Here is a 57,132-nt window from a genome sequence, read left to right as displayed (position 1 = left end):
ATAACTATTTGGGAGTGACTGCAGAGCATGTTCCGTAATTCGTATATTCAGCAGAACTCTGATATCCAGGCCGCAGGCGGCCTGGTTCCGATGGTTGTCGAGCAATCTGCTCGTGGCGAACGCGCCTATGACATCTACTCGCGCCTGCTCAAGGAGCGAGTGATCTTTCTGGTTGGTCCGGTAGAGGACTACATGGCCAACCTGATCTGCGCGCAACTGCTGTTCCTTGAAGCGGAAAACCCGGACAAGGACATCCATCTCTATATCAACTCCCCGGGCGGTTCGGTGACAGCGGGTATGTCGATCTACGACACCATGCAGTTCATCAAACCCAACGTATCGACCACTTGCATCGGCCAGGCCTGCAGCATGGGCGCATTTCTGTTGACAGCAGGTGCTCCAGGCAAGCGTTTCTGCCTGCCGAACTCGCGTGTGATGATTCACCAGCCACTGGGCGGGTTCCAGGGCCAGGCGTCGGATATCGAAATCCATGCCAAGGAAATCCTCTTCATTCGCGAGCGCCTGAATACGCTGATGGCCAAGCACAGCGGTCGCACTCTGGAAGAAATCGAGCGCGATACCAACCGCGATAACTTCATGAGTGCAGAAGCTGCGAAGGAATATGGCTTGATCGACGAAGTCATCAACCAGCGCCCAGCTTAAAATAAGCAGCTCAAAATAGGCTTGGTCGGCGCGTCTGATCAGCGGCGGGCTTGAAAAAGCCCGCAATAGCCTTCATCTTGTGTTGCAAGCCTATCGGATTTGGATCGAACGAATGACTGACACCCGCAACGGCGAGGACAACGGCAAGCTGCTCTATTGCTCCTTCTGTGGCAAAAGCCAGCATGAAGTGCGCAAATTGATTGCCGGCCCCTCGGTCTTTATCTGCGACGAGTGCGTCGACCTGTGCAATGACATCATCCGCGAGGAGGTGCAGGAAGCCCAGGCCGAAAGCAGCGCGCATAAATTGCCTTCGCCTAAAGAAATCAGCGGCATCCTTGACCAGTATGTAATTGGTCAGGAGCGTGCGAAAAAGGTTTTGGCCGTAGCGGTTTACAACCACTACAAGCGCCTGAACCAGCGTGATAAAAAGGCTGACGACGTCGAACTCGGCAAGAGCAACATCCTGCTGATCGGCCCGACAGGCTCCGGTAAAACCCTGCTGGCCGAAACACTGGCCCGCTTGCTGAACGTTCCGTTCACCATCGCCGACGCAACCACCCTCACCGAGGCCGGTTACGTGGGTGAAGATGTCGAGAACATCATTCAGAAACTGCTGCAGAAGTGCGATTACGACGTAGAGAAAGCCCAGATGGGTATTGTCTACATCGACGAAATCGACAAGATTTCCCGCAAGTCCGACAACCCGTCGATCACCCGCGATGTATCCGGTGAAGGCGTGCAGCAGGCCTTGCTCAAGTTGATCGAAGGCACGGTCGCTTCCGTACCGCCGCAAGGTGGCCGTAAGCATCCGCAGCAGGAATTCCTGCAGGTCGACACCCGTAACATCCTGTTCATCTGCGGTGGTGCGTTCTCGGGTCTCGAGAAGGTCATCCAGAACCGTTCCACCAAGGGTGGCATCGGTTTCAACGCAGAAGTACGTAGCAAGGAAGAGGGCAAGAAAGTCGGTGAATCCCTGCGTGAAGTCGAGCCTGACGATCTGGTCAAGTTCGGTCTGATCCCGGAGTTCGTCGGTCGTCTGCCGGTCCTCGCGACGCTGGACGAGCTGGATGAGGCTGCGCTGATGCAGATTCTCACCGAGCCGAAAAATGCTCTGACCAAACAGTATGCGAAGCTGTTCGAGATGGAAGGCGTGGATCTGGAATTCCGTTCCGACGCGCTGAAATCGGTCGCCAAACGTGCCCTGGAACGTAAAACCGGTGCCCGTGGTCTGCGCTCGATTCTCGAAGGTGTACTGCTCGACACGATGTATGAAATCCCCTCGCAGTCCGAGGTGAGCAAAGTCGTGATCGATGAAAGCGTGATCGAAGGCAAGTCCAAGCCACTGTATATCTACGAGAACAGTGAGCCGACAGCCAAGGCAGCGCCGGACGCTTAAGCGTCCACTCTGCCGGAATAAAGAAGGGGCCTTCGGGCCTCTTTTTTTTTATGTCGTTTTTTACATCTGCTTTGCGCTTGTTTTTTTTCAAGGCAGCCCCCATCTTGGTTTCAAGCTTAACTCCATCTGATTACGGCCATATGGCCGCCGTAGAGGCGAAATCATGAAGACAACCATCGAATTGCCTCTCCTGCCATTGCGTGATGTCGTGGTTTATCCGCACATGGTTATCCCGCTGTTCGTGGGGCGCGAGAAATCCATCGAAGCCCTCGAGGCAGCGATGACGGGCGACAAGCAGATCCTGCTGTTGGCCCAGAGAAACCCGGCTGATGATGATCCCGGTGAAGACGCTCTCTATCGCGTAGGTACCATCGCCACTGTTCTACAGCTGCTCAAGCTGCCTGACGGCACCGTCAAGGTGTTGGTCGAGGGTGAGCAGCGCGGTACCGTTGAGCGCTTCAGCGAAGTCGACGGCCACTGCCGCGCCGAAGTGTCGCTGATCGAAGAAGTCGACGCTGCCGAGCGCGAATCCGAAGTGTTCGTGCGCACGCTGCTGTCGCAATTCGAACAATATGTGCAGTTGGGCAAGAAAGTCCCGGCTGAAGTCCTGTCGTCGCTCAACAGCATCGATGAGCCGGGTCGCCTGGTCGATACCATGGCCGCACACATGGCGCTAAAGATCGAGCAGAAGCAGGAAATCCTCGAAATTATCGATTTGTCGGCCCGGGTCGAGCACGTTTTGGCGTTGCTCGACGCCGAAATTGATCTGCTGCAAGTCGAAAAGCGTATTCGTGGTCGCGTCAAAAAGCAGATGGAGCGCAGTCAGCGCGAGTACTACCTGAACGAGCAGATGAAGGCCATTCAGAAAGAGCTCGGCGACAGCGACGAAGGCCACAATGAAATCGAAGATCTGAAAAAGCGTATCGACGCTGCCGGTCTGCCGAAAGATGCGCTGGCCAAGGCCACTGCCGAGTTGAACAAGCTCAAGCAAATGTCGCCGATGTCCGCCGAGGCCACCGTGGTGCGCTCGTACATCGACTGGCTGGTGCAGGTGCCGTGGAAGGCCCAGAGCAAGGTGCGTCTGGATCTGGCGCGCGCAGAAGACATTCTCGATGCCGATCACTACGGTCTCGAAGAGGTCAAGGAGCGCATCCTTGAATACCTCGCCGTGCAAAAACGCGTGAAGAAAATCCGTGGCCCGGTGTTGTGCCTGGTCGGTCCTCCAGGTGTGGGTAAAACCTCGCTGGCGGAGTCGATTGCCCACGCCACTAACCGCAAATTCGTGCGCATGGCCCTTGGTGGTGTGCGTGATGAAGCGGAAATTCGCGGTCATCGCCGGACTTACATCGGTTCGATGCCGGGAAGATTGATTCAAAAGATGACAAAAGTGGGTGTACGCAACCCGCTGTTCCTGCTCGATGAAATCGACAAAATGGGCAGCGATATGCGTGGCGATCCGGCGTCGGCATTGCTGGAAGTGCTCGATCCCGAGCAGAACCACAACTTCAACGACCACTATCTGGAAGTCGATTACGACCTGTCGGATGTGATGTTCCTGTGCACTTCGAACTCGATGAATATCCCGCCGGCGCTGCTCGACCGGATGGAAGTGATCCGTCTGCCGGGCTACACCGAAGACGAGAAGATCAACATCGCGGTCAAATACCTGTCGCCAAAACAGATCGCAGCCAATGGTCTGAAGAAAGGCGAGCTGGAATTCGACGCGGAAGCGATCCGCGACATCATTCGTTACTACACCCGCGAAGCCGGTGTGCGTGGCCTCGAGCGTCAGATTGCCAAGGTCTGCCGTAAGGCAGTGAAAGAGCATGCGCTGGAAAAACGCTTCTCGGTGAAAGTGACAGCTGAATTGCTGGAGCACTTCCTCGGCGTGCGGAAGTTTCGCTACGGCCTGGCTGAGCAACAGGATCAGATCGGTCAGGTCACCGGCCTTGCCTGGACTCAGGTTGGCGGCGAATTGCTGACCATTGAAGCGGCAGTTGTTCCGGGTAAAGGTCAGTTGATCAAGACTGGCTCGCTGGGCGATGTCATGGTCGAATCGATTACTGCTGCTCTGACCGTGGTGCGCAGCCGCGCGAAGAGTTTGGGCATTCCTCTGGACTTCCACGAGAAGCGCGACACGCATATCCACATGCCGGAAGGGGCTACCCCGAAAGACGGTCCTAGCGCCGGTGTAGGCATGTGCACGGCATTGGTGTCGGCTTTGACCGGGATTCCGGTGCGCGCCGATGTCGCCATGACTGGCGAAATCACCCTGCGTGGTCAGGTGCTGGCCATTGGCGGTCTGAAGGAAAAACTGTTGGCGGCACACCGCGGCGGAATCAAGATTGTGATTATTCCGGAAGAGAACGTGCGCGATCTGAAGGAGATTCCTGACAATATCAAGCAGGATCTGCAGATTAAACCGGTTAAATGGATTGACGAGGTCCTGCAAATTGCGCTGCAATACGCGCCGGAGCCCTTGCCGGATGTGGCTCCGGAGATAGTTGCCAAGGACGAAAAACGTGAGTCTGACTCTAAGGAAAGAATTAGCACGCATTAATACGTTTTTGACTGGGTGGCTTCCTTGACAGCTTTTTAGAGCCCTTGTTATAAAGCGGCTCTTAAGTGTCTGTAGGCCATTCAGCACTCGTTTTTGCTTTCACCAAAAAACTTAGAATCATCTCAAAATAGATATAAGGGGACTTAGAGTGAACAAGTCGGAACTGATTGATGCTATCGCTGCATCCGCTGATATCCCGAAAGCTGCTGCTGGCCGTGCGCTGGACGCTGTAATCGAATCCGTCACTGGCGCTCTCAAGGCTGGCGACTCCGTTGTTCTGGTTGGTTTCGGTACTTTCTCCGTGACTGATCGTCCGGCTCGTACCGGTCGTAACCCTCAGACCGGCAAGACTCTGGAAATCCCGGCTGCCAAAAAGCCAGGTTTCAAAGCCGGTAAAGCACTGAAAGAAGCGGTTAACTAAGTTTCAGTTTTTACCCATCCGGGTCGGGGTAATGCCTGACTTGGCAGCGGAGCGGTAGAGCAGGTGGCTTGAATAGACATCTGTAACGCCGGGATCGAGGGTTCGAGCCCTGTCCGCTCCGCCAGTTACGAGAAGGCGCATCCTCGGATGCGCCTTTCTTCTATCCGGATTCTACCCACGCTCCACGGTTGCCTAATTTTGAAGTTCAACCGTTTCTGGGGGACGCATGCTGCAGAATATCAGGGACAATTCACAAGGCTGGATTGCCAAGACCATTATCGGGATCATCGTTGTATTGATGGCGTTCACGGGTATCGAGGCCATTTTCCAGGCTACGACCAACAGCCAGAATGCGGCCACGGTCAACGGTGAAGACATCAGTCAGAACGAGCTCAGCCAGGCCGTTGATATGCAACGACGTCAGCTGATGCAACAGCTGGGCAAGGATTTCGACGCTTCGTTGCTCGATGAAAAAATGCTCCGCGAATCTGCCCTCAAGGGTCTGATCGATCGCAAGTTGTTGCTGCAAGGTGCCGAACAAGCGAAATTCGCTTTCTCCGAAGGTGCGCTGGATCAAGTGATCCTGCAGACGCCTGAATTCCAGGTTGATGGCAAGTTCAGCTCCGAGCGTTTCGACCAGGTCATCCGACAACTGGGTTACAGCCGTATGCAATTCCGCCAGATGCTGGCTCAGGAAATGCTGATCGGCCAAGTCCGTGCCGGTGTGGCGGGCAGCGGTTTCGTCACCGACGCCGAAGTGCTGGCATTCGCCCGTCTGGAAAAGCAGACCCGCGATTTCGCGACCCTTAACGTCAAGGCTGATCCGGCCGCGGTCAAGCTGACCGACGATGAGGTCAAGGCTTACTACGACGAGCACGCCAAAGAATTCATGACCCCGGATCAAGTGGTCATCGATTACATCGAGCTGAAGAAGGCTTCGTTCTTTGATCAGGTCGCCGTCAAGGACGAAGACCTGCAAGCGGCGTATCAGAAAGAGATCGCCAACCTGTCGGAGCAGCGTCGCGCGGCGCACATTCTGATCGAAGTGAACGACAAGACCACCGACGCTCAGGCCAAGGCGAAGATCGAAGAAGTCCAGGCGCGTTTGGCCAAGGGCGAGAAATTCGAAGCGCTGGCCAAAGAGTTCTCGCAGGATCCGGGTTCGGCCAACACTGGCGGTGACCTTGGTTATGCAGGTCCTGGCGTCTACGATCCGGCCTTCGAAAAAGCCCTGTACTCGTTGGCTAAAGATCAGGTTTCCGAGCCGGTTCGCACCGATTTCGGTTACCACTTGATCAAACTGCTGGGTGTTGAAGCACCTGAAGTACCGACCCTGGCCAGCCTGAAAGACAAGCTGACCCGCGAGCTGAAAGCCGCGCAGGTCGAGCAGCGTTTCGTCGAGGCGACCAAGCAACTGGAAGACTCTGCGTTCGAGGCGTCCGACCTGGCACAGCCAGCGGCGGATCTGAAACTGACAGTGCACACTTCCAAGCCGTTTGGCCGTGAAGGTGGCGAAGGTGTTGCGGCCAACCGTGCCGTGGTTACTGCTGCGTTCAGCACTGAAGTGATCGATGAGGGCGCCAACAGCACCGCCATCGAGCTGGATCCGGAAACGGTGATCGTCCTGCGCGCCAAGGAACACTTGAAGCCTGCGCAATTGCCTCTGGAAAGTGTGAGTGCGGCTATCCGCACCCAACTGACCAAAGAGCACGCGAGCGCTGCTGCCAAGACCAAGGCCGATAAGCTGATCGCTGATCTGCGCGATGGCAAGGCTCCATTGGACAAGGCGGTTGACGGTCAGAACTGGAAAACCACCGAAGCGGCCACCCGTGGTCAGGAAGGTGTTGATCCTGCGGTACTGCAAGCGTTGTTCCGCATGCCGAAGCCGGCTGCCAAGGACAAGCCAACGTTCAGCAGCGTTACTCTGCCCGATGGCAGCCTGATGATCGTGCGTCTGAACGGCGTCAACGAAGCGGCTGCGCCGACTGATGAAGAGAAGGCGCAGTACCGTCGCTTCCTCGCGTCGCGTGAAGGTCAGCAGGACTTTGCGGCGTATCGCAAGCAGTTGGAAGCTCAGGCAGAGATCAAGCGTTTTTGATGTTTGATTGAGTTGCGAAACAAGAGCCCCGGCCGATCAGCCGGGGCTTTTTTGTGGGAGCTTACTTGCCAGCGATGGCGGCCTGTCTGCCGACCAATCTCTATCAGAAGCACTTGATCCACAGCGGGAAGGCGCCAGTCGTTACAGCGTCGCCCATCAATCGGTACTATCCCGCGCGCGGAAATCCATGTGCTTTCGCATTGATGGCCGCATATAAGGTCGAAACCAGCAACGCCGCGACGATCCACGGAAAGTGCTCAACGCCCACGCTGCCCAACATCAGACCTCCTGCCAACCCACCCCCTGCAATGCCGACATTCCACAAAGTAACCAACATCGACTGCGCGGTATCGGCGGCGTTTTTTGCAGTTTTCGCCGAGGCTGTTTGCAGCAACGATGGCATGGCACCAAATGCCAATCCCCACACGGCGGTGGCGAGGTAGACCACGCTCGGCAATTCGCGCCACAGGCCGAGTGCAATGGCCGAGAGCATGAACAGCAGTGCGCTGATCAGCACCAGTTCGCGCAGCCAGCGATCAATCAGGCTGCCGACGATCCACAGGCTCAGCACCGAGGCCACGCCGAATACCAGCAGTACTTGATCGATACGGCCGCCAAGCCCCGAGGGTTGCAGGAAAGGCGCGATATAGGTGTACAGAAGGTTGTGCGCAACCACGTAGGACAGGGTGACGAACAACACCGATCTTACGCCTGGCAGGGTAAATACCTGACGCAGCGGCAGGCGATTGCTGGTGCGTTCTCCCGGGAAATCCGGCACCTGCAAGCGTACCCAGATAACCAGCAGCACGGTCAAAGCGGTCATGATGGCGAAGCTCAGGCGCCAGCCGATCAGGGTGCCAAGCAAGGTACCAGCCGGAATCCCCAGCGATAGCGCAATCGGTGCGCCAAGCATGGCCACGGTGATGGCACGACCTTGCAGGTGCGGCGCAACCATCCGGCTCGCGTAGCCCGCCAGTAGCGCCCAGAGCAGGCCGGCGAACACGCCGGCAATGAAGCGTGCAATCAGCGTCAGCCAGTACCACTCCGACACGGCGGTAATGCTGTTGGCGATGGCGAAGCCGCCGATGGCGGATAACAACAGCGGTCGTCGACGCCAGCCGCGAGTGGCGATCGTGAGCGGAATGGCTGCCACGATCGAGCCAATGGCATAGAGCGTGACCAGTTGCCCGATCAGTGCCTGGGAGACATTCAGGCCGCTGCTCATCTGCGGCAGCAGACCGGCCGGCAGGGCTTCGGTCATCACCGTGATGAAACCGGCAGTCGCCAGTGCCAGCAGGGCGGCGAGGGGGAAAGGGTCACGGGTGTCGATCGGGTTTTCCAGTGAGTTGCAGGTGAGTTGTGCGTCGTTCATGAGCCAGCGTCCATGTGCAGGGGGTGAAGAGAGCACAGGGTAGGGCGCTGCGCATTGGCGAAAAACAGGTTATGGTTCCGAACATATCGGACACGGATGTCGTCAATGGAGGCGTGGTATGGATAGCCTGGGCAGTATTTCGGTGTTCGTTCAGGTCGCCGAGACCCGCAGTTTCACCGAGGCTGGCCGGCTGCAAGGGGTGTCATCCTCGGCGGTGGGTAAAAGCATTGCGCGGATGGAGGCGAGGCTCGGCGTGCGGTTGTTTCATCGCACCACTCGCAGCATCACGCTGACCAGCGAAGGCGCGCTGTTTCTTGAGCGTTGCCGCAGAATCCTCGCGGAAGTCGAGGCGGCGGAGTTCGAGTTGTGTAACGCGGCTTCGCAGCCGCACGGCAAGTTGCGGATCAGCCTGCCGCAGGTGCATGGGCTGGTGATGCCGGTCATGACCGAGTTCATGGCGCTTTATCCGCAGATCGAAATGGATCTGGATCTGACAGATCGCATGGTTGATGTGGTCGAGGAAGGCTTCGATGCGGTCATTCGTACCGGTAAACCGCGGGATTCCCGACTCATGGCGCGGCCATTGGGCGAGTTTCACATGGTGCTGGTGGCCAGTCCTGCTTATTTGCAGCAACGCGGTGTGCCACAAGAACCCGCCGATCTGGCGGCTCACGCGTGTCTGCGCCACACCTTCCATGCCACCGGCAAAATGGAGCCGTGGCCCCTGCGTCGAGAGGTGTCTGCGGCTGAGCCCATATTGCCGGTGCGACTGGTCAGCACATCCATTGAGGCCGTTAACCACGCGGCGTTGGCCGGGATGGGAATCGCTTGCCTGCCGGACTTCATGACCCATGAGGCAGTCGCCGCAGGGCACCTGCGAAGGGTGCTGGATCGGTATCTGGAACACACCGGGCAGTTCTGGATTCTGTGGCCGTCGAGCCGCCACGCGACTGCGAAATTGCGGGTGTTCATTGATCATTTATCGGCGCGACTTTTTCCCGCAATCGAGAGTCGTTAGAGTTGTAACCGTTTTAAGACACTAATCCATACGCCGCGGGGCCGCGATCTGTTGCACAATACGCCCCGGACTGTTTTCTCTCAGGATGTTCAATGTTGATTTTCACTCCCCTGCGTGTTGTCGGGTTGGCGCTGTTGTTGACTGCTGTTGCCGGCTGTTCGAAAGACAAGCCGATGTATGAGCATGAGAACTTCGATGACTCCGGTACGTTTTCGCGCAATTATCCTGTGACCGACTCGGTCAGCTGTGAAGCGGCCCGTCGTGCTTTGCTCAGCCAGGGTTACATCATCACCAGCAGCGATCCGAAACTGGTCAGCGGCCACAAGAGCTTCCAGCAAACCGGCGATACCCACATGGAGATCAGCTTCAACGTGGTCTGCGCAGATGACGGCACTGCCGGGCACCATGCCACGATGTTCGCCAACGCCCTGCAGGATCGTTACGCTCTGAAGAAGACCAACAACTCGGCCAGCCTGGGTGTCGGTGTGCTGGGTTCGGTGTCGATGCCGATCGGTTCCTCGGACGATTCGATGGTCAAGGTTGCCAGCGAGACGGTGACGGCGCAAAAGTTCTATGAGCGCTTCTTTACGCTGGTCGAGCAGTTCCTGCCGGCAGAAACGAAGAAAGCGGCGCATATCGAAGAGAAGCCGAAGACCGATCTCGGCGTGCCTGAGCCGAAAGCGGCTCCAGCGCCTTTGGTTCCAGCGGCGGAGCCCGCTCCGGCACCCGCACCAGCGGTGACCGCACCTGCACCTGTTGAGACCGCACCGGTCAGTTCAGAGCCGGTTGCGCCGCCAGCGGATTCCACGCCGATCACACCGGCGCCGAGTGCAGAACCTGCGCCGGCCACAGAAACCATCACGCCACCGGCCAATCCGACGGACATCCCGCCGCCGTCCGAGCCGATTCCGGCGATGCCAGCCTCCGGCCAGTAAACCGCTGCTCCCTGTAGGAGCTGCCGCAGGCTGCGATCTTTTGATCTTGATCTTAAAAAAATCAAAAGATCGCAGCCTTCGGCAGCTCCTACAGGTGAAATGTCGTTACATTCCCCTGACAAAATCCCCGCGATAAATTCCTGACCGCCTGCTACGTTTTATTCATGAAGGCCGTGTTTCATTTTTCCTTCACACGGGCACGTTATGCTCGGGACATTATCGAAGAGAGCAGTAGGGGGATTACACAATGGATGACTATCAAGAAGAACTGCTCGAATTCCAGGCTTATGAACTCGACTCGCCTGAGCCGGCGGAAGACGCCACCGAGCTTTAAAACCTCAAGCAGTTTTGCGATGACTACGGCGGAACTCGCCGGGTGTCTGACCGCTCCAGCGTTTGAATGCGCGCTGGAATGCTTCGGCTGAGGCAAAGCCCAGCAGGTAGGCGATTTCGCCGAACGCCAGTTCGGTGTCGCGAATGTAGGTCATCGCCAGATCGCGCCGAGTGTCATTGAGGATCGCGCGAAACTGCGTGCCTTCCTCGGCCAGTTTGCGCCGCAAGGTCCACGTCGGCAGCTTCAGGCGCGCCGCCACTTCTTCCAGGTCGGGTTCCCGGCCGCCATTAAGCAACGGCCCAAGCAATTGCGTGATGCGTTCGCGCAGGCTGCGGGTGCGGGTCAGTTGTTCCAGTTCCCGCTCACACAACCCGATCAAATGCTTCCACGTGCTTGGGCAATGCTCCGGATTGCGCTGGGCGAGGCTATTCAGGCTCAAACGCAACTGGTTGCGCTCGGCACCGAACTGGATCGGGCCATCTCCCAATGCGTTGTAGGCTTCACGATAATCCGGCTCTTCGAACTCGATTTCGATGCGTTCGGCGCGCAGCGGTTCGCGGTTGACGCTGGATAATTGCTGCAGCCATCCAGCGATGATCGAATCCACCACAAAGCGGTTATAGGCGTTGTACGGGCTGATCGAATAGAAGCGCAGCCAGGCGCCATTGGCGTCTTCGTGAAAGCTCGACTGGCCGCGATAGTTGGAGCCGTACAGCGGCTCGAAGCGAATCAAACAACGTGCCGCTTCACGCACAGTCGGTGCCTGCGATGCGGTGACGCCGGCCAATCCGGCCTGGCTCAAACGACTGAGCTGACCCATGCGCAGGCCCAGTGCCGGGTCCTCCGTGAGTTGAATCGCACTGTGCCCCAAACGCATATAACGCGGAATCGACAACCGCGCCCCGGCCTCGGCCAAACGCGCAGCATCCAGACCGTACTGCTCCAGTAACGGCTGGGGATCGGCGCCATGGCTGCGCACGGCATCGGCAAGGCTATGGACGAAACCCACCGATAGATCCCCGAGGCGCATCGGAAGTGGCTTCATCACTTACAACCAGATATTCAGCAAGCGTGCGCCACGGGCGTCGCCGTCGGCGAACTGCTGGCCGTTGCTGCTCAAAAAGCTCTGCCCGGAACTGGATTTGTCCCAGAACTGGCCGCGCAGGAACACGCTCATACCGGCAATTGCGCGGCTGCTGGGTGGTTGCGCAGTCAAGGTCAGGCGATGCCAGGCTTGGCCTTCGCTGACTTCACCGGGTTTGAGGCTGACTGAGCTCGGTGTACTCGAACCCTTGTAGCCACGCCACGGCTTATCCCACGCGCCATGTCCGAACACTTGCGCCGGTACCGCGATCAATTGCGCGCCTTGCTCGTCGAGTTTGCGATAGTTGTCCGGATACCAGCTGTCGCTGCCGATCAGTACGCCGAGGCGTCCGGCCGGGGTATCGACGACGTTGATTGTCTGTTCACTGGCCTGAATGACCTCACGTTGATCGAAGATCGGGTGCATTTGCCGCTGCGGCTGGCCGAGCGGCGCACCGTCGCGACCGAAGACAACGCTGCTGTTGTAGAGCGCACCGCTGCCGGGTTTGAGCTGGCCGTCGCGGATGCTCGGCTCGGGCAACACGATGGAGCCGGCCACCAGCGTCACATGGAATTCCTTGGCCAGACCGCCGAACAGCGCCTGGTAATCCTTGGCCATGGCGCGCGATTTCATGCGCAGATGGGCGTCGTTCAGCCGATCGCTACCTTTGGCGCCAAGCCAGGCGCGAGCGAACAATAATGGATTGCTGGCGGCCATCCAGTTCATCGCCTCGGCGAGGGTCGGGGCCTGGTACAGCTCGTCTTTTTCGCCGCTGATCATCAGCCAGGTGCCGACATGTTCCGGCAACACCACCACGGTCTTGTCATTCAACAAGCCCTGATCCTGGGCTTGCTGCAAATACGCGGCGAGTTTGCGGTGCAGGCGCTCTGAGCTTTGATAGTCGGTGGGAAACAGTTCGGGCTGAATGCCGAGCAGATTGCCACGGTCGCCGGGCGTACCCTCATCGACCGCGAGTTTGATGCGCAGGTCCGACAGATAATGCCCGGCGGGCCGATCCGCCGCCCACATGGCGTAGGTGGTCAGGGCGGCCACGATGGCCATGGAGAAAAACAGGTACAGAAGTTTGCGCATGAAAACCAACAACAACCGGGTACAGGGTGTGGCGACTAGGGTAGGGCGCCTGTCCGCGCTTGCCAAGGGGCGCTGCGCATTTTGATCATTAACTTGTCAGTTACGGTCATTGAGTGACAGCGGTGCGACTCTTAGTCTGTCGAACATGACTGACGGGGGACACAGAGCTCCCGCAATTTTCCGTGATTGCTCGTTGTGGAGTTACCGATGACCGCCGCTCATTACCCGCACCTGCTGGCCCCGCTGGACCTGGGATTCACCACGCTGCGCAACCGTACCCTGATGGGTTCGATGCACACTGGCCTGGAAGAGAAACCGGGCGGCTTCGAGCGCATGGCGGCGTACTTCGCCGAACGTGCCCGAGGTGGCGTCGGCCTGATGGTCACCGGCGGGATCGGCCCGAACGACGAGGGCGGTGTGTATTCCGGCGCGGCCAAGCTGACCACCGAGGAAGAAGCGCTCAAACACCGCATCGTCACTCGCGCGGTGCACGAGGCGGGCGGCAAGATCTGCATGCAGATCCTTCACGCCGGCCGTTATGCCTACAGTCCGAAACAGGTAGCGCCGAGCGCGATTCAGGCGCCGATCAACCCGTTCAAGCCCAAAGAGCTGGACGAGGAGGGCATCGAGAAGCAGATCAGCGATTTCGTCACTTGCTCGGTACTGGCACAAACCGCCGAGTACGACGGCGTCGAGATCATGGGCTCGGAAGGGTATTTCATTAACCAGTTTCTCGCCTCGCACACCAACCACCGGACCGACCGTTGGGGTGGCAGCTACGAAAACCGTATGCGCCTGCCGGTAGAAATCGTGCGTCGCGTCCGGGAAGCGGTCGGGCCGAATTTCATCATCATCTTCCGTCTGTCGATGCTCGATCTGGTCGAGGGTGGCAGCACCTGGGAAGAAATCGTCATCCTGGCCAAAGCCATCGAGCAGGCCGGTGCGACCATCATCAACACCGGCATCGGCTGGCATGAAGCGCGGATCCCGACCATCGCCACCAAGGTGCCGCGTGCGGCATTCAGCAAGGTTACCGCCAAGCTGCGCGGCTCGGTGAGCATTCCGCTGATCACCACCAACCGCATCAACACGCCGGAAATCGCCGAGCAGATTCTCGCTGAAGGCGATGCCGATATGGTCTCGATGGCGCGGCCGTTCCTTGCCGACCCCGACTTCGTCAACAAGGCTGCCGAAGGGCGTGCCGATGAAATCAACACCTGCATCGGTTGCAACCAGGCGTGTCTCGATCACACCTTCGGCGGCAAGCTCACCAGTTGCCTGGTCAACCCGCGTGCCTGCCACGAAACCGAGCTCAATTATCTGCCGGTGCAGCAGATCAAGAAAATCGCCGTGGTCGGTGCCGGGCCTGCCGGGTTGTCCGCTGCCACCGTGGCCGCCGAGCGTGGGCATCAGGTGACACTGTTCGATTCGGCCAGCGAAATCGGTGGCCAGTTCAACATTGCCAAGCGCGTACCGGGCAAGGAAGAGTTTTTCGAGACCCTGCGCTACTTCAAGCGCAAGTTGCAGACCACCCACGTCGAGGTGTGCCTGAACACCCGCGTCGATGTGGCGAAACTGGTTGAAGGCGGATACGACGAAATCATCCTCGCCACTGGCATTGCGCCGCGTGTGCCGGCGATTCCGGGCGTCGAGAATGCCAAGGTGTTGAGCTACCTGGATGTGATCCTCGAGCGCAAACCGGTGGGCAAGCGTGTGGCGGTGATCGGTGCCGGCGGTATCGGTTTCGACGTGTCGGAATTCCTTGTGCATGAAGGCGTGGCCACCAGTCTGGATCGTGCCGCGTTCTGGAAAGAGTGGGGCATTGACACTCATCTTGAGGCCCGTGGTGGTGTGGCCGGGATCAAACCTGCGCCGCATGCGCCGGCTCGTGAAGTGTTCCTGTTGCAGCGCAAGAAAACCAAAGTGGGCGACGGTCTGGGCAAGACCACCGGCTGGATTCACCGCACGGGGCTGAAGAACAAGCAGGTGCAGATGCTCAACAGCGTCGAATACCTGAGCATCGACGACGAAGGCCTGCATATCCGCATCGGCGAAAGCGGCGAGCCACAGCTGCTGGCGGTGGACAACATCGTCATCTGCGCGGGGCAGGATCCGCTGCGTGAACTGCATGACGGGCTGGTGGCCGCCGGGCAGAACGTGCACCTGATCGGCGGTGCCGACGTGGCGGCGGAGCTGGATGCCAAGCGCGCGATCAATCAGGGTTCGCGTCTGGCCGCCGAACTCTAAAACCACACATCTCCAGTGTTGATCGTTCCCACGCTCCGCGTGGGAATGCCTCTAGGGACGCTCAGCGTCCAGTGACGCGGAGCGTCACGGCTGCATTACCACGCAGAGCGTGGGAACGATCAAAATCGCAGCCTGTGGCAGCTCCTAAAGGATTTATTGTTGGCTGGTAGACTGTGGTCTTTTTCAGATCATGCCGTGCTTATGTTTCCCCAAGCCCCTCTCAACCTTCTTCAACTCGACTGGCTCACCACCGCCGGCATCGAAGTCGCGATCCTGCGCCTCGATCAGATCGACCCACTGATCAGCGGCAACAAGTGGTTCAAACTCGTCGAACACCTCAAAGCCGCCGACCACGCAGGCGCCGACGGCATCATCAGCCTCGGCGGGGCGCATTCCAATCATCTGCATGCCTTGGCCGCGGCGGGCAAGCGTCTGGGGTTCAAAACCGTGGGGCTGTTGCGCGGCCATCCGCAGGAAACGCCGACGGTGAAGGATCTGCAAGCATTCGGCATGCAGCTGCATTGGCTGGGTTATGGCGGCTATCGGGCGCGGCATGAACCGGGTTTCTGGCTGCCGTGGCAGGCGCAGTATCCGACGCTGCATGCGGTGCCGGAGGGCGGTGGGGGATTGCCTGGAGCACTGGGCTGCGCAACGCTGAAGGTTCAGGTCGATGCGCAGTTGAGCGATCTGGGCTGGAGCGATTACCACGGTTGGTGGCTGGCTTGCGGCACGGGGACGACGTTGGCTGGGCTGGCGCTGGTCGAGGCCGGCGAGCGTCCGGTGTACGGCGCGTTGGCCGTGCCTGACGATCACGGGGTCGCGCCACACGTCGAGGCGATCGTTCGCGAGGCAGGCTTGGCCACAGCGGATTACCAGTTGCTCGATGCCAGCCGAGGCGGTTTCGCCAAGGTCGATGCGCAATTGCTTGGCTTCATCGAACAGACCGAACAGCTCAGTGGTGTGCCGCTGGAGCCGCTGTACACCGGCAAGGCATTACTGGCGCTCAAGCAGCAGGTCGAAGCGGGCCGGTTTGCCAGCGGCACGCGACTGATCTTCGTGCATACCGGCGGTTTGCAGGGGCGACGCGGGTTTGCGGTCACCCCGTGAGGCTTAGCCGCGCTTGGGCATCATCCGTAACAACGTGTTATCCCTCACCACGTAATGGTGATAAATCCCCGCCAGCGCATGCAGCCCGATCAGCCAGTAACCTGCCGTGGCGATCAACACATGCCAGCCTTCAACCTGTTTGGCGAACGCCTTGTCCTCGCTTACCAGCAGTGGCAGATCGAAACCATAGAGCATCACCTGATGCCCCTCGGCGCTGGTGATCAACCAGCCGAGAATCGGCATGCCGATCATGAACAAGTACAACGCCCAGTGCATCAAACGCGCCAGCAGGGTTTGCCATTGCGGCGAAGCCGGGAAGATTTTTGGCGCCGCGCCGACGCTGCGGGCCAGCAGGCGAAACCACACCAGCACGAACACAGTCAGGCCCAGCATGTAATGGGCTTCTTTGATCAGCGTGCGTCCGCCACTGCCCTTGGGGAACAGACCACGAAATTCCATGCTGGCGTAGACCAGCACCAACAACACCAGCATCAACCAGTGCAGCAGGACCGATACGGTGCTGTAGCGAGATTCGGAACTTGTCCACGGCATACGGTGTTTCCTCACAGATCAGGGTCGAAACGGGCCGTTCTTGGGCGACGGCATGTTTTAACTGTAATCCGCTTTGACGGATTTGCCTGAGGCTGATCGGTCTTTCAATGCGCTGAATCAAGGTGCAGCCAAAAAAACGCCCCTGGCGCTAAGACAGGGGCGTTTTTCTCATACGGCGCGGGGCAGATCAGCTCGACTGCGGCATCTCACCATTGGCCAGACGCTTGTTGATGTCGGCAATCACTTCCGGCAGATCAGTGATGGTATCGATCATGTAGTGCGGGCGCGAACTTTCGAACAGCGCGTGGATGCGCTTGCGTTCGCTGGCCAGCTCATCGCTGCCCAATGCACGGAACCCTTCGTAATCCAGACCCAGCGCGTTGCCCGAGCAGATCAGCGCAACCGTCCACATCCCGGCGCGACGGCCCTCAAGAATGCCCGGCACGGTGTCGTCGATCTTCACGCAAGCGCCGACATCATCGATGCCCAGCGCGATCACGTTGGCCAGTGCCTGCGCCGGCCATGGGCGGCCATTGGGCACTTCGTCGGTGGCGACCACGTGGTCGGCGACGTAGCCATTGGTGGCGGCCAGTTCCACGACTTTATCCATCACCGGTTTCGGGTAGCCGGAGCAGGAACCGATCTTGATCCCTTGCTGGCGCAGGTTGGCGATGGTTTCCAGGGCGCCGGGAATCAGCGCCGAGTGTTCGGCGATCTTCTCGATCTGCAATGGCATGAAACGGTTGTAGATCGCGGTGACGTCATCGTCGGTCGGGGTGCGGCCGAAGACCTTGCGATACCGCTCGGCGACCTGCGGCTGATCGCACAGGGTGCGGATGTGATCCCACTTGCCCATGCCCATCGGCCCACGGGCTTCTTCGATGGAGACCTGGACGTCGAACTCGGCGAACGCTTCGACGAAGATCTGCGTCGGGGCGAAAGAACCGAAGTCGACCACGGTGCCGGCCCAGTCGAGGATGGCAGCTTGCAGTTTGGTTGGATTGGTGTAGTTCATGGCGAAAATTCCTGAGTTGGCAATGCAATTCAAAATGTGGGATTTGTGGTGAATCAGATTTCGAGGACTTCCATCTCGCGCAGCACTTCACCTACCGCCGCGACCGCTTCGCGCATCTGCGCCGGGCTGACGTGGCCGATGCAGCCGACGCGGAAAGTTTCGACCTGGGTCAGTTTGCCGGGGTAAAGGATGTAGCCCTTGGCCTTGACCCGTTCGTAGAAGTCCTTGAACTGATAACGAGGATCGGTCGGCGCGTGGAACGTGGCGATGATCGGCGCCTGGATCGCTGCCGGCAGGAAGCTGCGCAAACCGAGTTTGGCCATCTCTTCCATCAGCGCCTGACAGTTGGCGGCGTAGCGCGCATGCCGCGCTGGCAGGCCACCTTCTTCGTTGTATTGCAGCAAGGCTTCGTGCAGCGCCGCGACCACATGGGTCGGCGGGGTGAAGCGCCACTGGCCGGTCTTCTGCATGTAGGTGTGCTGGTCGAACAGATCCATCGCCAGCGACTGCGAATTACCGGCGGCAGCGGCCAACGACTCTTTACGAGCGAAGACAAAACCCATCCCCGGCACACCTTCCAGGCATTTGCCAGACGCGGCGATCAGTGCGTCGAAAGGCACTTGCTGCGCATCCACCGGCAAGGCACCGAAGGAACTCATGGCATCGATGATCAGGCTTTTGCCGTGTTGCTCGATAACCTGGGCAATTTCCGGCAACGGATTGAGGATGCCGGTGCTGGTTTCGCAGTGGATCAGCGCGACGTGGGTGATATCACTGTCGGCGCGCAGCAGACGATCAACGTCGGCAGCAGTAGTCGGTTCATCTTCAGCGGTTTCGAAAGTGCTGAACGAACGGCCGAGCACTTCGCAGATTTTCGCCAGACGCTTGCCGTAGGCACCGTTGATCAGCACCAGCACCTTGCCGTCGCGGGGTACGAGAGTGCCGATGGCCGCTTCGACCGCAAAGGTTCCACTGCCCTGCAACGGCACGCAATGGTGAGTGGCGGCGCCGTTGAGGATCGCCAGCAGTTGCTCGCAGAGGCTGGCGGTCAGTTGGTTGAAGCGGTCATCCCATGACCCCCAGTCGACCATCATCGCCTGGCGGGTGCGGGCCGAAGTGGTCAACGGGCCGGGAGTGAGCAGGATGGGTTCGGCAATACTCATTCGTGTGTCCTCGGAAAGCGCTGTGGGATGAAGCTACGGGGCATACGTTGCAATTCGCCGTTGCATCAATCAAATTGTTTGTTGTTATGCCAGCCATCAGTGAGGGTTATTCATGAACTTGTTCCAACTGCGCGCCTTCGACGCCGTCGCCCGTGAAGGCAGCTTCACCCGCGCCGCCGCACGGTTGTTCATCAGCCAGCCGGCGGTCACCGGGCACATCAAGGCGCTGGAGGAGCACTACCAGATCACCCTGTTGCGGCGCACCGCGCGACGGGTGGAACTGACCGAGGAAGGCACCAAACTCGCAGCGATCACCCGGGCCATGTTCGGTCTGGCGGAAGAAGCGCAGACGATGCTCGAAGCCAACCGTCAGTTGCTGACCGGGCGCCTGGAAGTGGCGGCTGATGGGCCGCACATGGTCATGCCGATGCTCGCCAGCCTGCGCGCGCGGTATCCGGGGATTACCGTGAATCTGCGTCTGGGCAATGCACAGGAAACCCTCGCCGCACTGTTATCGGAGCACGCCGATGTCGCGGTGCTGACTGAAGTCGAGCCGCGCAAGGGACTGCATCTGCAAGCACTGAATGAATCTCGGATTTGCGCGCTGGTGCCGGCCGGACACCCTTGGGCAGAGCGCGTCGCAGAGGTGAAGCTCAAGGAACTTGATCAGGTGATCATGGTGCTGCGCGAGCCGAGTTCGATTACCCGGCGCACGTTTGATCAGGCGTGTGCGCAGGCTTCGATCCATCCGCGTGTGCTGCTCGAACTGGACAGCCGCGAAGCGGTGACGGAGGCCGTAGCGGCGCAGTTGGGGGTTGGCGTGGTGTCGTCGGTGGAGGTCAGTCATGACCCGCGAGTGGTGGCGATTCCGATTGTCGGCGAGGGGCTCGTGAACCGGCACATGATTGGCTGCATGGAGCGGCGGCGGGAGTTGCGGTTGATTCAGGCGTTCTTCGGCTTGGCGCCAGTCTGATACACCGCGACGCCCTCATCGCTGGCTTGCCAGCGATAGGGCCATCACTGGCTACACAAGGCTTTCGCGAACCATATCGAGAAACGTCGCGACCACCCGTCGCGAACTCTGCTCACGCAAACACACCAGTGTTTCGGTCAATCTGCGGGTGCAATCGGTAATCGGCAACGCGCATACCCGCGAATCCGCCCCAAACTCCGCCGCCGAAACAACCCCCACACCAATCCCGACAACCACTGCTTCCCGCGCCGCTTCCCGCCCCTCAACCTGAATCGCCGGGCGAATGCGAAACCCGGCCCGGGCCATTTCCTCTTCCAGTGTCTGCCGCGTCACTGAACCGTGTTCACGCAACACCAGCGGCGTGTCGTCGAGGTCCGCCAGGCAAATCGATTCACGCTCCGCCCACGGATGATTGCGCGAAACGAACGCCACCATCGGATCGTTGCGCAACGGCACGCTGAGCAAACGTTCATCACTGACATCCCGACCCAGCAGCGCCAGATCGGCCTGATAGTTGAACAGCCGAAACAGCGATTCATCGGTGTTGCCCGTCTCGATCTTCACGCTGATCCCCGGATAGCGCTCGCAGAACCGCGCAATCTGCGGCAGCACATGCACCGGCGCATCCACCGCCAGAATCAGGCTGCCGGTCTGCAAGGCCTGGGATTCCTGAAGCAGCTCCTGCGCTTCGGCTTCAATCACAAACAGGCGCTGAGTAATCGCCAGCAAGCGTTCGCCGAGGTCAGTCAAACGCACGGAACGTTTATTGCGATGAAACAATAAAACGCCGAAGCGTTCTTCGAGTTTGCGCACCTGGTCGGAAATCGCCGGTTGCGTGAGGAAAAGCCGCTCGGCGGCTTTGGTGAAGCTTCCATGTACGGCCACGGCATGGAAGGCTTTGAGCTGGGCGTGGGACACCGACATGTAGCCTCCAGTAACAAGCTGAGCTTATGTGTGAAATACGATAAATCGATTTTATTTATTAAACAGTAATTGCTTTGATCCGCTCACGCCATCGATGACTGCCCGATCGGACAGCAGCGTTGGCGATGAGCCTGTGCGTGCAACAGCAGGACTCATCTGACCGGTATCGCTTTAGGGATGGGGTGATATCGCAGTGCTCAACAATAAAAAACACAGGCGTTTACTTAACGATTCTGCCGGCACACTCACACCCTGAGGTCAGAACCACAATGAACAAGCACATCGGCACCATTGCGCGTTGGCGCATGCAGATTTTCGCTATTACCTGGCTCGCGTACGCCGCTTTCTACTTCACCCGCAAAGCGTTTTCGGTGGCCAAACTCGGCATCGGTGAAGACCCGAACTTCATGCTCGACAAAATGACCATGGCCAATCTCGATGCCATCTATCTGGCGGCTTACGCGATCGGCCAATTCACTTGGGGCATGCTTGCCGACCGCTTTGGCCCAAGGGTCGTGGTGCTCGGCGGGTTGCTGATTTCCGCTGCGGCGGCGCTGGTGATGGGCAGTTTTGCAACGTTGCCGATCTTCGCCACCTGCATGTTGATCCAGGGGTTGGCGCAGTCCACCGGTTGGTCGGGGTTGTGCAAGAACCTCGGCAGTTTTTTCCCTTCCGCACAACGTGGGCGAGTGCTTGGGTTGTGGAGTTCCTGCTATGCGTTTGGCGGTCTGGTGGCGTCGCCGTTCGCCGGTTGGTGGGCGTACACGCTGGTGGGCACCTGGCACGCGGCGTTTATTTCCAGTGCGGTGGTGGTTGCGGTCGTGGCGGTGTTGTTCTTTATCTTCCAGCGCAACAAACCGGAAGACGTCGGTCTGCCGGCGGTGGAACCGGAGCCTGAACTGAGTGCTGAAGAGATCGAAGCCAACAGCAAACTCAGCGTTTGGGAGCCGCTGAAGGAGATCCTGCGCAACCGCACGGTGTTGGTGCTGGGGCTGGCTTACTTCATGTTGAAACCGGCGCGTTACGCGATTTTGCTGTGGGGGCCAGTGATTGTCTTTGAGCAGATGCCCAGCGTCGGCAAGGTGGGGGCAGCGATCATTCCGACCTCGTTCGAACTGGCCGGGTTGCTCGGGCCGATCATGATCGGCTTGGCCTCGGACAAACTGTTCGGCGCCCGGCGCATGCCGGCCTGTGTGCTGAGTCTGCTGGCGCTGACCGTAACCCTGGCGCTGTTCATGGCCGCCTTGCAAACCGGCAGTGTGTTGCTGGTGGTGGCACTGCTGTTTGTCATGGGCCTTACCCTGTATGGCCCGGACTCGATGATCAGCGGCGCGGCCGCCATCGACTTCGGTAAAGCCAAGGCTGGCGCTACCGCTGCCGGATTCGTCAACGGCTGCGGCTCGGTCGGCGCGGTGCTTGGCGGTTTGCTGCCGGGTTATTTCGATACGGTGACGGTATTCATCGTCTTCGCCGGTTGCGCGCTGTTCTCGGCGCTGGTGCTGATCCCGCACTGGAACAGCCGTCCGGTCGGCGTGATGGAGCCGCGCGCGTCCATCCCCAATTGCCCGTTGACGATCAAACCTCTGCGTTCCTGAAACCCTTTGCCTCGCGGCCTGCTGCGGCGTTCGCGGCAGGCTGTGTCGTGGCCAACTGACTGGAGAATCCCATGAGACCGTTTTGGCTGGAGCAGGCCTTGCAGGCCGATGCGTCCGCAACTTGCCCGCCGCTGCAAGGCGAAGTGCGCAGTGACGTGTGCATTGTCGGCGGCGGTTACACCGGGTTGTGGACGGCGATCATGCTCAAGCAACAGAACCCCGAACTCGATGTTCTGTTGATCGAAGCCGACATCTGTGGCGCTGGCGCCAGTGGGCGGAACGGCGGTTGCGCGCTGTCGTGGTCGGCCAAGTACTTCACCCTCGAGCGTTTGTTCGGCGTCGAAGAAGCGGTGCGGCTGGTCAAGGAATCGGAGCGCAGCATCCACGCCATCGGCGAGTTCTGCGAGCAATTTGGCGTCGATGCCGATTACCGCCTTGACGGCACGCTGTACACCGCCACCAACCGCGCGCAGGTCGGCTCGACCGACGCCGTGATCGCGGCGCTGGAGCGCAACGGCATCAACTCGTTCAGCCCGCGCCCGGTGGCGGATGTACAACGCATGGCCGGGTCGAGCAAGCATCTGGAAGGCTGGTTTTCTCCGGCTGCCGCCAGTGTGCAACCGGGCAAACTGGTGCGCGGGTTACGGCGGGTGGCGTTGCAACTTGGGGTGAAGATCCACGAAAACACCGCAATGACCGGTTTGGAGGAGGGCCGCCCAGCGCGTATTCACACCGCGAACGGCAGCGTGATCGCCGACCGCTTGGTGCTGGCGATGAACGCGTGGATGGCCCGCGCGTTTCCACAGTTCGAGCGCAGCGTGGCGATCGTTTCCAGCGACATGCTGATCACCGAGCCGCGCCCGGATCTGCTGCAGGAAATCGGTTTGACCAGTGGCGTTACCGTGCTCGATTCGCGGATTTTCGTGCACTACTACCACAACACTCCCGACGGCCGGATCATGCTCGGCAAGGGCGGCAATACCTTCGCTTATGGCGGGCGGATGCTGCCGGTGTTCGATCAGCCATCGCCGTATGCCGGATTGCTCAAGCGCAGTCTTGGCGATTTCTTTCCGGCGTTCGCTGATGTCAAAGTCGATGCAACCTGGAACGGGCCGTCCGATCGCTCGGTGACTGGTCTGCCGTTTTTCGGCCAGATGAGCAACAGCGGTAATGTGTTTTACGGTTTTGGTTATTCCGGCAGCGGCGTGGGGCCGTGTCACATGGGCGGGCAGATTCTCGCCTCCTTGGTGCAAGGGCTGGATAACCCGTGGACGCGCTCGCCACTGGTCAATGGGCCGCTGGGTTACTTCCCGCCGGAGCCGATCCGCTATCTCGGATCGTTGATGGTGCGCAACGCCATCCGCCGCAAGGAGCGCGCCGAAGACCACGGGCGCCGGCCCCGGCATCTGGACGTGCGCCTGGCAAAATTTGCTGCGGCGGCGGGCAAGGCGGACAAAGGCTGAGCACACCACTTACCTCTGGAGCTGCCGAAGGCTGCGATCTTTTGATCTTGATGGTTAAAAGCAAAATCAAAAGATCGCAGCCTCGTTTCACTCGACAGCTTCTACAGGTTATGTAGCGCGATTGAGCAACCAGTCGAGCAACAAACCGCTGTCGGACGCGGGTTGTGTTGCCCGGGGTTTGGGATTGCGGGTGTAGCCCAGGCACAGAATCGGTCGGTCGGGATCGCTGTCGAGGAAGCTCACCCATACTTCGCTGCCGGCGCCGGGCAACTCATCAGGCCTTATTCGGCCATTGGCTCGGGTCATGGCGATCGGCAGCCAGATCGCTTCGGTGTCGGTGGCTGGTGATGGTTCCGAGGGCCACAGCCTGACGGCGATCCGGCCGAGTTCGTCGAACCGCGCAGTTTGCCCCTGCGTGCCAATGACCTCCGCCAGATGATAGCCGGCGACACTCGGGCGCCCTTGTTTGAGCGGCGGGCGAAAGTCGGTGGACCACGGCTGGGCGCTGAAATCGTTGTAATAACGGTGCACCGTCGGGGTAGGATCAAGGATCGATGGATGTTGTCCATGATGGCGGATGGAGGTGATTCGCCATTGCTCGTTGAAGTGGCTGATCGGATGCTCCGTCACCTGCAACAAATGCCCACTGAGCAAGCCGATACAGTCGCTGCGTCCGTTGATCGAGCGATGCTGGCAACGTTGTCGCTCCAGATGCCGACGACTGCGCTGTTCACTGTAGCGCTGCTCCAGCGGGGGTAGCGGTTTGGGTGGATTTGACGGGGTCTGATTGGCGGCATCGTCGCCGAGAGTTTGCTGCCCTCGATTGCGTACGGCGTGGAGCGTCGGAATCGGCGCGGCGTGGTGATGCTGGAACAGCTCACTGATAGTCGGCGAGGGCGCTTGCTCATCAGTCTTGAACGGCAGCAGCGCCGGTTCTTGCGGCAGGCTCAGGCTGTCATCGGCAAACACCACAACGTGCCCGTCGGGCCGGTGTTCGAAGTGATAGTGGATGCCTTCCTCTTCGCAAAGTCTGTGCAGCAGCGCCAGATCGCTTTCCTCGAACTGGATGCAGAACGGCCGCACCGGGTATTGCCCCACGGTCATTTCAATCCGGTAGCTATCGCCGGGCAGCGCATTTTCAGTGAGCAACTGCTGGAGAATCTGCGGCACGCTCAGTTGCACGAACACGCGCCGATTACTCCGCCGGGCCAGGCTTTGCAGGTGGGGCACCACTATCAGGCGATAGCCGATCCGGTGCGTTCCGCGATGTTCGCAACTGGCGCTGTGGATGATGCCGTGAACCCCGTGATGATCGTCCAGGCGCAGAAATGCCGGTTGCTGCAACAGCGTGCCTGGCGCCACGGCGGGTGCCAGGCCGATCAGCTCAATGTCGAAACGGTAGGGCTGGTTAAGCGCTTCCTCGCCTTTGAAACGCAGCACCGGCAGGCATAACCCGCTGGCGGTCAGGGTAAGGGTGAACGGACTTTCCTTGTCATTGAGCATTCGAACAGGCTCTGTCAGGCAATACGGGCCTCAGAGGGTACGAAACCCCAGCGCAGAATGGTTATGTCAAAGGCGTTTTTCAGAATTGCCCTACAAGCACTGGTGAAGAAGTCGATTCCGCATTGGATTTTTTTGGTCGATTGCCGACTTTAGGCCGTATAAACTTGCCGCCACGCGTCGGCCAATAGATGTCTCGGCGCCACAGATCAAGAGAGTGAGTAATGGGCGCACAGTGGAAGGTTAAACACAAAGAAGCGGCAGCGAACGCCAAGGGCAAAATCTTCGGCAAACTGGTGAAAGAAATCACCATTGCTGCTCGCAACGGTGCCGATACCACCACCAACGCACACCTGCGTCTGGTGGTCGAACAGGCCAAGAAAGCCTCGATGCCGAAGGAAACCCTGGATCGCGCCATCAAGAAAGGCGCCGGTCTGCTGGGCGAAACCGTGCAATACCATCGCGTGACCTACGAAGGTTTCGCCCCGCACCAGGTGCCGCTGATCGTCGAGTGCGTCACCGACAACATCAACCGCACCGTCGCGGAAATCCGCGTGGCATTCCGCAAGGGCCAACTGGGCGCTTCCGGTTCCGTAGCGTGGGACTTCAACCATGTGGGCATGATCGAAGCCTCGCCGGACACCCCTGACGCCGATCCGGAAATGGCCGCGATCGAAGCCGGTGCCCAGGATTTTGAAGAAGGTGAAGAGGGCGCAACCCTGTTCCTGACTGATCCGACCGACCTGGATTCGGTGCAGAAAGCCCTGCCGGAACAAGGTTTCACCGTGCTGTCGGCCAAGCTTGGCTACCAGCCGAAAAATCCGGTCAGCGGTTTGAGCGATGAGCAGATGGCTGAGGTTGAAGCGTTCCTGGAAGGCCTCGACAACCATGATGACGTGCAGGATATGTTTGTCGGCCTGGCTGGCTGATTTGCTTCGTCAGTGATGCCCTCATCGCGAGCAGGCTGGCTCCCACAGTTGAAATGCATTCCAATGTGGGAGCCAGCCTGCTGGCGATTGACCGCGTAGCGGTCACTGCTTCTCCAGTACCTCAATCACTTCACTGAACCCCGGCCGCCCCAGCACATCCGCCTGACAGCAGCGCCGCTGCAGTTCTTCCAGTACCCCACGGCGATCATCACTCAACCCCGAGTCGATGCGCGCCAGCAATTCTCCAAGCAAAATCCCGAACGCCCGCACTTCAATGCGTTGCAGCGCGCGGGTTTCGAAGTTGTCCGTTGTGGCATGGAAAGACGCCGCACCGAAGTCCCCCAATAAACAGTCGCCCTGATCGTTCAACAGAATGTTGTGCCCGTAGAGATCGCCGTGGGTGATGCCTTGCTGATGCAGATGCTCGGCTGCCGAAGCGATGCCCTTGGCAATGCGCAGCGCCACATCGGCGCTGAACCGGCAATTATCGGCATACACGTCCCGTGAGCAGGAGGCCAGGCTCGGCAGCGCCGCCAGATTGAGGAAGCTAGGGTCAATCAATTGCATCACCAGCCCCTGCTGTCCGTCGGGGTGGCCAGTGATACGGCCTTCCACCCGGATCAGATTCGAGTGCAATCCGGCGGTGATGCAGGCGTTCATTTCGTGCAGCGGCGAACCGTCGCTGGTCATCTCGCCTTTGTACAGTTTGACCGCGACCGGTTGCGCCGAGCCATCGGCGCGCTGCCAGATCGCCCGGAAAATCACCCCGGAGGCGCCTTCACCGAGTTGTTGCTCCAGACGCAACGCCGACCAGTCGATCTGCGGCGTGGCTTCAAGGGCGGCGGCGTCGGCTTCGGTTTCCAGCGGATTACCGGCGTAGGCCAGCCACGTCAGGCTCGGCAGCGTCAGCAGAAACTGCGGTAACTCGGTCAAGCGGTTGGCGGCGATGCGGATCAGTTCCAGTCGATGGCAGTTGCCCAGGGATTGCGGCAGCGATTGCAACTGATTGCCCGCCAGCATGAGTTTCTGCAAGTAAGGACGTTCGCCCAGTTCATTTGGCAGGGTTTCGATGCAGTTGTCGGTCAGGATCAGCCAGCGCAGCAGCGGTGGCAGGGCGGCACCCGGCACATCGACAATGTGGTTGGCCTTGAAGCCGATCATCGTCAGCGCGGTGCATTGGCCGAGGCAATCGGGCAGTTCGCTGAACTGGTTGTCGGAGCAGAACAGCACGCGCAGGCGGGTCAGCCGATGCAGATCATCCGGCAGGCTGCTCAAGGCGTTGCCGCTGAGGTTGAGCACCTCCAGCGTTTCGGCCAGATCGAAGATCTCCGGCGGGAATTCGGTCAGGCCGCAGGACAGATCCAGCCGCGTGATGCCCGACAGTTCGCCGGCGCGCAATTGAGCAAGGGTGTGCATGAAAGTCTTCGCAATAGAGGGGTCGCTGGGAATGGGCGACATGATAGCGGCAAAGCTGTAGTTGCAGGCTGCTCCAGATCTTTGGAACGTTATCAGGCGTGCACTTCTTGCAACTGTCCCAACCGACTCCGCGTGCGGGCTAGGTCGATAGCGTTGCCCGCCAGGCTTTCGCCCAGCGGCAGCCTACCGAGCAGCGTCAGGTGTTTGTCCTGGTCGTAAAGCACGTCGATCAGATTGATGAAGCGCTGTTGCGCGGCGATCGAGCATTCGGCGAGTTCGGGCAAGTCATCGATGACCCATTGATCGAATCGCCGACACATTTCCAGAAAATCCATCACCGCCGTTGGCTGTTCGCACAGGTCATTGAAGGTAAAGCCGACACGCCGCTCCTCGCACAGGCGTGCCTGAAAGTGTCGGGTGCCAACCGCTAACGACAGGGGCGGCGCATCTTCGGGCGGCAGGTTGAGGGCCTGGCGCTGGGCTGGCGTGGCTGGCCACACGTAATGGCCTTGGGTGAATACCTGATGCAAATGGTTGCGCGCCAGACTTCGATAGTCGTGAGCCCCACCCACTTCCATAACCTGCATGCGTGAGTTGATCAGCTCGATCACCGGTTTGAAACGGGCGTGATAGAGCGGGTTGGGCAGCAAGCCTTCCGGCGGATAGTTGGATGTCACCAACAACAGAATCCCGCGTTGGAACAACGCCTTGAACAGCCGTGTGATGAGCATCGCATCGCCAATGTCATGCACATGAAACTCGTCGAAACACAGCACCCGACAGTCGTGCAGCAGTTCATCGAGCGTGAGAGTGAGGGCATCGTCCTGCTGGCGATGACGGAACATGCCCTGGTGCAGTTGCGCGAAGAACTCATGGAAATGCAGGCGGCGTTTCTGCGTGATCGGCAGCGCCTGGAAGAAACCATCGAGCAACCAACTCTTGCCGCGCCCGACGGCGCCGTACAGGTACAGACTCGGCGGCGTCTGCCGTGATGCACCGAACAGCAGACTGGCCTGCTGCGCCATGCAGTCGATCACGCGCTGCTGGCTCTGGCTGAGGGTGTAACCCTGGCCGTGAGCCTTGTTGCGGAAGTAATCGCGGATCGACCGGGCACTGGCGTCATGGCCTGCGCTGGCAGGCAGACCTTTGCCGAACAAACGGCGCAACGCCAGCCAGCGCTGGGTCAGTGGCGATCGTTTCGGCGGCTGGGCGGGCACTCTGCGGTCACTCCGTGTTCGTCAAACCGGCTCCCGGGAGCGCGGCGGCGTAGTGTAACCAGACGCGGAGTCAGCCTTCCACCGCAGCCGGTCGAGAGTGGGCGGTCATTGAACAATATTGTGCGGTTCGTACAGCTATTTTCAGCGACAGGATCCGACGTGCTGCCAACCTTTCGAAACATATCCCCGACTATCCGTGGATCCAATCGACTGGCGCAATCGTCGTCCGTTGCTAATCTGAAACACATTAACGACCTTCGGGCGATCCCTGACAAGGAATGGGACAGTGAATGCACGTGTGGTCATGGGCCTGCTGGGTGTGCTTGTTGCACCCGCATACGCGACGGATCTTCAGGTCGAAGTGCGGGTCGATGTGCAGCGCGGCTGCCAGTTGATCGGCCAGCAGCGTGAGGCCGGTATCGAGCAACTGGGTGTGCTCGACTTCGGCAGCACAGCGCGTCTCGACGATCCGGCAGGGCCACTGGCGGCGGCGCTGACCAATCAGCGGCTGCCGCGCCTGGAGTGCAATCCGGACACGCCGTATCAGATGCGCGTCGATGGCGGTTTGCACGGCGGTGTCGGCGAAGTGCGATACATGGTTGGCGATGCGGGTAGCAAGCCGATTCCTTACCGGTTGTATAAGGACGCCGCGCGGCGCGTGCCGTTGGTGGTGGATGTACCGGTCAGCGGTCGAGTGCCGGACAGCGGCACAGTGGAATTGCCCTTGTACGCGCGGATCGAGCGTTTGGCGCAAGTCCCCCGGGTCAGCCGTTACTCGGATCTGGTCAAGGTGACGGTCACCTGGTGATCGCAGGGTTTTAGTCGGCAATCCACCGGATTCGGATTGCGCAGGGAAGGCGTTCAATGATGAGCGCGGTGGTTGAGTCATCCTCAGGGAGCAGGGAAGGGCGAAATGACAGGCAAGCACTGGGTGGTCGTGGCGGCAGGTACGCTCGCATTACTCGCTGACGACGCGCAAGCGGCGGTGAGCGGGCAGATTCATGCGCGGCTGATCCTGATTGCCGGCTGTGAAGTGACCAACACCAGCAATCCCTCCAGCCCGGTCAGCGATTTTGGCAAGCTTGATTTCGGCCTTCAGGGCCCGACCTGGAACGCGCCGATCAACGCTAGCCTCGACAGCGACAGCAGCGGCAAACTCAACGTCGCGTGCAACCCTTCGGTCACCGGTTTCACCGTCACCATCGACGGTGGCGCCCATGGTGACGGCAATACCCGGCGCCTGAGCAACGGCCGCCAGACCATCCCTTATCAGCTGTTTCTCGATGCCTCCGGCAACCAAAGCTACAGCATCGGCCAACAACACAATTTCGCTGTCACCAGCGGTGCACAGATACCCATTCCGGTATTTGGCTCGGTGGTGGCGAATACCCGCGCGGTTCCGGCAGGGGTCTATACCGACACCCTGACGGTGACGCTCGACTGGTAACCCCGTAGAGGACGGACACCATGCGTACGTTTGCATCAAGGATAGGTTTGTCGCTGCTCGGCCTGACGCTGGTTTCCAGTGCCCATGCCGCCACCACTGTCACCGGCCAGATCACCTCCAGCCTGATCCTGATCAGCAGCTGTCAGGTCAACGGCGCTGGCGGCTCCACCGGTCTGAACTTCGGTGCCTTGAACTTCGGCACTGCCAACAGCCTGTTCACCACTGCCACCGGGCAAGTGCTGGGCGGTGGCGGCGGGGCGCTGTCGATTCTCTGTTCCAGCGGCACCACGCCGACGGTGAAGGTTCGTGCCGGCTCCCATGACGGCATGTCCCCGGGCGGCACGCGCGCGCTGTACGACGGTATCGCCAACTACGTGCCGTACGACTTGTACACCGATGCCGGGCATTCGCAGCTGTTGGCGATTGACGGCACGATCAATCTGGCCGCCAGCACTGGCGTAGCACAAACGGTGAACATCTATGGTCAGGCAGTGGGCAAGGCCGGTTTACCGGCAGGGACCTACACCGACACTGTCGCTGTTGAACTGACGTTCTGATGCCATGCGCCGGCATGGCTGCATCGCGCTGCTCCTACTTTGTGCGGGCAGTGCGCCGCTGCCGCTGACGGCGGCGACGAGTCAGAGCTTCCAGGTCAGCGCCACGGTCACGGCGGGGTGTCTGGTGGTGGGTGGGGTGTCGAACTATGGAGGGCTGAATTTCGGCTCGCGTTCAGCCCTGGCCACCGGCACGGTGCAGGTCGCGTTGACCGGTGGCGTGCAGTTGCAATGCACGCCGGGGGTGACATTGAACATGAGCGTCGATGGCGGCCAGTACAACAGCAGTGGCCGGCACATGCAGGTCAACAGTGGAAGTGCGCGGGTGGCGTATTCGCTGTTTCGCGATGCCGCGTACAGCCAGAGCCTGGGCATCGGCCAGAGCGTAGCGGTGGCCTACAGCGATGCGAACAACATCAGCCTGCCGATTTACGGTCAGGTGCAATTGCCGGGCAATCAGCCTGGGGGGACGTACAGCGACGTGCTGCAGGTGCAGCTGTCGTGGTGAGGCGAAGGTTGTTCGACAGGGAGCGGTTTTATGGGGTTAGTTACATCTCGGCACTTGTTCATTCAGAGCGCAATGTTGGCGCTGGCCATGTTCGCAGCAGGCCATACGCAGGCGGCCAGTTCGGTATTGATCTGGCCGATTGATCCGGTGCTTGAGGCCGACCAACAGGCCAGCGCGTTGTGGCTGGAAAACCGTGGCAACGAAACCGCCAATCTGCAGATTCGCGTCTTCGCCTGGAGCCAGAACGGTTTTGCAGAGCAGTACCAGAATCAGCGCGACGTGATTGGCAGTCCGCCGGTGGCGAAGATCGAACCGGGGCAAAAGCAATTGGTGCGCCTGACCCGAACCAAAGACGTACCGCCGGGGCAGGAACTGGCCTACCGCATCATCATCGACGAAATCCCCTCTGCACAACCGGCCTCCGCTGACGGTGGCAAAACGGCGGCGGCCATTCGTTTCCAGATGCGTTACTCGGTCCCGCTGTTTGCCTACGGTGCGGGGCTGTGGAGCAAAGAGGACAGCACGCGCCCACGTGATCCCAAAGGCATCGGCCTGCCACAGTTGAGCTGGCGCACAGTGGCGGTCGACGGCCGGCCTTATGTGGAAGTGCGCAATCAGGGTGCGGTCCATGCGCGGCTGACCGACGTGGCTATCAAACAGGGTGGGCAGAGCAAACCTGTGGCTGAAGGCCTGCTGGGTTATGTGCTGCCGGGGGCGGTGATGCGCTGGCCGGCACCGGGTTCGCTGGCCGGTGATTCGGCGTTGCAGGTGCGGGTCAATGGTGCGCCCCAAGTGCAGAGCATCACCCCGGCACGCTGAGGATTCGAGTCTCAATAGCTGGCGTCGGTTAAAGCAGTATCAGGAGGATTGAGTCCATTGACGGACGTAAAGCGCGTATGAGCCCAGGATGGGCTCGCCGTATTCAGCGTCCGTTGTGGCTCATGACCGGCGCTTGTTGCCTGGTGTTCGTTCAACCAACCGGGGCCGGCGAGCTGCCGCCACCGCCCAGCGGCATGGAGGCCGTCAGTGATGCACAGTTGTTTCTGGAACTGGTGGTCAACCAGATGAATACCGGCCGCGTGGTGGCGGTGGAGCAGCGCGGTGGGCGACTGTATCTGCCGGCCACGGCGTTGCGCGAAACCGGCATGAAACTGCCCGATAACCTCGGCGTAGAAGTCGACCTCGACGGTCTGCCGGGGCTGCACAGCGATTACGACAGCGTCGGTCAGCGCTTGCTTCTCGACGTACCGCCGGACTGGCTGCCGGAGCAATTGATCGGCAATCGCCAGGCCTATCCACGAACCCCGGCATTGAGCAGTTTCGGCGCGCTATTCAACTATGACCTGTACCTCAACGACACCGACGATGCCAGCACGTATCTGGCGGCCTGGAATGAAGTGCGGCTGTTCGACAGTTGGGGCATCTTGTCCAATACCGGGCAGTATCGGCGCACCTTGTCCGGTGATTCGCTCAGTACCCTGAACAACGGCTATCTGCGTTACGACACCACTTGGCGTTACTCCGATGACGAGCGAATGCTCACCTACGAAGCCGGCGACGTGATCAGCGGCGCGTTGCCATGGAGCAGTTCGGTTCGGCTGGGCGGCGTGCAGTTCTCCCGGGACTTCGCGGTGCGCCCGGATCTGGTCACCTATCCACTGCCGCAGTTTGCCGGCGAAGCAGCGGTGCCGTCCTCGGTGGATCTGTTTATCAATGGCTACAAATCCAGCAGCGCCGACCTGCAACCTGGGCCGTATACGCTGACCAACATTCCGTTCATCAATGGCGCTGGCGAAGCGGTGGTGGTGACTACGGATGCGCTGGGTCGGCAGGTTTCGACCACAGTGCCGTTCTATGTCACCAGCAGTTTGCTGCAAAAGGGTTTGAGTGATTTCTCCGTGGCCGCCGGTACGTTGCGTCGCGATTACGCCCTGAAGGATTTCAGTTACGGGCCGGGCGTGACCTCCGGCAGCCTGCGATATGGCGTCAGCGACACTTTCACCCTCGAGAGCCACGCCGAAGCCGCTGATAGCCTGACCCTCGCAGGGCTCGGGGGGAACCTGCGGCTCGGCAATTTCGGCGTGCTCAACAGTGCGATCAGCCAGAGTCGTTTCGAGGGCGACGGTGGCGAGCAATTGAGCCTGGGTTATCAGTACAGCAACCAGCGCTTCAGTTTTTCTTATCAACGCCTGCAACGGCACGATCAATACGCCGACCTGACCGTGGTCGACAGCCCCTACATCAGCCTCAGCCGCCGCAGCGAACAGGCCACGCTGAGCCTCAATCTCGAGCGCTGGGGCAGCCTCGGTGCCGGGTATTTCGATGTGCGCGCGGCTGACGATTCGCGCACGCGCCTGCTTAATCTGAGCTGGAGCAAACCGCTGTGGCGCAACAGCAGTTTCTACCTGTCGGCCAACCGCGAGATCGGCGACAGCAACTGGGCGGTGCAGGCGCAACTGGTGATTCCGTTTGACTTGCGTGGCAGCCTGGCGATCAGCAGTGAACGCAGCAAGACCGGGCAGACCCAGCAGCGGATCAACTACAGCCGCGCGGTGCCATCCGAGGGCGGGGTGGGCTTCAATCTGGGTTACGCCAAGGGTGAAGGCGCCGATTACCGTCAGGCTGACGTGACCTGGCGTCTGCAATCGGTGCAGTTGCAGGCCGGGGTTTATGGTACCTCGGACGCCGAAACCCGTTGGGCCGATGCCAGTGGCTCGCTGGTGTGGATGGATCAGCAGGTGTTCGCCGCCAACCGCATCGACGATGCGTTTGTCGTGGTCAGTACCGATGGTTTTGCCGACATTCCGGTGCGCTATGAAAACCAGCAAGTGGGTCAGACCGACAAGAACGGACATCTGTTAGTACCGTGGAGCAGTGCTTATTACCGTGGCAAATACGAAATCGATCCGCTGAATCTGCCGGCCAACGTGCGTAGTCCGAGTGTCGAGCAGCGTATCGCCGTGCGGCGTGGCAGCGGGTACTTGCTGGAGTTCCCGCTGGCCCGGGTGATCGCGGCGAGCATTGTGTTAGTCGATGCACAACAGCGTGAATTGCCACTGGGCGCAGGTGTGTTGCATGAACAGAGCGGCACAAACACGGTGGTCGGGTGGGACGGGCTGGTCTATCTGGAAAATCTTCAGGCGCAGAACTCTTTAAAGGTCACGCTGGCCGATGGCAAAACCTGCAAGGCGCAGTTCAGCGTGGACATGGATCAGAGCCAGGTGCCGCTGATTGGTCCGTTGGTGTGCCAATGATCGGCGTCCGTTTGTGTCTGTGGCTGGCGCTGATGCTGCCGGGGACGGCGCAAGCCTTGTGTTCAGTTGTCACCACCACGCCGGCGGCCTTCGGTACGCTCAGTTCGATTGCCGTACGCACCACATCGCAACCCAGTTCTACCCTCAATGGTGGTTTGAGCTGTACGGGTTCCCTGTTGACGTTGTTGAGCAGCAGCGACAACTTCTGGGCCACCGTCTCCTCGACCCAAAGTGGCCTGGTCGGGCCGACAGGTGATGTCATCGGTTACACGATCTACGCCAACAACAGCACCAGTTACCCGCTGACGCGGGGCACGGCCTATGACTTCGCCCGCAATGGCATCATCGATGCCTTGGGGCTGCTTAACGGGACGACGCCGAAAACCGTGCCGCTCTATCTGAGAACGACCATCGGCAGCAACGTTGCTGCCGGGGTGTACACCGAGACCCTGAGTATTTTCTGGAACTGGAATTACTGCTCGGGGATTGGCATCGGTGCCATCTGCCTCGGGCGCGATATCAACAATGGAACCACCACGTTGACCGTCAACCTGACCGTGTCCAACGATTGCACGATTACCGCGCCGAACATCGCGTTTGGCAGTGCGCCGGTGGTCAGTGCCTTTACGCCGGTGACCGGGCAGACCATCAATCTGGCTTGCACCAAGGGCAGCGCCTACACCGTGGGCTTGAGCGACGGTCAGAACCCGGTAAGCGTGGGTGGGCGACGGCGGATGATCTCCGGCGGCAACTACCTGGCCTATGACATTTTCAAAAGCGCTGGCACGACGCGTTGGGGCAGTGTCGGTACGGCGCGTCGGGCGAGTACCGATGCCGAGGTCAATCCGGGTAACGGCTTGGGTACCGGCAGCCAGATTTTCAATTACAACGCAAAGATCTACACCGACCAGACCACACCGCCGGCGGGGACGTATCTGGACAATGTGGTGCTGGATGTCGGTTTTTGAGCACGCGTGTTTCAGAATTGCAGCGATTGCTTGAGCTGTTGCGCCGCTGGCGTATCAACCGGGCTGACCATCGCATAGTTGTACCCGCCACCCGACCAATACTCGGCCTGCAAATCCCCATCACTGCGGCTGCCACGGGGCAAAAAGGTGTTTTTCGGCCCCGGCGGTCGCACATAAAAACTCACCTTGTGCCCACCGCTATCCTCATACATCACCATCGCTGCCGGACCTTCATCGGTGCTGAGCAGGCGACCACTGACCGGTTCAAATCCGGCCGACTTCAGGTCTGGCAAGCGCCCCGCCTGATTGAAATAGCGGTCGAGCCAGCGCTGCATATCGCCGTCGCCATCGACCTTGTAATCGGCCGGCAATATGCCTTGCTGGGCAATCAGTCGATAGGCCTGCAACGCATCGGTCATCGGCAATATGGAGGCGCGCACGAGGGTCATTTCCCGCGCCTGCCAGCCACTGAAACCGCCGACGCTGACCGCGATCAGCAACACTGCAGCGCTGGCCAGATGGCGGCGCGACTGAAGTTTGCGGCGCTGACGAATCATCGACGGATCAAGCGCCGGATTGGCCGGTTGCTGTAGCGCGCCACTTAGCGCCGCACGCAGTTGCTGGGCGTCCTGTTGCCAGCCGCGCACTTGCGCGGCTTCATCCGGGTGGCTGGCCAGCCAGGTTTCCAGCACACGCCGGTCGGCGTCGCTGAGCTGGTGGTCGACGTAAGCGTGCAGGTCACGCTCGCTGGGAGGCAGGCTGATCATTTGAGTATCCGCAAAGAAGGGCTGCTGATTTCGCCGTCGCTGAGTTGGCGCAAGGCCTGGCGGGCGCGGGACAGGCGCGACATCACGGTGCCGATCGGGGCGCCAAGGATCTCGGCGACCTCTTTATAGGAAAGGCCTTCAACCGAGACCATCATTAGCAGGGCGCGTTGCTCGGTGGGCAATCGGTCGAAGGCTTGCAGGGTCGATTGGGCGATCACCGTGCGCTCCACCGAAGGCTCGACGTCGTCGCGACCGGTAAAAAACTCAAGCATCCGTGCATAGCGGCGAGAACGGCGATGAGCATCGAGAAACTGTCGATACAGGATCGCAAACAGCCAGGCACGCAGGTCGCCCTCGGCGCGTTTATCGCCCCAACTCGACAGTGCCCGCTCCAGGCTCGCCTGTACCAGATCGTCGGCGCTGCTGCTGTTGCGCGTCAACGACACGGCAAAGCGGCGCAATCTGGGAATGATTTCTCTCAACTGTTCGTCGAATTCGCTCATGAATTTCTGCTAGTAACTACGCTGTGGACTAGGGAGACGTCCATCGCTTGAGGTTATTCCACGTTCGGAAAAATAAATACCGGGTCGTGGAATAAATCCTGACGGGGTGCGTCTTGCTGATTCTTACTATTTGTGGCCGATGGCCCTGGAGTTATTCATGGTTGATCGCACTTCACCCACAGGCGGGCCGCAGCGCCCGCCACTGAGTGCCGCGAGCCTGATTTTGCGTCTTGGCGGCATAGCCGTGGTGGTCGCAGCAGTGGCCGGGGCGTTTGCCTACGTGCATGGCAACTTTGACCCACAACGTCTGACGCCCAAGGCGCTGGTCGATGTATTTGAAAAGAACAACGGTGTGCATCCCGGGTTCCGCCGCAATCACGGCAAGGGCGTTTGCGTCATCGGCCATTTCGAGAGCAGCGGCGAGGCGCGAGCGTTCTCGACCGCGCAGGTATTCAACGAGCCACGCACCCCGGTGGTGGGGCGTTTTGCGTTGCCAGCGGGCAATCCTTATGCGCCGGACAGCAGCGTACCGATTCGCAGTCTGGCGCTGCGTTTCACCCAGGCCAACGGCCAGCAGTGGCGCACCGGGATGAACAGCATGCCGGTGTTTCCGGTGGGTACGCCTGAGGCGTTCTATCAACTGCAACAGGCGCAGTCGCCGGATCCGGCCACCGGCAAACCGGACCCGGCCAAGGTGCCGGCATTCTTCGCATCGCACCCGGAAGCCGTGCCGTTTCTCACTTGGGTGAAGACCGCCAAACCATCGGCGAGCTACGCCACTGAAACCTATAACAGCATCAATGCCTTCTATCTGGTGGATGCCAGCGGGAAAAAACAGGCCGTGCGCTGGAGCATGAAGCCTTTGGCTCAGGACGCTGCTGGCGCCACCGCCCCCGAGGGCGGCGACTTTCTGGAGAAAGACCTGGTGCAACGCTTGGCTGCTGCACCACTGCGTTTTCAGTTGAATATCACCCTGGCTAACGCCGATGACCCGGTGAACGACGCCAGCAAAACCTGGCCCGAGGGTCGCAAGGTGTTGAATGCCGGCACGTTGGTGCTGGAGAAAACACAGCCGCAACTGAGCGGCGAGTGCCGTGACATCAACTACGACCCACTGGTTTTACCGGCCGGGATTCAAGGTTCCGACGATCCATTGCTGGCCGCTCGCTCCGCCGGTTACGCCGATTCCTACCTGCGCCGCACCAGCGAAGTCAGCCAATTGCCCGCCGCCAAACAGGAGGCTCGCCCATGAGCACGCAACCGACTCATTTCGCGCTGTTGGCGCGGCTGCTGCACTGGCTGATGGCGGTGATGATCATCGCGATGCTGTTTATTGGTGCCGGTATGGTCACCTCGGTCTCAGAACGGCATGAATGGCTGATCAATCTGCACAAGCCGTTGGGTATCGCGATTCTGGCGCTGGTGATCGTGCGTCTTTTGGTGCGTTTCTCGACGCGCCAGCCACCATTGCCGGCGGATCTGCCGGACTGGCAGGTGCTGGCCGCCAAGGCTTCGCACGTCTTGTTGTATGCGTTGATGCTGGTGTTGCCGCTGCTCGGTTGGGCGATGATCAGCGCCTCGGGGGAGCCGGTGATGCTCAGCAGTTCGTTGCAGTTGCCGTCGATTGTGCCGGCCGATGCGCAGGTGTTTGCGTTTCTGCGCAAAGCCCATGGGTATCTGGCGTATCTGTTGTTTCTGACCGTGCTGCTGCACCTGGCGGCGGCGTTGTTCCATGGCTGGGTGCGCCGCGACGAGGTACTCGACAGTATGTTGCGTGGGCGAGATCGCAGTTAGCCCGCTTGGGTGGCGCATCGTTCAGGTGCGCCGCTTTTCAGGGTCAGCCACCAATAGCCCAGCGCGACCGCGTTGATGCCTGCACCCAGCAGGCACACGCCAGTCCAACCGGCCCACGCATACATGGCGGTTGATCCGATTGAGCCCAACGCGCTGCCGATCGAATAAAACAGCATGTAACCGGCGGTAAGGCGGCTTTGCGCTTCGGGGCGCACGCTGTAGATCATGCTCTGGCTGGTGACGTGCACGGCTTGCAAGCCTAGATCCAAAGTAATCACTCCAAGCAGCAACGCCCACAGCGAGGATTGGGTGAGGGCGATCGGCAGCCACGAGCCGAGCATCAACAGCAGGGAAAGCCCGCTGACCCATTGGCCCAAGCCTCGGTCGGCCAAGTGTCCGGCGCGCGCGGCGGCCAGTGCACCTGCTGCACCGGCGAGTCCGAATAATCCGATTTCGCTGTGGGAAAGCGACAGCGGTGGGGCGGCCAGTGGCAGCACCATCGGCGTCCACAACACCATGGCGCTGGCGAAGGTCAGCAGAGCGAGCAGTGCGCGTTGGCGCAGAACCGGCTCTTCCTTGAACAGGCTGAATACCGAGGCGATCAGTGCGCTGTAACGTGTCGCCGGTTGCGGCGCTTCTGCTTTGGGCAGCACGCGAAACAGCAGCAAAGCCATCACCAATGTCAGTCCCGCCGACAACCAATAGATGGCTCGCCATCCGGCCAGATCGGCCATGGCTCCGGCGATCGTGCGCGCCAGCAGGATGCCGACAACGATGCCACTGGTAACGACGCCGACTACGCGACCGCGTTGTGCCGGATCTGTCAGTGTCGCCGCGTAAGCCACCAAGACTTGAGTGACCACCGCGAGCAAACCGGTCAGCGTCATGCCAAGCAATAACCAAAGACTGGTGGGGGCCAGCGCGATAATCAATAACGCCGCCGCTGACAACAGCGTTTGCGAGACGATCAACCGTCGTCGATTCAGCAAATCACCGAGCGGCACGAGCAATACCAGCCCAACGCCGTAACCGATTTGAGTCAGAGTAACGACGATGCCGATGGAGGCCGGCGACATGGCAAACGCCTCGGCCATGGCATCCAGCAGCGGCTGTGCGTAATACACGTTGCCCACGGCCAGGCCGCAGGCGACGGCGAAAAGCAGCACGACACTGCTGTTAAGTGATTGAGATTTCATACCCGGATTCCCTTTTGGGTTTCAAATTAAAACCAGAATCAAGGTATGCACTCTGGTTTTGATTTGCAACCACCTATATCGAATCCATGGACAGCACAAAGCAAAAGATCGCAGACAAGCTGCGATCTTTTGGTAACGCGGGGAAGGGTATCAGCGCAGGGTATCGACCATGTCGGCGATGGTGGTCAGCACGTCTTTGCCCAACTGTTTCGAGCGTTTGCCCGACCAGCCGGTTTCCGGATTCGGTGCGTCGTCGTGATCCTTGAACGGCATTTCGAGGGTCAGTGACAGACAATCGTACTTCTGGCCGACGCTGTTGCACGCCAGGGTCATGTTGGCCTGGCCCGGTTCGTCACGGGTGTAGCCGTACTTGGTCTGGAACTCTTTGGTGGTGTGTTTCAGGTGGCTGCGGAAATGCTCTTCGAGCTTCTCGATCCGCGGTGTGTATCCCGGATTGCCTTCACAACCGGCGGTGAACACGTGGGGAATGGTTTCGTCACCATGGGCGTCCAGAAACAGATCGACACCGTACTTTTCCATTTGCTGCTGTACGAACAGGACTTCAGGGCTGATCTCCTGACTGGCATTCTGCCAGGCACGGTTCAAGTCCTGGCCCATCGCGTTGGTGCGCAGGTGGCCATGGAAGGCGCCGTCGGGGTTCATGTTCGGCACCAGGTAAAGATCGGCGCTGGCGAGTAATTTGTTCAGCACCGGGTCATCGTGTCTTTCCAGACGCTCGATGATGCCTTCCATGAACCATTCGGCCATGTGTTCGCCAGGATGCTGTTGGGCGATGATCCAGACTTTGCGCTGGCCTTCGGCACCGCTGCCTTTGCGCAACAGTTGAATGTCGCGACCTTCGACGCTCTTGCCGGTCGCCAGCAACTCGGTGCCGGCCTTGGTCAGGGCTTGTTCGATCAGCCAGTCGTGACGGCCACGGCTGTAGGGTTCGAAATAGGCGAACCAGGCGTGGGTCTGGGTGGCTTCAAGGGAGAAACGCAGGCAGTCGCCTTCGAAAATCGTTGGTACGCGGAACCAGTTGACGTGGTCATAGGACGCTACGGCTTGATAGCCGGGCCAGCCCTTGGCGTAGGTGGACTGGCTGGCGTTGTTCAGGCGAAACCAGTGTTCCTGGCCGACGTGCAGGCCGCTGGCCTTGAAATGGAACCACTGGAAATGCGCGCTGCGGGTGTCTGGGCGGATGGCCAGAACCGGGTTGAGCGGATTGCTGATGTCGATGACTTGGATATTGCCGCTATCGAAGTTGGCGCTGATGTCGAACGAAGATTTGGCCACGGTCATAGTCGAGTCCTGAATATGATTTTTATGGCCTCTACTTTACACGCAAGACAGCGGTGAAACCGAGGGGAATTGCGGATGTTGGCGGGGGGCGTCCTCCATGACGCGGACGCAGCTTAGAAGCTATGCGATTGATTCTCAAGTGCTAATTGTCATTAGTTTGCCCCAATGTGGCCGGGCTTCGCTTGCCAACCGATATTCTTTTGATATTATCCGCGCCATCGAATTTGCAGTACCTAAAGACTTCATTAGCCTGAAGCCATAAGCCCGAAAAACGGGCAAAAAAAGACCCGGCAAAAAACCGGGTCAAAAACCGTGATTAGCCTGATGAGGAGATAGCCCAGAAGACCGACCTAAGGTCTCTGGCCCATCGACTGATCTCGCGATCAGCTGCCTGCAATAATAATCATTATCATTTGCAAGTCAAATGTTTTTATCTGCGCGATTGGAAAACTCTTTCCTGTCCGTCCGAATTCCTGTCCCTCAGACGTCATCGCCATCGATCGAATGGTCGACCATCGCCCGCGCCATATCCACCATGTGCACCACCGAAAAGGCCAGATCGCGACTCGCGCCTTGCAGGTTTTCTGCTGCCTTGAAGGCAGTGGCGGCCGCGCAGCGCAACAGATCGGAAGCGTGCACCAGAGCTTCTTCGCCGCTGAGGTGACGTCTGACATTGAAAAAGCGTTCATCCACCTCAGGTTCTGACACAGCTGGTTTCAAGTAATAATCCAGGGCTCGCTGCGCCGCCGCGTTGCCTTGTGGCGAGGTGAAGGTGGTGTCCATTTGCAGATCGGGCAAGTCTTTGCTGCTGATATTCATGATGAAGAGCCACTCCTTGTTCGATTGGAAATCCGTGCCTTCAGAATAGTACGATGTGTAGTTGTGACTAGAATTTAAATACTACAATATGTGTTTTGCCGGCCGAAGGCGTCCGCGTAAGGTGCCGCACATGGATAAATGGATTGAGTTGGTCAAGGCCAAGATGAGTGAACTCAAAATCACTCAAACAGAGCTCGGAGAGCGCGTCGGTATGTCCCAGGGCGGGATTGGCCATTGGCTGAACAAACGCCGGGAACCGGGCATCACTGAAATGAACCGCGTGCTGCAGGCGCTGGGTATGGACTTCCTTGAAGTGGTGCTGGTGATCCGCGAGCCACAGGAAGCGCCGGACGATGACATGCCGCTGGCGCAGAAGTACAACCCTTACTTCCGATACCCGGTCAGCGATTGGCGCGCACCGTGCGAGGTGCGTGAGAGCGGTTCGGCAGTCTATGTGCCGACAACGGATAAACAGCGCTTCGAACTGACGGATTACCACGCCCGAGGTGCTGCGTTCTGGCTGGCGGTGGCGGGGGATTCGATGACCGCACCCAGTGGCCCGAGTATTGCCGAAGGCACGCTGATCCTGGTTGATCCGGAGGTGGAAGCTGTGCCCGGCAAGCTGGTGATTGCCCAGTGGCAGGGCAGCGAAGAAGCGATATTTCGCAAGCTCGACGAAGAGGGCGGCCAGCGTTACCTGGTGCCGCTCAATCCGACCTGGCCGAAGGCCCTGTTCACCGATGAGTGTCGAATCATCGGTGTTGTGGTTCAGGCAACGGCGCGATTCTAGTCAGATCGATCCTCGCCCGGCGTAGGATCGATCCTCCATTCACACCTCTTCCAGTTCGACCAAAGCGCTGCCTTCGCCGACCATTTCACCTTCCTGGCAATACAGCGCCTTGATCACTCCTGCATGTGGCGCACGGATGCTGTGCTCCATCTTCATCGCCTCCAGCACCACCAGTTGCGCACCTGCTTCGACCGATTGGCCTGCTTCCACCAGAACTCGCACGATGCTGCCGTTCATTGGCGCAGTCAGCCCCCCTTGATGACTATGGCTGGCCTCGACGGCGCTGATCGGGTCGTACGTTTGGATACGGCGCAACTCGCCTTCCCATTGCAGATACAGCGAATCGCCCTGGCGGATCGCGCGCAAGTTACGACGTACACCGTCGTGCTCGATAACCAGTGCTTCACCAGTCAGTTTGGCGTTGCCACCTGCATCCAGTGTCAGCGCCCGATCCTGGCCTTCGCAACTTAAATGCAGGGTGATCTCCTGCGGCAGACCTGCACGCAAACCGCTGTTTGCAGTCCACGGCGAAATCGGATCATCCGCCCGAGCAATACTCGGCAGGCTCTGTGCAAACGCCTGCGCCGCGACGTTCCAGAACGCATCACTCAACTCACCCGGAGCCGGCAACAGTTGCTCCTGATAACGCGGAATAAACCCGGTATCCAGTTCCGCCGCGGCAAACGCCGGATGAGCGATGATCCGCCGCAGGAAATTGATATTGGTCTTCAATCCGCCAATCGCAAACTCATCGAGCATGCTCAGCAAACGCAATCGCGCTTGTTCTCGATCCTCGCCCCAGGCAATCAGCTTGCCAAGCATCGGGTCGTAAAACGGCGAAATCTCATCACCTTCTACCACTCCACTGTCGACTCGGCGTCCCGGCCCTTCAGCCGATTCACGGTACAACGCCAGGCGCCCGGTCGCGGGCAGGAAGTCATTCGCAGGATCCTCGGCATACAACCGCACTTCAATCGCGTGGCCGTTGAGCGGGACTTGCTGCTGAGTGATCGGCAATACTTCGCCACGGGCAACGCGAATCTGCCAGGCCACCAGATCCAGGCCAGTAATGGCTTCGGTCACCGGGTGCTCAACCTGCAGTCGCGTGTTCATCTCCATAAAGAAGAATTCGCCACGCGCATCGAGCAAAAACTCCACGGTGCCAGCGCCGACGTAGCCGATTGCTTGCGCCGAACGCACGGCCGCCTCGCCCATCGCACGGCGCAGTTCCACCGTCAGGCCCGGTGCCGGTGCTTCTTCGACGACTTTCTGGTGACGGCGCTGGATCGAGCAATCGCGCTCGTTGAGGTAGAGGCAATTGCCATGCTGATCGGCGAACACCTGGATTTCCACGTGGCGTGGCTTGAGCAGGTATTTCTCCACCAGCATCCGCGAATCGCCGAACGACGACTGTGCTTCACGTTGAGCGGAGGCCAGGGCCTCAGCGAGTTGGCTCACGTCTTCAACCACTTTCATGCCCTTGCCGCCGCCACCCGCTGTGGCTTTCAGCAGGACTGGATAGCCGATGCGTTCGCAGGCAGCGCGGAAGGTCTCGAGATCCTGCGCTTCACCGTGGTAACCCGGCACCAATGGCACGCCGGCGGTTTCCATCAGCGCTTTGGCTGCGGATTTGCTGCCCATCGCGTCGATGGCCGAGGCGGGTGGGCCGAGGAAAATCAGGCCGGCCGCTTCGATGGCGCGGGCGAAACCGGCGTTCTCCGAAAGAAAGCCGTAACCTGGGTGAATCGCCTGCGCGCCGCTGGCCTTGGCCGCTGCGATCAGCTTGTCGATTTGCAGATAACTGTCGGCGGCTTTGCTGCCTCCGAGATCAACACGAATATCCGCTTCACGGCTGTGCCGCGCTTCGCGGTCGGTGGCGCTGTGTACGGCGACAGTGGCCAGGCCAAGCGCTTTGGCGGTACGCATGACCCGGCAGGCAATTTCGCCACGGTTGGCCACCAGCACGGTGGTGAGAACAGGTGCGCTCATCAACGCGGCTCCTTGGTAGTAGTTGCGGCTAGCCAGTTCGGCGGGCGTTTTTGCAGAAACGCGCGCAAACCTTCCTGGCCTTCGGGGCTGACGCGGATACGGGCGATGGCGTTTTCGGTGTAGCGGCGTAGCGCCGGGGTCAGCGCTCCGTTCCCTACTTCACGCAGCAAGTCTTTGCTCGCGCGCATGGCGGCGGGGCTGTTGAGCAGCAGATTGTCGATCCACTGCTCGACGCGTTGATCAATTTCAACTGCCGGATAGCTCTCGGACAACAAGCCGATTTCCCGCGCCCGTTGACCGCCAAAACGTTCGGCCGTCAGTGCGTAACGACGTGCCGCGCGCTCGCCAATGGCCTGCACCACGAACGGGCTGATCACTGCGGGTGCCAGACCGATACGCACTTCCGACAGGCAGAACTGCGCGTCATCGGCGCCAATCGCCATGTCGCAGCAACTGATCAACCCCAGCGCGCCGCCGAACGCCGCGCCTTGCACTACAGCCAAGGTCGGGATTTTCAGCTTGGCGAGGTTGTACATCAGCTCCGCCAGCTCGCGAGCGTCGTCGAGGTTGGTGTGGTAGTCGAGTTCAGCCGATTGCTGCATCCAGGCGAGGTCGGCGCCGGCGCTGAAGTGTTTGCCACGCCCGCGCACCAGCAGGAAACGCAGGCTGGCATCGCTGGCAACCTTGTCGAGGGCGAGGATCAGTTCGCGGATCATTTCGGCGTTGAAGGCGTTGTTCTTTTCTGCGCGGTTGAGCCACAGGGTGGCGAAACCTCGTGGGTCGCTTTGCAATTCGAGGGTGTTGAAATCGCTCATGAGATTCTCCCGATCACATCCGGAACACGCCGAAGCGGCTCGGTTCGATAGGCGCGTTCAGCGACGCGGATAAGGCCAGGGCCAGCACGTCGCGGGTCTGCGCCGGGTCGATGACGCCGTCGTCCCACAGCCGTGCGCTGGAATAGTAGGGGTGACCCTGCTCTTCGTACTGGTCGAGGATCGGTTGCTTGATCTCGGCTTCCTGCTCGGCGCTGAACGCCTGGCCGCTACGCTCCGCCTGCTCGCGCTTGACCTGCACCAGCACGCCGGCGGCTTGTTCAGCGCCCATCACGCCAATCCGCGCGTTCGGCCACATCCACAGAAAACGCGGATCGTAGGCGCGACCGCACATGCCATAGTTACCGGCGCCAAAGCTGCCGCCGATGATCACGGTGAATTTCGGCACCTTGGCGCAAGCCACGGCGGTCACCAGTTTCGCGCCGTGCTTGGCGATGCCGCCGGCCTCGTATTTCTGACCGACCATGAAGCCGGTGATGTTCTGCAAGAACAGCAGCGGGATGCCGCGCTGGCAGGCCAGTTCGATGAAGTGCGCGCCTTTTTGCGCGGCTTCGGCGAAGAGGATGCCGTTGTTTGCCAGAATCGCGATCGGGTAGCCGTGCAGGTGAGCGAACCCGCAGACCAGCGTGGTGCCGAACAGCGCTTTGAATTCATCGAACACCGAGCCGTCGACCAGTCGCGCGATCACTTCGCGCACATCGAACGGCTGCTTGGCGTCGGCCGACACCACGCCGTACAACTCATCGCTGCTGTAGAGCGGAGCAATCGGTGCGCGCTGTTGCACTTCACCGAGCTTACGCCAGTTGAGGTTGGCGACACTGCGGCGGGCGAGGGCGAGGGCGTGTTCGTCGCTCTCGGCGTAATGGTCAGCGACTCCGGAAATCTTGCAGTGCACGTCGGCGCCGCCCAGATCCTCGGCGCTGACCACTTCACCGGTCGCGGCTTTCACCAGTGGTGGGCCGGCGAGGAAAATCGTTGCCTGATTGCGCACCATGATTGCTTCGTCGGCCATCGCCGGGACATAAGCGCCGCCAGCGGTGCACGAGCCCATGACCACGGCAATCTGCGGAATGCCCATCGCGCTCATGTTGGCCTGATTGAAGAAGATCCGCCCGAAGTGCTCGCGATCCGGGAACACTTCGTCTTGGCGTGGCAGGTTGGCGCCGCCCGAGTCGACCAGATAAATGCATGGCAAACGGTTTTGTTGGGCGATGGTCTGCGCGCGCAGGTGCTTTTTCACGGTCAGCGGATAGTACGAGCCGCCTTTCACGGTCGCGTCGTTGGCGACGATCATGCATTCAACGCCTTCGACCCGGCCAATCCCCGCAATCACCCCGGCGGCCGGCACGTCTTCGCCATAAACGGCGTGGGCGGCCAATTGGCTGATTTCCAGAAATGGCGAACCCGGATCGAGCAAGCGGTTGATGCGCTCACGCGGCAGCAGTTTGCCCCGCGAGGTGTGACGTTCCTGAGCTTTCGCGCCACCGCCCTGGGCCACTTGGGCGAGCAGGGTGTGCAACGCGTCGACCTGTTTGAGCATTGCCGCGCTGTTGGCGGCAAACTCCGCTGAACGCGGGTTGAGCTGAGTGTGCAAGGTTGCCATGGCCAGCTCCGTTTAGCGGGTTTCGTTGAACAGTTCGCGACCGATCAGCATGCGACGGATCTCACTGGTGCCGGCGCCGATTTCGTACAGCTTGGCGTCGCGCAGCAAGCGGCCCGCAGGGAATTCGTTGATGTAACCGTTACCGCCGAGAATCTGGATTGCGTCGAGGGCCATTTGCGTGGCGCGTTCGGCGGTATAGAGGATCACGCCGGCGGCGTCTTTGCGGGTAGTCTCGCCACGTTCGCAAGCCTGGGCTACTGCGTAGAGGTAAGCGCGGCTGGCGTTGAGTTGGGTGTACATGTCGGCGACTTTGCCCTGGATCAGCTGGAATTCGCCGATGCTCTGGCCGAACTGCTTGCGGTCGTGGATGTACGGCACGATCAGGTCCATGCACGACTGCATGATCCCGGTCGGGCCGCCGGACAGCACGACGCGTTCGTAGTCGAGGCCGCTCATCAGCACTTTCACGCCACCGTTGAGCACGCCGAGGATGTTCTCTTCCGGCACTTCGACGTCATCGAAGAACAGCTCGCAGGTGTTGGAGCCGCGCATGCCGAGTTTGTCGAACTTGTTGCTGCGGCTGAAGCCTTTCCAGTCGCGCTCGACGATGAACGCGGTGATGCCGTGGGGGCCTTTTTCCAGATCAGTCTTGGCGTAGATCACGTAGGTATTGGCGTCAGGGCCGTTGGTGATCCAGGTTTTGCTGCCGTTGAGGACGTAGCGGTCGCCGCGCTTGTCGGCGCGCAGTTTCATCGAGACCACGTCGGAACCGGCATTAGGCTCGCTCATTGCCAGCGCGCCGACGTGCTCGCCGCTGATCAGCTTCGGCAGGTATTTGATTTTCTGTTCGTGGTTGCCGTTGCGGTTGATCTGGTTGACGCAGAGGTTGGAATGCGCGCCGTAGGACAACGCCACCGAGGCCGAGCCACGGCTGATTTCTTCCATCGCCACGACGTGCGCCAGATAACCCAAACCAGCGCCGCCGTACTCTTCCGGCACGGTGATGCCGAGCAGGCCCATGTCACCGAACTTGCGCCACATGTCGGCCGGGAACAGGTTGTCGCTGTCGATCTGCGCCGCACGTGGGGCGATCTCTTTAGCGACAAAGGACTGAACCTGATCGCGCAGCATGTCGATGGTTTCACCGAGGGCGAAGTTCAGGGATGGGTAGCTCATGGGTCACCTTTTGGCTTTTTTGTAGGGTGGGGAGGGCGGTCGTGCAGCTCTCACCTTTACGTTAACGTAAGCCTGTGAGGAATGGCTGTCAATCACCCTTTACGTTAACGTCAACTTGAGCGAGAGTAGGGGCAGTTCAAGATTGCTAAACCCACTAATAAAGACAATAGGGGTCGTCATGGATCAACCCAGTGCAAACCCGCAGCGCAGCTATACCCGTGGTTCCCAGGACAAAACCTTGCTGGCGATGACCATCGGGCAGAAGTTCGACCAGACCGTTGCGCAATACCCGGATGGCGAGGCGCTAGTGGTGCGGCATCAGCAGTTGCGCTATTCCTGGCGACAGCTGGCCGACGCGGTGGATCTGCATGCCAGAGCCCTGCTCGCATTGGGTTTACAGGCCGGTGACCGGCTCGGTATCTGGGCACCGAATTGCGCGCAGTGGTGTATCACGCAAGTGGCCACCGCGAAGATCGGCGTGATTCTGGTCAACATCAACCCGGCCTACCGCAGCTCCGAACTGGAGTACGTGCTCAAGCAATCCGGTTGCCAATGGCTGGTCTGCGCCGGCGCGTTCAAGTCCTCCAACTATCACGGCATGTTGCAGGGATTGCTGTCGGAGCTGACGGAGCAGTCTGTCGGTCAGTTACGCAGCGAACGCCTGCCGGATCTGCGCGGGGTGATCAGTCTCGACACCCAGTCGCCGCCAGGTTTTCTGCCGTGGTCGCAACTGGCCGATCTGGCCGTCAGCATCTCCCCGCAACAATTGCGCGAGCGCAGCGACAGCCTGCACTTCGATCAACCAGTGAACATTCAATACACCTCCGGCACCACCGGTTTCCCCAAGGGCGCGACCCTCAGTCACTACAACATCCTCAACAACGGTTACATGGTCGGCGAAAGCATCGGTCTGACCCCGCTTGATCGACTAGTGATCCCGGTGCCGCTGTATCACTGCTTCGGCATGGTCATGGGCAACCTCGGGTGCATCACCCACGGCAGCACGATGATTTATCCCAACGATGCCTTCGATCCGTTGCTGACCCTGCAAACCGTCGCCGAGGAAAAAGCCACCGGGCTCTACGGCGTGCCGACCATGTTCATTGCCATGCTCGATCAGCCGCAGCGTGCCGAATTCGACTTGTCGAGCCTGCGCACCGGGATCATGGCCGGTGCTACCTGCCCGATCGAAGTCATGCGCCGGGTCATCAGCGAGATGCACATGAGCGAAGTGCAGATCGCCTATGGCATGACCGAAACCAGTCCGGTTTCCCTCCAAACCGGGCCGAACGACGAACTGGAGTTGCGCGTGACCACCGTCGGCCGCACCCAGCCGCAACTCGAAAGCAAAATCATCGACGAGGCTGGCAACCTGGTTCCACGCGGCACTATCGGCGAACTCTGCACCCGCGGTTACAGCGTGATGCTCGGCTACTGGAGCAACCCGCAGGCCACCGCCGAGTCCATCGACGAGGCCGGATGGATGCACACCGGCGACTTGGCGAGCATGAATGACGAGGGTTACGTGAACATCGCCGGGCGTAACAAGGACATGATCATCCGTGGTGGCGAGAACATTTATCCGCGTGAACTGGAAGAGTTTTTCTTCACCCATCCGGCGGTGGCGGACGTGCAGGTGATCGGCATTCCGTGTTCGCGTTACGGTGAGGAGATTGTTGCCTGGATCAAGTTTCACCCCGGCCACAGTGCTTCCGAGCTGGAACTGCAAACCTGGTGCAAGGAGCGCATCGCACACTTCAAGACGCCGCGACACTTCAAGTTCGTCGAAGAGTTTCCGATGACGGTGACGGGCAAGATCCAGAAATTCAGGATGCGTGAGATCAGTATTGAGGAGTTGAAGGCGCTGCATTGAAGATCTTTTAAAAACACAAATCACAGAAAGCACAAAGGGGAGCCGAGGCTCCCCTTTAATTTTGTCGTCGCGTGCTCTTTTTTATTATTGAGGGTCGGTCTGTTGTTGTTTTTGGTAACCGTGGCCCTTTACCGCTGTTTTTGGCGACCCCCATCCGGGGTCAAGAGCAAACGTATTTTTTTGAGCGCTGATCTGCTTTCTCGTTAAACGATCCAACCGATTCGGGAGCTACCTGAGGGTAGTTTTATTGTTCTCTGCCCGGTTGCGGGTCACTCCTGAGAGCACCCTGAAAAGCACACCTTCTCCAAAAAAATCTGTTAGCTGCGTCTCTGTCGTGTTGTTTTTGTTATGTCAGAGTCGGTACGTCTTATTTTTATTGGTTTGCTGCTTTTTATTCTTGTTATGCCATAGAGATAGCAGAACGCGTGCCAAATTTTAAAAATCCTTATAAATCAATGGTTTGATATTTTTGGTGGGTTTTTCGCTCAGCCGAAACCAGACAATTTGTTTCCGTGTTACTCGCTTGCGACCACACTCCGGACGCAGCGGTAACACCATCTCCCTCACTGCGCGCTACGGGCCTTGGCCACGCGCGACCCGCTTGGGCGACCGAGCACGGCGCTGATCTGCTGACCCGCAGCAATCAAGGCGTCCAGATCGATACCGGTCTCGATACCGAGGCCATTGAGCAGGTACACCACGTCTTCGGTGGCGACGTTACCGCTCGCGCCTTTGGCGTATGGGCAGCCGCCGAGGCCGGCGATAGAGCTGTCGAACACCGCAATCCCTTCGAGCAGGCTGGCGTAGATGTTGGCCATGGCCTGGCCGTAAGTGTCGTGGAAATGCCCGGCGAGTTTGTCGCGCGGCACTTGTGCCGACACCACCTCGAACAGACGGCGAGTCGCGCCCGCAGTGCCGGTGCCGATGGTGTCGCCCAAAGACACTTCGTAGCAGCCCATCGCGTACAACTCGCGGGCGACCATGGCGACTTGCTCCGGCGCGACCGTGCCTTCATACGGGCAGCCGAGCACGCAGGAAACGTAACCGCGCACGGTAACGCCATGCTGTTTCGCCGCTTCCATGATCGGCGCAAACCGCGCCAGGCTCTCGCTGATCGAGCAATTGATGTTGCGCTGTGAGAACGCCTCGGAGGCAGCGGCGAACACCGCGACTTCCTTGACCCCGGCGGTAATGGCGTCTTCAAACCCGCGCAGATTTGGTGCCAATGCGCCGTAGGTCACGCCGGGTTTGCGCTGGATCTGCGCGAACACGTCGGCGGAACCGGCCATCTGCGGCACCCACTTCGGCGAGACGAAACTGCCGACTTCTATATAGCCAAGACCGGCGGCGCTCAAGGCGTCGACCAGTTGCACCTTGTCGGCGACGCTGATGGGTTGCGCTTCGTTCTGCAGGCCATCGCGCGGGCCGACTTCGATCAGGCGTACTTGGGAGGGGAGGGACATGGGCTGAGCCTGCTGATTATCTGAATGCAAGGGGATTTTTGTGGGTTTACTGAACCGCTTGCTGGCTCTTGAGCGTCTGCTCCAGCGCCTGCACGCAGCGCTCTTCGGCGGTGTCGAGTTCCAGCTTCATCTGTTCGATGTCGAGCAACTGCTGCTCCAACTGCTCGCGCCGCTCGCTGATTTTCGCCAGCATGCTGTTGAGCTGTTTGGTGTTACCGCTGGACGGGTCGTAGAGTTCGATCAGTTCGCGGCACTCGGCCAGCGAGAAACCGATGCGCTTGCCCCGCAGGATCAGCTTCAGGCTGACTTTGTCGCGGGGCGAATAGATGCGTTCCTGGCCTCGGCGCTCGGGGCTGAGCAGGCCTTGCTCTTCATAAAAGCGGATCGCCCGGGTGGTGATGTCCAGCTCGCGGGCGAGGTCGGAAATGCTGTAAGTCTGGCTGCTCATGAAAGCGCTCGAAAAAAGGTCTTGGCGCTAAGCTAATGGCAGGTTGACGTTTACGTCAAGCGTGGACTGCTTACGCCTTATCCAGCTTCTTCTCATGCGCCGTTACCTGTTGGCACAACTCGATCATCTGCTCGCGCATCCAGCGATTCGCCGGGTCCTGGTCGGTACTCTCATGCCAGTACAGGTGAGTCTCCACCGGCGGCACATCATTGACCGGCAGATTAAACGCATGCAGTTCATGCCGCCGGGCGAAACGCTCCGGCACAGTCATGACCATGTCGGTCTGCTGCATCACCTGGGACGCCATCAGGTAATGCTGCGAGCGCAGGGCGATCTTGCGCTGAATGCCCATTTTGCCCAGCGCCAGATCGACATAACCTAGACCACTGCGGCGGCTGGAAATATGGATGTGGGTCAGCGACAGATAGTCATCGAGGGAAAGCTTTTCCTTTCCCGCCATCGGATGGCCCTTGCGCATCGCACACACGTAACGGTCTTCCATCAATTTGACGTGGCGCACCTGCGGGTCGGTGTTGAGCGGCGCGTCCACGGCAAAATCCAGACGCCCGGCCGCCAGTTCCTTGGTGGTTTCCCGGCGTTTGGAAAGGAAACTTTCGATGATCACTGTTGGCGCCAGACGGCGCAGGCGTTGGAACAGCGGCGGCAAAATCACTGCTTCGGTCAGGTCGGTCATGCTGATGCGGTAGGTCTTGACCGCTTGCGCCGGGTTGAAAATGCGACTTTCCTGCACCGACACCCGCAACAGCGACAGTGCATTACGCACCGGGCCGATGATGTTCTGCGCCATCGGCGTCGGCACCATGCCCTGGGCGGTACGCACAAAAAGCGGATCGTTGAAGGTTTCGCGCAACCGCGCCAATGCGTTGGACACCGCTGGCTGAGTGATGCCGACAATCTGCCCGGCGCGGGTCAGGTTGGCTTCTGTGTAGATCGCGTCAAAGACGATGAAAAGGTTGAGGTCGACCTTGCTCAGATTCATAACGCGGCTTCTCTTGTTTTTAAGGGCTGACGATCACTGGATCATATATCGGTGATGAATGTTTATACACGCCGAGAATAGGCTAGGTAAATTATCAGCGCTGTTCTAGCATCGATTGCATGACTTAAACAACCTCTGCTCAAGAACTGCCTTAACCATCGGGAGCTGCTCATGGATTTCGCTTATTCGCCCAAGGTGCAAGAACTGCGTGAGCGCGTGACCGCGTTCATGGACACTTATGTTTACCCGGCCGAAGCCGTGTTCGAGCGCCAGGTTGCCGAAGGCGATCGCTGGCAGCCGACGGCGATCATGGAAGAGCTCAAAGCCAAGGCCAAAGCCGAAGGCCTGTGGAACCTGTTTCTGCCTGAGTCGGAACTCGGCGCCGGCCTGACCAACCTTGAATACGCACCGCTGGCGGAAATCATGGGCCGTTCCTTGCTGGGCCCAGAGCCGTTCAACTGCTCGGCGCCGGACACCGGCAACATGGAAGTCTTGGTGCGTTACGCCAACGAAGAACAGAAACAACGCTGGCTCGAACCGCTGCTGCGCGGTGAGATCCGCTCGGCATTCGCCATGACCGAACCGGACGTTGCCTCCTCCGACGCCACCAATATGGCCGCCCGCGCCGTGCGCGATGGTGACGAGTGGGTGATCAACGGCAAAAAGTGGTGGACCTCCGGCGCTTGCGACCCGCGCTGCAAGATCCTGATCTTCATGGGCCTGAGCGACCCTGATGCACCGCGTCACGCCCAGCACTCGATGATCCTCGTACCGGTCGACACCCCTGGCGTGAAAATCGTTCGGCCGCTACCGGTGTTCGGCTATGACGATGCGCCGCACGGTCACGCCGAAGTGCTGTTCGACAACGTGCGCGTGCCGTACGAAAACGTCCTGCTCGGTGAAGGACGCGGCTTCGAAATCGCTCAGGGTCGTCTTGGCCCGGGCCGGATACACCACTGCATGCGTTCGATCGGCATGGCCGAGCGTGCGCTGGAATTGATGTGCAAACGTTCAGTGAGCCGCACCGCGTTCGGCAAACCGTTGGCACGTTTGGGCGGGAACATCGACAAGATCGCCGACTCGCGGATGGAAATCGACATGGCGCGCCTGCTGACGCTGAAAGCGGCGTACATGATGGACACCGTCGGCAACAAAGTGGCCAAGAGTGAGATTGCGCAAATCAAAGTCGTCGCACCCAACGTGGCACTGCGGGTGATCGACCGGGCGATCCAGATCCATGGCGGGGCAGGGGTTTCCAACGATTTCCCGTTGGCCTACATGTACGCCATGCAACGCACCCTGCGCCTGGCCGACGGCCCGGACGAAGTACACCGCGCGGCAATCGGCAAGTTCGAGATCGGCAAATATGTGCCGAAGGAGATGCTGCGTAGCGAGCGCTGATCCAGCACAGCGGTGATCGTTCCCACGCGGAGCGTGGGAACGATCAATCATCAAATTCAATACACCCAAACCTCAACCCGTCGATTCTTGATCCGCCCCTCATCCGCACTATTCGCCGCCACCGGCATCTGCGCTCCAAACCCGCGAACCTCCCGCAACACCACGCCGTTCTTCACCAGCTCCCGCCGCACCGCCATCGCTCGCAGTTTCGATAGCAAGTCCGCGCGCGCCGGGTCGTCCTTTACATCACCAAACCCAATCAGCGTCACCGTGCGATCAGTCTTGTTTTGACGCTTTATATAGTCGAGCACCCGGGCCAGATCCTGTCGCGCCTTGTTATCCAGGCTCGCGCTGCCTTCCTCGAAACGGAAGTTCACTGTCAGACGCTGGGCGTGACGGCTGAGTGATTGGTAACCCTCGGGCATCAGTGCATTCGGTGCGACCGTCATGGCCTGAACGGTCTGGCTGATAAACCCGTTGGCCGCCACGATCGCCTGGCCCTGACGACTTTGCGCGAACGCCGCCAATGCTTTCGCCCAAGGATTCTTGCTATTCGGCGGCATATAGAAGAACAACCTGCGGGACAAGGGATAGTCCTCGGTGGCGATCAAGCTGCTCAGCGGCAGCATCGACTGCGACGCACCATCGGCAATCGCCACCGCTTTGGCCTGGCGCACGTAAGGTAAACCGATAAAACCGATGCCTTGCGGATCGGCGCTGACGGCATCGGACAATTGCTCGCTGGATTCAAACCTTTTCGCAACACTACTCAGATTTTTCCCACGACGACTGAGGACCAATTCCTTAAACGTGTCGTAGGTGCCGGACTGATCATCGCGTGCATATAAATGAATCGCCCCGCCATGGCCGCCGAGGTCCTCCCAGGTTTTCACCTCGCCGGCAAAGATCCGCGCCAGTTGTTCGGTGTCCAGTTGCTGCAACGGGTTGTCGGGGTGAAGGATGATTGCCAGGCCATCGATGGCAATGACTTGCTCGGCTGCGGGGCTTTTCAAGTCGCCGAGCGATTGCAGGCTGAGCAGTTCGCTGTCCTTGATCGGGCGGGAGGAGGCGGCGAGGTCGGCAGCGGCGGCTTTCAGCGCAGTGAAGCCGGTGCTGGAACCGTGGGCTGCGATTTCCACCACGACGCTTTTACCTTGGGCAGACTGGCCGACGATCCGCAGTTCGTTGGCGCTGTCCGGGGTTTCGCGGTGGATCTTCAGCAGCCCTTGTTCCCGTAACAGGCCTTCGACCAACGCCGGGCCGAGTTCGGCGCCGATGGTGTTCGAGCCTTGAATGCGCAATGCCGGGCCGTTTTCAGGGATGGGCAGTGCAGCGGCGGAGACCGTCAGCCATCCACTCAAGAGAAAAACGCACAGAACACGCAGGGTCATGCCGGCACCGAATCAAGCCAAGGGGAATGCCGGGGAGATTAAGTCAGGCGCATGACCAAAACATGACAGTGATCCCACAGGAGAATTTCAGGCGATTTGAAGATCAGGCCAGTTCAAGCCAGATCGGCGCATGGTCCGAAGGCTTTTCCATCCCGCGCAGTTCATAGTCGACACCCGCCGCTTTCACCCGAGGCAACAAACCGTGGGAAGCGAGGATCACGTCGATGCGCAGGCCACGCTTCGGCTCGTCTTCAAACCCACGGCTGCGGTAATCGAACCAACTGAACATGTCGGTCACGTCCGGGTTCAGGTGGCGGTAGCTGTCGGTCAGGCCCCAGTTTTTCAGGCGGGCCATCCACTCGCGCTCTTCCGGCAGGAAGCTGCATTTACCGGTTTTCAGCCAGCGCTTCATGTTGTCCGGGCCGATGCCGATGTCGCAGTCTTCCGGGGAAATGTTCACATCGCCCATCACCACCAGCGGCTGCTCATTGTGGAACTGGCTTTCCAGCAAGGCTTGCAGATCGCTGTAAAAGCGCTGCTTGGCGGGGAATTTGGTTGGATGGTCGCGGCTTTCGCCCTGTGGGAAATAGCCGTTCATGATCGTCACCGGCACGCCGTTGGCGTCGGCGAAAGTGCCCCAGATGAAGCGGCGCTGGGCGTCTTCTTCGTCGGTGGCAAAACCTTTGTGAATCGCGATCGGCTCCTGACGCGAGAGCAGGGCGACGCCGTAGTGACCTTTCTGGCCGTGGAAATACACGTGATAGCCCAGCGCACGTACTTCTTCCAGCGGGAACTGGTCGTCGTGGACTTTGGTTTCCTGCAGGCCGATGACGTCCGGCTGGTGTTTTTCGATCAGCGCTGCCAGCTGATGCGGACGCGCGCGCAGTCCGTTGATGTTGAAGGAAACAATCTTCATGGTCGGCAGTCCTGGCAAAAGGGCGATGCTAGCTGACATGTGGGGTGGGGGCCAGTGTGGGGT

The 57,132-nt window shown here is 59.7% G+C and carries 49 protein-coding genes; 25 read left to right on the top strand and 24 right to left on the bottom strand.

Annotated elements, in window-relative coordinates; translation table 11 throughout:
• Positions 1-27 precede the first annotated feature (27 nt).
• From clpP to IAI51_RS22595, 5 genes are all read left to right on the top strand, one after another.
• Complete coding sequence (gene clpP / locus IAI51_RS22615; RefSeq protein WP_007951559.1) at positions 28-663, top strand: ATP-dependent Clp endopeptidase proteolytic subunit ClpP; 636 nt, start codon at positions 28-30, stop codon at positions 661-663.
• A 112-nt stretch (positions 664-775) separates the two neighbouring features.
• Complete coding sequence (gene clpX, locus IAI51_RS22610) at positions 776-2,059, top strand: ATP-dependent Clp protease ATP-binding subunit ClpX (RefSeq protein ID WP_016775335.1); 1,284 nt, start codon at positions 776-778, stop codon at positions 2,057-2,059.
• Between the two features lie 163 nt (positions 2,060-2,222).
• Entirely contained in the window at positions 2,223-4,619 is a 2,397-nt protein-coding gene (gene lon, locus IAI51_RS22605) for an endopeptidase La (protein ID WP_187680484.1), read from the top strand.
• Positions 4,620-4,767: 148 nt separating this feature from the next.
• Positions 4,768-5,040, top strand: coding sequence for an HU family DNA-binding protein (locus IAI51_RS22600; RefSeq protein WP_003183171.1), 273 nt, complete (start codon positions 4,768-4,770; stop codon positions 5,038-5,040).
• Between the two features lie 226 nt (positions 5,041-5,266).
• Positions 5,267-7,138 carry a SurA N-terminal domain-containing protein gene (locus tag IAI51_RS22595; protein WP_187680483.1) on the top strand — a complete coding sequence of 624 codons (1,872 nt, stop codon included), beginning with the start codon at positions 5,267-5,269 and terminating at the stop codon, positions 7,136-7,138.
• Between the two features lie 166 nt (positions 7,139-7,304).
• Here the strand turns inward: IAI51_RS22595 and IAI51_RS22590 are convergent, their stop codons facing one another.
• Complete coding sequence (locus IAI51_RS22590; RefSeq protein WP_187680482.1) at positions 7,305-8,510, bottom strand: MFS transporter; 1,206 nt, start codon at positions 8,508-8,510, stop codon at positions 7,305-7,307.
• Between the two features lie 118 nt (positions 8,511-8,628).
• Here IAI51_RS22590 and IAI51_RS22585 point away from each other — a divergent pair, with 118 nt between their 5' ends.
• Both IAI51_RS22585 and IAI51_RS22580 read left to right on the top strand, forming a co-directional pair.
• The gene (locus IAI51_RS22585; RefSeq protein ID WP_187680481.1) at positions 8,629-9,528 is read left to right on the top strand and encodes a LysR family transcriptional regulator; all 900 of its coding nucleotides are present in this window, start codon (positions 8,629-8,631) and stop codon (positions 9,526-9,528) included.
• Positions 9,529-9,620: 92 nt separating this feature from the next.
• Entirely contained in the window at positions 9,621-10,463 is an 843-nt protein-coding gene (locus IAI51_RS22580) for a DUF2242 domain-containing protein (RefSeq protein ID WP_187680480.1), read from the top strand.
• Positions 10,464-10,801: 338 nt separating this feature from the next.
• On the opposite strand, the gene IAI51_RS22575 is transcribed toward IAI51_RS22580, so the two are convergent.
• Both IAI51_RS22575 and IAI51_RS22570 read right to left on the bottom strand, forming a co-directional pair.
• Positions 10,802-11,842: an AraC family transcriptional regulator gene (locus tag IAI51_RS22575; protein ID WP_187680479.1), complete on the bottom strand. Its 1,041-nt coding sequence runs from the start codon at positions 11,840-11,842 to the stop codon at positions 10,802-10,804.
• A 3-nt stretch (positions 11,843-11,845) separates the two neighbouring features.
• Positions 11,846-12,973 carry a carbon-nitrogen hydrolase family protein gene (locus tag IAI51_RS22570; RefSeq protein WP_187680478.1) on the bottom strand — a complete coding sequence of 376 codons (1,128 nt, stop codon included), beginning with the start codon at positions 12,971-12,973 and terminating at the stop codon, positions 11,846-11,848.
• A gap of 207 nt (positions 12,974-13,180) precedes the next feature.
• Here IAI51_RS22570 and IAI51_RS22565 point away from each other — a divergent pair, with 207 nt between their 5' ends.
• Positions 13,181-15,220, top strand: a complete 2,040-nt coding sequence (locus tag IAI51_RS22565; protein WP_187680477.1) for an NADPH-dependent 2,4-dienoyl-CoA reductase — start codon at positions 13,181-13,183, stop codon at positions 15,218-15,220.
• A 201-nt stretch (positions 15,221-15,421) separates the two neighbouring features.
• The gene (locus IAI51_RS22560) at positions 15,422-16,327 is read left to right on the top strand and encodes a 1-aminocyclopropane-1-carboxylate deaminase/D-cysteine desulfhydrase (protein ID WP_187680488.1); all 906 of its coding nucleotides are present in this window, start codon (positions 15,422-15,424) and stop codon (positions 16,325-16,327) included.
• A gap of 3 nt (positions 16,328-16,330) precedes the next feature.
• On the opposite strand, the gene IAI51_RS22555 is transcribed toward IAI51_RS22560, so the two are convergent.
• The 3 genes from IAI51_RS22555 to IAI51_RS22545 all read right to left on the bottom strand — a co-directional run bounded on the left by IAI51_RS22555 (position 16,331) and on the right by IAI51_RS22545 (position 19,057).
• Positions 16,331-16,879, bottom strand: a complete 549-nt coding sequence (locus IAI51_RS22555) for a cytochrome b (protein ID WP_187680476.1) — start codon at positions 16,877-16,879, stop codon at positions 16,331-16,333.
• A gap of 187 nt (positions 16,880-17,066) precedes the next feature.
• On the bottom strand, positions 17,067-17,894 hold the full coding sequence (gene phnX / locus IAI51_RS22550; RefSeq protein WP_187680475.1) for a phosphonoacetaldehyde hydrolase: 828 nt from the start codon (positions 17,892-17,894) through the stop codon (positions 17,067-17,069).
• 53 nt (positions 17,895-17,947) lie between these two features.
• Positions 17,948-19,057 carry a 2-aminoethylphosphonate--pyruvate transaminase gene (locus IAI51_RS22545; protein ID WP_187680474.1) on the bottom strand — a complete coding sequence of 370 codons (1,110 nt, stop codon included), beginning with the start codon at positions 19,055-19,057 and terminating at the stop codon, positions 17,948-17,950.
• A 112-nt stretch (positions 19,058-19,169) separates the two neighbouring features.
• On the opposite strand from IAI51_RS22545, the gene IAI51_RS22540 reads away from it, so the two are divergent.
• Positions 19,170-20,030, top strand: coding sequence for a LysR substrate-binding domain-containing protein (locus tag IAI51_RS22540; protein WP_187680473.1), 861 nt, complete (start codon positions 19,170-19,172; stop codon positions 20,028-20,030).
• 51 nt (positions 20,031-20,081) lie between these two features.
• Here IAI51_RS22540 and IAI51_RS22535 read toward each other — a convergent pair whose 3' ends face one another.
• On the bottom strand, positions 20,082-20,954 hold the full coding sequence (locus IAI51_RS22535) for a LysR family transcriptional regulator (protein WP_187680472.1): 873 nt from the start codon (positions 20,952-20,954) through the stop codon (positions 20,082-20,084).
• 269 nt (positions 20,955-21,223) lie between these two features.
• Here IAI51_RS22535 and IAI51_RS22530 point away from each other — a divergent pair, with 269 nt between their 5' ends.
• Both IAI51_RS22530 and IAI51_RS22525 read left to right on the top strand, forming a co-directional pair.
• On the top strand, positions 21,224-22,549 hold the full coding sequence (locus IAI51_RS22530; protein WP_187680471.1) for an MFS transporter: 1,326 nt from the start codon (positions 21,224-21,226) through the stop codon (positions 22,547-22,549).
• Positions 22,550-22,620: 71 nt separating this feature from the next.
• Positions 22,621-24,012: an FAD-dependent oxidoreductase gene (locus IAI51_RS22525; RefSeq protein ID WP_187680470.1), complete on the top strand. Its 1,392-nt coding sequence runs from the start codon at positions 22,621-22,623 to the stop codon at positions 24,010-24,012.
• Positions 24,013-24,120: 108 nt separating this feature from the next.
• Here the strand turns inward: IAI51_RS22525 and IAI51_RS22520 are convergent, their stop codons facing one another.
• Positions 24,121-25,515 (bottom strand): type VI secretion system Vgr family protein, encoded by a 1,395-nt coding sequence (locus IAI51_RS22520; protein ID WP_187680469.1) that lies wholly within the window; start codon positions 25,513-25,515, stop codon positions 24,121-24,123.
• Between the two features lie 221 nt (positions 25,516-25,736).
• Between IAI51_RS22520 and IAI51_RS22515 the strand changes: the two genes are divergently transcribed.
• Entirely contained in the window at positions 25,737-26,441 is a 705-nt protein-coding gene (locus IAI51_RS22515; protein ID WP_187680468.1) for a YebC/PmpR family DNA-binding transcriptional regulator, read from the top strand.
• Positions 26,442-26,543: 102 nt separating this feature from the next.
• Here IAI51_RS22515 and IAI51_RS22510 read toward each other — a convergent pair whose 3' ends face one another.
• Together IAI51_RS22510 and zapE are read right to left on the bottom strand one after the other, a co-directional pair.
• Positions 26,544-27,857, bottom strand: a complete 1,314-nt coding sequence (locus tag IAI51_RS22510; RefSeq protein WP_187680467.1) for a leucine-rich repeat-containing protein kinase family protein — start codon at positions 27,855-27,857, stop codon at positions 26,544-26,546.
• A 92-nt stretch (positions 27,858-27,949) separates the two neighbouring features.
• On the bottom strand, positions 27,950-29,074 hold the full coding sequence (gene zapE / locus IAI51_RS22505) for a cell division protein ZapE (RefSeq protein ID WP_187680466.1): 1,125 nt from the start codon (positions 29,072-29,074) through the stop codon (positions 27,950-27,952).
• A gap of 286 nt (positions 29,075-29,360) precedes the next feature.
• Here zapE and IAI51_RS22500 point away from each other — a divergent pair, with 286 nt between their 5' ends.
• The 7 genes from IAI51_RS22500 to IAI51_RS22470 all read left to right on the top strand — a co-directional run bounded on the left by IAI51_RS22500 (position 29,361) and on the right by IAI51_RS22470 (position 35,805).
• The gene (locus IAI51_RS22500; protein ID WP_187680465.1) at positions 29,361-29,882 is read left to right on the top strand and encodes a spore coat U domain-containing protein; all 522 of its coding nucleotides are present in this window, start codon (positions 29,361-29,363) and stop codon (positions 29,880-29,882) included.
• A 105-nt stretch (positions 29,883-29,987) separates the two neighbouring features.
• A complete protein-coding gene (locus IAI51_RS22495) occupies positions 29,988-30,521 on the top strand; it encodes a spore coat U domain-containing protein (RefSeq protein WP_187680464.1) in 534 nt (177 codons plus the stop codon).
• A gap of 20 nt (positions 30,522-30,541) precedes the next feature.
• Positions 30,542-31,078, top strand: a complete 537-nt coding sequence (locus tag IAI51_RS22490; RefSeq protein ID WP_187680463.1) for a spore coat U domain-containing protein — start codon at positions 30,542-30,544, stop codon at positions 31,076-31,078.
• Positions 31,079-31,082: 4 nt separating this feature from the next.
• Positions 31,083-31,583: a spore coat U domain-containing protein gene (locus IAI51_RS22485; RefSeq protein ID WP_187680462.1), complete on the top strand. Its 501-nt coding sequence runs from the start codon at positions 31,083-31,085 to the stop codon at positions 31,581-31,583.
• Between the two features lie 30 nt (positions 31,584-31,613).
• Positions 31,614-32,402, top strand: a complete 789-nt coding sequence (locus IAI51_RS22480; RefSeq protein WP_187680461.1) for a molecular chaperone — start codon at positions 31,614-31,616, stop codon at positions 32,400-32,402.
• A 77-nt stretch (positions 32,403-32,479) separates the two neighbouring features.
• Entirely contained in the window at positions 32,480-34,837 is a 2,358-nt protein-coding gene (locus tag IAI51_RS22475; protein ID WP_187680460.1) for a fimbria/pilus outer membrane usher protein, read from the top strand.
• Complete coding sequence (locus IAI51_RS22470; protein ID WP_187680459.1) at positions 34,834-35,805, top strand: spore coat protein U domain-containing protein; 972 nt, start codon at positions 34,834-34,836, stop codon at positions 35,803-35,805. The genes IAI51_RS22475 and IAI51_RS22470 overlap by 4 nt, the downstream gene beginning before the upstream one ends.
• An 11-nt stretch (positions 35,806-35,816) precedes the next feature.
• On the opposite strand, the gene IAI51_RS22465 is transcribed toward IAI51_RS22470, so the two are convergent.
• Complete coding sequence (locus IAI51_RS22465) at positions 35,817-36,572, bottom strand: anti-sigma factor family protein (protein ID WP_187680458.1); 756 nt, start codon at positions 36,570-36,572, stop codon at positions 35,817-35,819.
• Positions 36,569-37,075 (bottom strand): sigma-70 family RNA polymerase sigma factor, encoded by a 507-nt coding sequence (locus IAI51_RS22460; RefSeq protein ID WP_187680457.1) that lies wholly within the window; start codon positions 37,073-37,075, stop codon positions 36,569-36,571. Before IAI51_RS22460 ends, IAI51_RS22465 begins: the two co-directional genes overlap by 4 nt.
• A 157-nt stretch (positions 37,076-37,232) precedes the next feature.
• Between IAI51_RS22460 and IAI51_RS22455 the strand changes: the two genes are divergently transcribed.
• Together IAI51_RS22455 and IAI51_RS22450 are read left to right on the top strand one after the other, a co-directional pair.
• A complete protein-coding gene (locus IAI51_RS22455; protein ID WP_187680456.1) occupies positions 37,233-38,327 on the top strand; it encodes a catalase family peroxidase in 1,095 nt (364 codons plus the stop codon).
• Positions 38,324-38,869 carry a cytochrome b gene (locus IAI51_RS22450; RefSeq protein ID WP_187680455.1) on the top strand — a complete coding sequence of 182 codons (546 nt, stop codon included), beginning with the start codon at positions 38,324-38,326 and terminating at the stop codon, positions 38,867-38,869. Before IAI51_RS22455 ends, IAI51_RS22450 begins: the two co-directional genes overlap by 4 nt.
• On the opposite strand, the gene IAI51_RS22445 is transcribed toward IAI51_RS22450, so the two are convergent.
• From IAI51_RS22445 to IAI51_RS22435, 3 genes are all read right to left on the bottom strand, one after another.
• On the bottom strand, positions 38,866-40,065 hold the full coding sequence (locus IAI51_RS22445; RefSeq protein ID WP_187680454.1) for an MFS transporter: 1,200 nt from the start codon (positions 40,063-40,065) through the stop codon (positions 38,866-38,868). The genes IAI51_RS22450 and IAI51_RS22445 overlap by 4 nt on opposite strands.
• 150 nt (positions 40,066-40,215) lie before the next feature.
• Positions 40,216-41,367 (bottom strand): carboxypeptidase family protein, encoded by a 1,152-nt coding sequence (locus IAI51_RS22440; protein WP_187680453.1) that lies wholly within the window; start codon positions 41,365-41,367, stop codon positions 40,216-40,218.
• Positions 41,368-41,847: 480 nt separating this feature from the next.
• On the bottom strand, positions 41,848-42,186 hold the full coding sequence (locus IAI51_RS22435; RefSeq protein ID WP_187680452.1) for a DUF6124 family protein: 339 nt from the start codon (positions 42,184-42,186) through the stop codon (positions 41,848-41,850).
• 130 nt (positions 42,187-42,316) lie between these two features.
• Here IAI51_RS22435 and IAI51_RS22430 point away from each other — a divergent pair, with 130 nt between their 5' ends.
• Positions 42,317-42,976 carry a LexA family protein gene (locus tag IAI51_RS22430; protein ID WP_187680451.1) on the top strand — a complete coding sequence of 220 codons (660 nt, stop codon included), beginning with the start codon at positions 42,317-42,319 and terminating at the stop codon, positions 42,974-42,976.
• Between the two features lie 39 nt (positions 42,977-43,015).
• Here IAI51_RS22430 and IAI51_RS22425 read toward each other — a convergent pair whose 3' ends face one another.
• The 4 genes from IAI51_RS22425 to IAI51_RS22410 are packed head-to-tail and all read right to left on the bottom strand — an operon-like array spanning position 43,016 to position 48,577.
• Positions 43,016-44,965 (bottom strand): acetyl/propionyl/methylcrotonyl-CoA carboxylase subunit alpha, encoded by a 1,950-nt coding sequence (locus tag IAI51_RS22425; protein WP_187680450.1) that lies wholly within the window; start codon positions 44,963-44,965, stop codon positions 43,016-43,018.
• Positions 44,965-45,780, bottom strand: a complete 816-nt coding sequence (locus IAI51_RS22420; RefSeq protein ID WP_187680449.1) for a gamma-carboxygeranoyl-CoA hydratase — start codon at positions 45,778-45,780, stop codon at positions 44,965-44,967. Before IAI51_RS22420 ends, IAI51_RS22425 begins: the two co-directional genes overlap by 1 nt.
• A 13-nt stretch (positions 45,781-45,793) precedes the next feature.
• Positions 45,794-47,401, bottom strand: coding sequence for a carboxyl transferase domain-containing protein (locus IAI51_RS22415; protein ID WP_187680448.1), 1,608 nt, complete (start codon positions 47,399-47,401; stop codon positions 45,794-45,796).
• A gap of 12 nt (positions 47,402-47,413) precedes the next feature.
• A complete protein-coding gene (locus IAI51_RS22410) occupies positions 47,414-48,577 on the bottom strand; it encodes an isovaleryl-CoA dehydrogenase (RefSeq protein WP_187680447.1) in 1,164 nt (387 codons plus the stop codon).
• 178 nt (positions 48,578-48,755) lie between these two features.
• On the opposite strand from IAI51_RS22410, the gene IAI51_RS22405 reads away from it, so the two are divergent.
• Positions 48,756-50,450, top strand: a complete 1,695-nt coding sequence (locus IAI51_RS22405) for an AMP-binding protein (protein WP_187680446.1) — start codon at positions 48,756-48,758, stop codon at positions 50,448-50,450.
• A 563-nt stretch (positions 50,451-51,013) separates the two neighbouring features.
• On the opposite strand, the gene IAI51_RS22400 is transcribed toward IAI51_RS22405, so the two are convergent.
• The 3 genes from IAI51_RS22400 to IAI51_RS22390 form a co-directional block, all read right to left on the bottom strand.
• Positions 51,014-51,913: a hydroxymethylglutaryl-CoA lyase gene (locus tag IAI51_RS22400; RefSeq protein WP_187680445.1), complete on the bottom strand. Its 900-nt coding sequence runs from the start codon at positions 51,911-51,913 to the stop codon at positions 51,014-51,016.
• A 46-nt stretch (positions 51,914-51,959) separates the two neighbouring features.
• Positions 51,960-52,361, bottom strand: coding sequence for a MerR family transcriptional regulator (locus tag IAI51_RS22395; RefSeq protein WP_064117756.1), 402 nt, complete (start codon positions 52,359-52,361; stop codon positions 51,960-51,962).
• A gap of 70 nt (positions 52,362-52,431) precedes the next feature.
• Positions 52,432-53,361 carry a LysR family transcriptional regulator gene (locus IAI51_RS22390; RefSeq protein WP_187680444.1) on the bottom strand — a complete coding sequence of 310 codons (930 nt, stop codon included), beginning with the start codon at positions 53,359-53,361 and terminating at the stop codon, positions 52,432-52,434.
• Positions 53,362-53,532: 171 nt separating this feature from the next.
• Between IAI51_RS22390 and IAI51_RS22385 the strand changes: the two genes are divergently transcribed.
• Positions 53,533-54,762, top strand: a complete 1,230-nt coding sequence (locus IAI51_RS22385; protein WP_187680443.1) for an acyl-CoA dehydrogenase — start codon at positions 53,533-53,535, stop codon at positions 54,760-54,762.
• A 56-nt stretch (positions 54,763-54,818) separates the two neighbouring features.
• Here the strand turns inward: IAI51_RS22385 and IAI51_RS22380 are convergent, their stop codons facing one another.
• Positions 54,819-56,153, bottom strand: a complete 1,335-nt coding sequence (locus IAI51_RS22380; protein ID WP_187680442.1) for a phosphate ABC transporter substrate-binding/OmpA family protein — start codon at positions 56,151-56,153, stop codon at positions 54,819-54,821.
• A 103-nt stretch (positions 56,154-56,256) separates the two neighbouring features.
• Positions 56,257-57,069, bottom strand: coding sequence for an exodeoxyribonuclease III (xthA, locus tag IAI51_RS22375; RefSeq protein WP_103305276.1), 813 nt, complete (start codon positions 57,067-57,069; stop codon positions 56,257-56,259).
• Between the last annotated feature and the right edge of the window lie 63 nt (positions 57,070-57,132).

It is taken from the genome of Pseudomonas sp. N40(2020) (genome assembly GCF_014472415.1).
GTDB lineage: Bacteria > Pseudomonadota > Gammaproteobacteria > Pseudomonadales > Pseudomonadaceae > Aquipseudomonas.
Note: the sequence above shows the minus strand (reverse complement) of the source record. Positions and strands in the feature narration are given on the sequence as shown.

What these genes read in the sequence shown, in the direction of transcription:
- clpP (WP_007951559.1), top strand. Translation starts at nt 28, where the DNA reads ATGTTCCGTAATTCGTATATTCAGCAGAACTCTGATATCCAGGCCGCA.
- IAI51_RS22390 (WP_187680444.1), bottom strand. Translation starts at nt 53,361, where the DNA reads ATGAATCTGAGCAAGGTCGACCTCAACCTTTTCATCGTCTTTGACGCG.
- IAI51_RS22565 (WP_187680477.1), top strand. Translation starts at nt 13,181, where the DNA reads ATGACCGCCGCTCATTACCCGCACCTGCTGGCCCCGCTGGACCTGGGA.
- IAI51_RS22525 (WP_187680470.1), top strand. Translation starts at nt 22,621, where the DNA reads ATGAGACCGTTTTGGCTGGAGCAGGCCTTGCAGGCCGATGCGTCCGCA.
- IAI51_RS22595 (WP_187680483.1), top strand. Translation starts at nt 5,267, where the DNA reads ATGCTGCAGAATATCAGGGACAATTCACAAGGCTGGATTGCCAAGACC.
- IAI51_RS22510 (WP_187680467.1), bottom strand. Translation starts at nt 27,857, where the DNA reads ATGCACACCCTTGCTCAATTGCGCGCCGGCGAACTGTCGGGCATCACG.
- IAI51_RS22480 (WP_187680461.1), top strand. Translation starts at nt 31,614, where the DNA reads ATGGGGTTAGTTACATCTCGGCACTTGTTCATTCAGAGCGCAATGTTG.
- IAI51_RS22495 (WP_187680464.1), top strand. Translation starts at nt 29,988, where the DNA reads ATGACAGGCAAGCACTGGGTGGTCGTGGCGGCAGGTACGCTCGCATTA.
- IAI51_RS22460 (WP_187680457.1), bottom strand. Translation starts at nt 37,075, where the DNA reads ATGAGCGAATTCGACGAACAGTTGAGAGAAATCATTCCCAGATTGCGC.
- xthA (WP_103305276.1), bottom strand. Translation starts at nt 57,069, where the DNA reads ATGAAGATTGTTTCCTTCAACATCAACGGACTGCGCGCGCGTCCGCAT.
- lon (WP_187680484.1), top strand. Translation starts at nt 2,223, where the DNA reads ATGAAGACAACCATCGAATTGCCTCTCCTGCCATTGCGTGATGTCGTG.
- IAI51_RS22455 (WP_187680456.1), top strand. Translation starts at nt 37,233, where the DNA reads ATGGTTGATCGCACTTCACCCACAGGCGGGCCGCAGCGCCCGCCACTG.
- IAI51_RS22445 (WP_187680454.1), bottom strand. Translation starts at nt 40,065, where the DNA reads ATGAAATCTCAATCACTTAACAGCAGTGTCGTGCTGCTTTTCGCCGTC.
- IAI51_RS22570 (WP_187680478.1), bottom strand. Translation starts at nt 12,973, where the DNA reads ATGCGCAAACTTCTGTACCTGTTTTTCTCCATGGCCATCGTGGCCGCC.
- IAI51_RS22555 (WP_187680476.1), bottom strand. Translation starts at nt 16,879, where the DNA reads ATGCCGTGGACAAGTTCCGAATCTCGCTACAGCACCGTATCGGTCCTG.
- IAI51_RS22410 (WP_187680447.1), bottom strand. Translation starts at nt 48,577, where the DNA reads ATGAGCTACCCATCCCTGAACTTCGCCCTCGGTGAAACCATCGACATG.
- IAI51_RS22435 (WP_187680452.1), bottom strand. Translation starts at nt 42,186, where the DNA reads ATGAATATCAGCAGCAAAGACTTGCCCGATCTGCAAATGGACACCACC.
- IAI51_RS22405 (WP_187680446.1), top strand. Translation starts at nt 48,756, where the DNA reads ATGGATCAACCCAGTGCAAACCCGCAGCGCAGCTATACCCGTGGTTCC.
- IAI51_RS22490 (WP_187680463.1), top strand. Translation starts at nt 30,542, where the DNA reads ATGCGTACGTTTGCATCAAGGATAGGTTTGTCGCTGCTCGGCCTGACG.
- IAI51_RS22475 (WP_187680460.1), top strand. Translation starts at nt 32,480, where the DNA reads ATGAGCCCAGGATGGGCTCGCCGTATTCAGCGTCCGTTGTGGCTCATG.
- IAI51_RS22540 (WP_187680473.1), top strand. Translation starts at nt 19,170, where the DNA reads ATGAACTTGTTCCAACTGCGCGCCTTCGACGCCGTCGCCCGTGAAGGC.
- IAI51_RS22425 (WP_187680450.1), bottom strand. Translation starts at nt 44,965, where the DNA reads ATGAGCGCACCTGTTCTCACCACCGTGCTGGTGGCCAACCGTGGCGAA.
- IAI51_RS22420 (WP_187680449.1), bottom strand. Translation starts at nt 45,780, where the DNA reads ATGAGCGATTTCAACACCCTCGAATTGCAAAGCGACCCACGAGGTTTC.
- IAI51_RS22395 (WP_064117756.1), bottom strand. Translation starts at nt 52,361, where the DNA reads ATGAGCAGCCAGACTTACAGCATTTCCGACCTCGCCCGCGAGCTGGAC.
- IAI51_RS22580 (WP_187680480.1), top strand. Translation starts at nt 9,621, where the DNA reads ATGTTGATTTTCACTCCCCTGCGTGTTGTCGGGTTGGCGCTGTTGTTG.
- IAI51_RS22385 (WP_187680443.1), top strand. Translation starts at nt 53,533, where the DNA reads ATGGATTTCGCTTATTCGCCCAAGGTGCAAGAACTGCGTGAGCGCGTG.
- IAI51_RS22545 (WP_187680474.1), bottom strand. Translation starts at nt 19,057, where the DNA reads ATGAGTATTGCCGAACCCATCCTGCTCACTCCCGGCCCGTTGACCACT.
- IAI51_RS22560 (WP_187680488.1), top strand. Translation starts at nt 15,422, where the DNA reads ATGTTTCCCCAAGCCCCTCTCAACCTTCTTCAACTCGACTGGCTCACC.
- clpX (WP_016775335.1), top strand. Translation starts at nt 776, where the DNA reads ATGACTGACACCCGCAACGGCGAGGACAACGGCAAGCTGCTCTATTGC.
- IAI51_RS22535 (WP_187680472.1), bottom strand. Translation starts at nt 20,954, where the DNA reads ATGTCGGTGTCCCACGCCCAGCTCAAAGCCTTCCATGCCGTGGCCGTA.
- IAI51_RS22415 (WP_187680448.1), bottom strand. Translation starts at nt 47,401, where the DNA reads ATGGCAACCTTGCACACTCAGCTCAACCCGCGTTCAGCGGAGTTTGCC.
- IAI51_RS22530 (WP_187680471.1), top strand. Translation starts at nt 21,224, where the DNA reads ATGAACAAGCACATCGGCACCATTGCGCGTTGGCGCATGCAGATTTTC.
- IAI51_RS22440 (WP_187680453.1), bottom strand. Translation starts at nt 41,367, where the DNA reads ATGACCGTGGCCAAATCTTCGTTCGACATCAGCGCCAACTTCGATAGC.
- IAI51_RS22575 (WP_187680479.1), bottom strand. Translation starts at nt 11,842, where the DNA reads ATGAAGCCACTTCCGATGCGCCTCGGGGATCTATCGGTGGGTTTCGTC.
- IAI51_RS22450 (WP_187680455.1), top strand. Translation starts at nt 38,324, where the DNA reads ATGAGCACGCAACCGACTCATTTCGCGCTGTTGGCGCGGCTGCTGCAC.
- IAI51_RS22520 (WP_187680469.1), bottom strand. Translation starts at nt 25,515, where the DNA reads ATGCTCAATGACAAGGAAAGTCCGTTCACCCTTACCCTGACCGCCAGC.
- phnX (WP_187680475.1), bottom strand. Translation starts at nt 17,894, where the DNA reads ATGAACTACACCAATCCAACCAAACTGCAAGCTGCCATCCTCGACTGG.
- IAI51_RS22590 (WP_187680482.1), bottom strand. Translation starts at nt 8,510, where the DNA reads ATGAACGACGCACAACTCACCTGCAACTCACTGGAAAACCCGATCGAC.
- IAI51_RS22465 (WP_187680458.1), bottom strand. Translation starts at nt 36,572, where the DNA reads ATGATCAGCCTGCCTCCCAGCGAGCGTGACCTGCACGCTTACGTCGAC.
- IAI51_RS22400 (WP_187680445.1), bottom strand. Translation starts at nt 51,913, where the DNA reads ATGTCCCTCCCCTCCCAAGTACGCCTGATCGAAGTCGGCCCGCGCGAT.
- IAI51_RS22515 (WP_187680468.1), top strand. Translation starts at nt 25,737, where the DNA reads ATGGGCGCACAGTGGAAGGTTAAACACAAAGAAGCGGCAGCGAACGCC.
- IAI51_RS22585 (WP_187680481.1), top strand. Translation starts at nt 8,629, where the DNA reads ATGGATAGCCTGGGCAGTATTTCGGTGTTCGTTCAGGTCGCCGAGACC.
- IAI51_RS22470 (WP_187680459.1), top strand. Translation starts at nt 34,834, where the DNA reads ATGATCGGCGTCCGTTTGTGTCTGTGGCTGGCGCTGATGCTGCCGGGG.
- IAI51_RS22380 (WP_187680442.1), bottom strand. Translation starts at nt 56,153, where the DNA reads ATGACCCTGCGTGTTCTGTGCGTTTTTCTCTTGAGTGGATGGCTGACG.
- IAI51_RS22430 (WP_187680451.1), top strand. Translation starts at nt 42,317, where the DNA reads ATGGATAAATGGATTGAGTTGGTCAAGGCCAAGATGAGTGAACTCAAA.
- IAI51_RS22485 (WP_187680462.1), top strand. Translation starts at nt 31,083, where the DNA reads ATGCGCCGGCATGGCTGCATCGCGCTGCTCCTACTTTGTGCGGGCAGT.